This is a genomic window from Nannocystis pusilla (assembly GCF_020073745.1).
GTDB lineage: Bacteria > Myxococcota_A > Polyangia > Nannocystales > Nannocystaceae > Nannocystis > Nannocystis radixulma.
On sequence record NZ_JAIRAU010000044.1, the window covers coordinates 1 to 57,155 of the forward strand.

Annotated in this window: 46 protein-coding genes and 1 pseudogene (1 of these 47 running past the window's edge); 17 read left to right on the forward strand and 30 right to left on the reverse strand. The window is 70.0% G+C overall.

The genetic code is table 11. The features are described from left to right. The 4 genes and pseudogenes from K7C98_RS31390 to K7C98_RS31405 all read right to left on the reverse strand — a co-directional run. Positions 1–729 (reverse strand): annotated as a pseudogene (locus K7C98_RS31390) (collagen-like protein); the annotation flags it as partial. After that, on the reverse strand, positions 726–1,202 hold the full coding sequence (locus K7C98_RS31395) for a hypothetical protein (protein WP_224195499.1): 477 nt from the start codon (positions 1,200–1,202) through the stop codon (positions 726–728). The gene K7C98_RS31395 and the pseudogene K7C98_RS31390, both read right to left, overlap by 4 nt. A gap of 159 nt (positions 1,203–1,361) precedes the next feature. After that, entirely contained in the window at positions 1,362–1,916 is a 555-nt protein-coding gene (locus K7C98_RS31400; protein ID WP_224195500.1) for a hypothetical protein, read from the reverse strand. A 443-nt stretch (positions 1,917–2,359) separates the two neighbouring features. Then, on the reverse strand, positions 2,360–3,214 hold the full coding sequence (locus tag K7C98_RS31405) for a 3'-5' exonuclease (RefSeq protein ID WP_224195501.1): 855 nt from the start codon (positions 3,212–3,214) through the stop codon (positions 2,360–2,362). 110 nt (positions 3,215–3,324) lie between these two features. Here K7C98_RS31405 and K7C98_RS31410 point away from each other — a divergent pair, with 110 nt between their 5' ends. Next, the gene (locus tag K7C98_RS31410; protein WP_224195502.1) at positions 3,325–4,122 is read left to right on the forward strand and encodes a hypothetical protein; all 798 of its coding nucleotides are present in this window, start codon (positions 3,325–3,327) and stop codon (positions 4,120–4,122) included. Between the two features lie 190 nt (positions 4,123–4,312). On the opposite strand, the gene K7C98_RS31415 is transcribed toward K7C98_RS31410, so the two are convergent. The 7 genes from K7C98_RS31415 to K7C98_RS31445 form a co-directional block, all read right to left on the reverse strand. Continuing rightward, positions 4,313–7,279, reverse strand: a complete 2,967-nt coding sequence (locus K7C98_RS31415) for a type I restriction endonuclease subunit R (protein ID WP_224195503.1) — start codon at positions 7,277–7,279, stop codon at positions 4,313–4,315. Then, entirely contained in the window at positions 7,276–8,469 is a 1,194-nt protein-coding gene (locus tag K7C98_RS45130; RefSeq protein ID WP_224195504.1) for a restriction endonuclease subunit S, read from the reverse strand. Before K7C98_RS45130 ends, K7C98_RS31415 begins: the two co-directional genes overlap by 4 nt. A gap of 22 nt (positions 8,470–8,491) precedes the next feature. Further along, entirely contained in the window at positions 8,492–10,012 is a 1,521-nt protein-coding gene (locus K7C98_RS31425) for a type I restriction-modification system subunit M (RefSeq protein ID WP_224195505.1), read from the reverse strand. Beyond that, positions 10,009–11,871 (reverse strand): N-6 DNA methylase, encoded by a 1,863-nt coding sequence (locus tag K7C98_RS31430; protein WP_224195506.1) that lies wholly within the window; start codon positions 11,869–11,871, stop codon positions 10,009–10,011. The genes K7C98_RS31425 and K7C98_RS31430 overlap by 4 nt, the downstream gene beginning before the upstream one ends. Positions 11,872–12,374: 503 nt before the next feature. Continuing rightward, positions 12,375–12,803 (reverse strand): hypothetical protein, encoded by a 429-nt coding sequence (locus K7C98_RS31435; RefSeq protein ID WP_224195507.1) that lies wholly within the window; start codon positions 12,801–12,803, stop codon positions 12,375–12,377. A gap of 179 nt (positions 12,804–12,982) precedes the next feature. Next, entirely contained in the window at positions 12,983–13,858 is an 876-nt protein-coding gene (locus K7C98_RS31440; protein WP_224195508.1) for a M15 family metallopeptidase, read from the reverse strand. 18 nt (positions 13,859–13,876) lie between these two features. Further along, complete coding sequence (locus tag K7C98_RS31445; protein ID WP_224195509.1) at positions 13,877–15,487, reverse strand: phytoene desaturase family protein; 1,611 nt, start codon at positions 15,485–15,487, stop codon at positions 13,877–13,879. A 224-nt stretch (positions 15,488–15,711) separates the two neighbouring features. On the opposite strand from K7C98_RS31445, the gene K7C98_RS31450 reads away from it, so the two are divergent. After that, complete coding sequence (locus K7C98_RS31450; RefSeq protein WP_224195510.1) at positions 15,712–15,885, forward strand: hypothetical protein; 174 nt, start codon at positions 15,712–15,714, stop codon at positions 15,883–15,885. Between the two features lie 293 nt (positions 15,886–16,178). On the opposite strand, the gene K7C98_RS31455 is transcribed toward K7C98_RS31450, so the two are convergent. The 7 genes from K7C98_RS31455 to K7C98_RS31485 all read right to left on the reverse strand — a co-directional run bounded on the left by K7C98_RS31455 (position 16,179) and on the right by K7C98_RS31485 (position 25,598). Continuing rightward, positions 16,179–18,449 carry a KGGVGR-motif variant AAA ATPase gene (locus K7C98_RS31455; RefSeq protein ID WP_431312845.1) on the reverse strand — a complete coding sequence of 757 codons (2,271 nt, stop codon included), beginning with the start codon at positions 18,447–18,449 and terminating at the stop codon, positions 16,179–16,181. A 92-nt stretch (positions 18,450–18,541) separates the two neighbouring features. Further along, on the reverse strand, positions 18,542–19,336 hold the full coding sequence (locus K7C98_RS31460; RefSeq protein ID WP_224195511.1) for a hypothetical protein: 795 nt from the start codon (positions 19,334–19,336) through the stop codon (positions 18,542–18,544). Between the two features lie 4 nt (positions 19,337–19,340). After that, positions 19,341–20,084 carry a hypothetical protein gene (locus K7C98_RS31465; RefSeq protein ID WP_224195512.1) on the reverse strand — a complete coding sequence of 248 codons (744 nt, stop codon included), beginning with the start codon at positions 20,082–20,084 and terminating at the stop codon, positions 19,341–19,343. Between the two features lie 238 nt (positions 20,085–20,322). Beyond that, entirely contained in the window at positions 20,323–21,387 is a 1,065-nt protein-coding gene (locus K7C98_RS31470) for a vWA domain-containing protein (RefSeq protein ID WP_224195513.1), read from the reverse strand. A gap of 492 nt (positions 21,388–21,879) precedes the next feature. After that, positions 21,880–23,466 (reverse strand): FAD-dependent oxidoreductase, encoded by a 1,587-nt coding sequence (locus K7C98_RS31475; RefSeq protein WP_263430004.1) that lies wholly within the window; start codon positions 23,464–23,466, stop codon positions 21,880–21,882. A gap of 370 nt (positions 23,467–23,836) precedes the next feature. Further along, complete coding sequence (locus K7C98_RS31480) at positions 23,837–24,559, reverse strand: class I SAM-dependent methyltransferase (RefSeq protein WP_224195514.1); 723 nt, start codon at positions 24,557–24,559, stop codon at positions 23,837–23,839. Positions 24,560–24,806: 247 nt separating this feature from the next. Further along, a complete protein-coding gene (locus K7C98_RS31485; RefSeq protein ID WP_431312846.1) occupies positions 24,807–25,598 on the reverse strand; it encodes a polyprenyl synthetase family protein in 792 nt (263 codons plus the stop codon). 257 nt (positions 25,599–25,855) lie between these two features. Between K7C98_RS31485 and crtD the strand changes: the two genes are divergently transcribed. The 3 genes from crtD to K7C98_RS31500 all read left to right on the forward strand — a co-directional run bounded on the left by crtD (position 25,856) and on the right by K7C98_RS31500 (position 29,587). Next, a complete protein-coding gene (gene crtD / locus K7C98_RS31490) occupies positions 25,856–27,421 on the forward strand; it encodes a 1-hydroxycarotenoid 3,4-desaturase CrtD (protein WP_224195516.1) in 1,566 nt (521 codons plus the stop codon). Continuing rightward, positions 27,352–28,266, forward strand: a complete 915-nt coding sequence (locus tag K7C98_RS31495; protein ID WP_224195517.1) for a carotenoid 1,2-hydratase — start codon at positions 27,352–27,354, stop codon at positions 28,264–28,266. The genes crtD and K7C98_RS31495 overlap by 70 nt, the downstream gene beginning before the upstream one ends. 676 nt (positions 28,267–28,942) lie before the next feature. Next, positions 28,943–29,587 carry a hypothetical protein gene (locus tag K7C98_RS31500; RefSeq protein ID WP_224195518.1) on the forward strand — a complete coding sequence of 215 codons (645 nt, stop codon included), beginning with the start codon at positions 28,943–28,945 and terminating at the stop codon, positions 29,585–29,587. A gap of 211 nt (positions 29,588–29,798) precedes the next feature. On the opposite strand, the gene K7C98_RS44065 is transcribed toward K7C98_RS31500, so the two are convergent. After that, the gene (locus tag K7C98_RS44065) at positions 29,799–31,397 is read right to left on the reverse strand and encodes an alkaline phosphatase family protein (protein WP_263430005.1); all 1,599 of its coding nucleotides are present in this window, start codon (positions 31,395–31,397) and stop codon (positions 29,799–29,801) included. 63 nt (positions 31,398–31,460) lie between these two features. Here K7C98_RS44065 and K7C98_RS31510 point away from each other — a divergent pair, with 63 nt between their 5' ends. Continuing rightward, positions 31,461–32,648 carry a DUF4056 domain-containing protein gene (locus tag K7C98_RS31510; protein ID WP_224195519.1) on the forward strand — a complete coding sequence of 396 codons (1,188 nt, stop codon included), beginning with the start codon at positions 31,461–31,463 and terminating at the stop codon, positions 32,646–32,648. 190 nt (positions 32,649–32,838) lie between these two features. Here K7C98_RS31510 and K7C98_RS31515 read toward each other — a convergent pair whose 3' ends face one another. From K7C98_RS31515 to K7C98_RS31525, 3 genes are read right to left on the reverse strand one after another with little or no spacing between them, the layout of a single operon-like run. Continuing rightward, on the reverse strand, positions 32,839–33,729 hold the full coding sequence (locus K7C98_RS31515) for an AAA family ATPase (protein WP_224195520.1): 891 nt from the start codon (positions 33,727–33,729) through the stop codon (positions 32,839–32,841). Continuing rightward, positions 33,726–34,220: a hypothetical protein gene (locus tag K7C98_RS31520; protein ID WP_224195521.1), complete on the reverse strand. Its 495-nt coding sequence runs from the start codon at positions 34,218–34,220 to the stop codon at positions 33,726–33,728. Before K7C98_RS31520 ends, K7C98_RS31515 begins: the two co-directional genes overlap by 4 nt. Beyond that, positions 34,220–35,254 (reverse strand): CBASS oligonucleotide cyclase, encoded by a 1,035-nt coding sequence (locus K7C98_RS31525; RefSeq protein WP_224195522.1) that lies wholly within the window; start codon positions 35,252–35,254, stop codon positions 34,220–34,222. The genes K7C98_RS31520 and K7C98_RS31525 overlap by 1 nt, the downstream gene beginning before the upstream one ends. 104 nt (positions 35,255–35,358) lie before the next feature. Between K7C98_RS31525 and K7C98_RS31530 the strand changes: the two genes are divergently transcribed. The 5 genes from K7C98_RS31530 to K7C98_RS31550 all read left to right on the forward strand — a co-directional run bounded on the left by K7C98_RS31530 (position 35,359) and on the right by K7C98_RS31550 (position 41,615). Further along, positions 35,359–36,435, forward strand: coding sequence for an SAVED domain-containing protein (locus K7C98_RS31530; RefSeq protein WP_224195523.1), 1,077 nt, complete (start codon positions 35,359–35,361; stop codon positions 36,433–36,435). A gap of 221 nt (positions 36,436–36,656) precedes the next feature. Further along, positions 36,657–37,739: a HupE/UreJ family protein gene (locus K7C98_RS31535; RefSeq protein WP_224195524.1), complete on the forward strand. Its 1,083-nt coding sequence runs from the start codon at positions 36,657–36,659 to the stop codon at positions 37,737–37,739. Between the two features lie 174 nt (positions 37,740–37,913). Continuing rightward, positions 37,914–38,330, forward strand: coding sequence for a hypothetical protein (locus tag K7C98_RS31540; RefSeq protein ID WP_224195525.1), 417 nt, complete (start codon positions 37,914–37,916; stop codon positions 38,328–38,330). Between the two features lie 327 nt (positions 38,331–38,657). Next, positions 38,658–40,103 (forward strand): IS1380 family transposase, encoded by a 1,446-nt coding sequence (locus tag K7C98_RS31545; RefSeq protein ID WP_431312826.1) that lies wholly within the window; start codon positions 38,658–38,660, stop codon positions 40,101–40,103. Between the two features lie 735 nt (positions 40,104–40,838). Then, on the forward strand, positions 40,839–41,615 hold the full coding sequence (locus K7C98_RS31550) for an alpha/beta fold hydrolase (RefSeq protein ID WP_224195526.1): 777 nt from the start codon (positions 40,839–40,841) through the stop codon (positions 41,613–41,615). 7 nt (positions 41,616–41,622) lie between these two features. On the opposite strand, the gene K7C98_RS31555 is transcribed toward K7C98_RS31550, so the two are convergent. Beyond that, positions 41,623–43,329 carry a hypothetical protein gene (locus K7C98_RS31555; protein WP_224195527.1) on the reverse strand — a complete coding sequence of 569 codons (1,707 nt, stop codon included), beginning with the start codon at positions 43,327–43,329 and terminating at the stop codon, positions 41,623–41,625. A gap of 165 nt (positions 43,330–43,494) precedes the next feature. Here K7C98_RS31555 and K7C98_RS31560 point away from each other — a divergent pair, with 165 nt between their 5' ends. After that, a complete protein-coding gene (locus K7C98_RS31560) occupies positions 43,495–44,577 on the forward strand; it encodes a CehA/McbA family metallohydrolase (protein ID WP_224195528.1) in 1,083 nt (360 codons plus the stop codon). A gap of 132 nt (positions 44,578–44,709) precedes the next feature. On the opposite strand, the gene K7C98_RS31565 is transcribed toward K7C98_RS31560, so the two are convergent. Together K7C98_RS31565 and K7C98_RS31570 are read right to left on the reverse strand one after the other, a co-directional pair. Beyond that, complete coding sequence (locus K7C98_RS31565; protein WP_224195529.1) at positions 44,710–45,783, reverse strand: serine/threonine-protein kinase; 1,074 nt, start codon at positions 45,781–45,783, stop codon at positions 44,710–44,712. Positions 45,784–46,003: 220 nt separating this feature from the next. After that, positions 46,004–47,278, reverse strand: a complete 1,275-nt coding sequence (locus K7C98_RS31570) for a hypothetical protein (protein WP_224195530.1) — start codon at positions 47,276–47,278, stop codon at positions 46,004–46,006. A gap of 153 nt (positions 47,279–47,431) precedes the next feature. On the opposite strand from K7C98_RS31570, the gene K7C98_RS31575 reads away from it, so the two are divergent. The 4 genes from K7C98_RS31575 to K7C98_RS31590 all read left to right on the forward strand — a co-directional run bounded on the left by K7C98_RS31575 (position 47,432) and on the right by K7C98_RS31590 (position 51,058). Further along, positions 47,432–48,082, forward strand: coding sequence for a 3-oxoacid CoA-transferase subunit B (locus K7C98_RS31575; RefSeq protein WP_224195531.1), 651 nt, complete (start codon positions 47,432–47,434; stop codon positions 48,080–48,082). 168 nt (positions 48,083–48,250) lie between these two features. Next, the gene (locus K7C98_RS31580; protein ID WP_224195532.1) at positions 48,251–48,694 is read left to right on the forward strand and encodes an IgGFc-binding protein; all 444 of its coding nucleotides are present in this window, start codon (positions 48,251–48,253) and stop codon (positions 48,692–48,694) included. 133 nt (positions 48,695–48,827) lie between these two features. Further along, positions 48,828–49,409 (forward strand): HdeD family acid-resistance protein, encoded by a 582-nt coding sequence (locus K7C98_RS31585; protein WP_224195533.1) that lies wholly within the window; start codon positions 48,828–48,830, stop codon positions 49,407–49,409. Positions 49,410–49,528: 119 nt separating this feature from the next. After that, positions 49,529–51,058, forward strand: coding sequence for a Fic family protein (locus tag K7C98_RS31590; protein WP_224195534.1), 1,530 nt, complete (start codon positions 49,529–49,531; stop codon positions 51,056–51,058). A gap of 284 nt (positions 51,059–51,342) precedes the next feature. Here the strand turns inward: K7C98_RS31590 and K7C98_RS31595 are convergent, their stop codons facing one another. Beyond that, positions 51,343–52,956, reverse strand: coding sequence for a porin (locus K7C98_RS31595; protein ID WP_224195535.1), 1,614 nt, complete (start codon positions 52,954–52,956; stop codon positions 51,343–51,345). A 151-nt stretch (positions 52,957–53,107) separates the two neighbouring features. Then, positions 53,108–53,275: a hypothetical protein gene (locus tag K7C98_RS31600; RefSeq protein ID WP_224195536.1), complete on the reverse strand. Its 168-nt coding sequence runs from the start codon at positions 53,273–53,275 to the stop codon at positions 53,108–53,110. Between the two features lie 224 nt (positions 53,276–53,499). Here K7C98_RS31600 and K7C98_RS31605 point away from each other — a divergent pair, with 224 nt between their 5' ends. Beyond that, positions 53,500–54,342, forward strand: coding sequence for a 5'-nucleotidase, lipoprotein e(P4) family (locus K7C98_RS31605; RefSeq protein WP_224195537.1), 843 nt, complete (start codon positions 53,500–53,502; stop codon positions 54,340–54,342). A gap of 42 nt (positions 54,343–54,384) precedes the next feature. On the opposite strand, the gene K7C98_RS31610 is transcribed toward K7C98_RS31605, so the two are convergent. The 3 genes from K7C98_RS31610 to K7C98_RS31620 form a co-directional block, all read right to left on the reverse strand. After that, on the reverse strand, positions 54,385–54,621 hold the full coding sequence (locus tag K7C98_RS31610) for a hypothetical protein (RefSeq protein WP_224195538.1): 237 nt from the start codon (positions 54,619–54,621) through the stop codon (positions 54,385–54,387). Positions 54,622–55,006: 385 nt separating this feature from the next. Continuing rightward, the gene (locus K7C98_RS31615) at positions 55,007–55,498 is read right to left on the reverse strand and encodes a hypothetical protein (RefSeq protein ID WP_224195539.1); all 492 of its coding nucleotides are present in this window, start codon (positions 55,496–55,498) and stop codon (positions 55,007–55,009) included. Between the two features lie 144 nt (positions 55,499–55,642). Continuing rightward, a protein-coding gene (locus K7C98_RS31620) for an FG-GAP-like repeat-containing protein (protein WP_224195540.1) crosses the window boundary here: on the reverse strand, positions 55,643–57,155 show its 3' portion. It continues 347 nt past the right edge of the window; the window shows 1,513 of its 1,860 coding nt (coding positions 348–1,860); its start codon lies beyond the right edge, outside the window; it ends in the stop codon at positions 55,643–55,645.

Genomic DNA, 57,155 nt, shown 5'->3' on the forward strand with positions numbered 1-57,155 from the left:
ACCGACGGCCCCGGCCGGGCCCTGAGGGCCTTGCGGGCCTTGTGGGCCTTGCGGGCCGATCGCGCCGGCGGGGCCTTGCGGGCCTTGTGGGCCGACGGCACCGGCGGGGCCGGCAGGGCCGGGCGCACCATCGGCGCCCGCGGGACCGGCGGGGCCCGCGGGGCCCTCGGGGCCTGCGGGGCCGGCGGGGCCGGCAGGTCCGGGGGGACCGGCAGCACCGGCGGGGCCGGCGGGGCCGATGAGGCCCGACGGGTCGCCGACCCACTGGCCCTGCTCGTTGATGACCTGGCCGAAGCCCTGGATGTCGACGGAGACGGGGGTGATGTTGCCGATGGCGTTGTTGGCGACGAATGCGTAGGGGACCGAGAGTGTCTCGACGCGGGGCGTCATCTCGGGGTCGTCGCCGACGGTGATGCCGACCCAGCGGACGGAGCCGTCGAAGATGGTCGCGTCGAACGGGGTCTCGCTGCCGAGGGCGGCCGAGAAGTAGCCCTCGTCGATGTCGATGTTGTGCGACTCGATCCAGATCGGGTCGGGGGCGTCGGGGGCGTCGTAGAGGGCGAACTGGATGTCGAAGTTGCCGCTGATCGGGGCGCCGCCGGCGTCGAACAGGCGACCCTGGTGGGTGATGGTGCCGGGGACGAGCGCCGAGGCGGTGGAGGAGGCGGTGAAGGCGGCGGCGCCGAGGCCGACCGCGAGCGCGAGACGGACGATGGACGAGCGGATCATGGCGGGCTCCCGTTGGCTCCGACGAGGCCACCGCGGAGCTTGAAGTTGGGTGAAGACGTGGTCCCCTGGTTCTGGGTCGGCTGGCCCATGGTGAACACGAGCCGGAAGTTCGGGCTCTGGACGAGGTGCCCGGCGTTGACGGTCTGCGAGACGGTGCGGCCGACGACCTCGGCGCCCGTGGTGCCGTCGGTGTCGCCGGTGCTGGTGCTGTCGCCGGTGGTCGAGGTGTCGGTCGTGGCGGTGGTCCCGACGGTGAGATCGTCGGTCGTGGACGCGGTGGTGGAGGTGCCCTCGGTGCCGAGCGTCATCCCCCCCTCGGTGGTGGTCGGTGGCTGCGTGGTGGTCGGGACGTCGCCGGAGCTCGTGTCCGTACTCGCAGTCGTGCCGGTGCTGGTGCCCCCGAGGGTGTCGGTGACGGTGACGCTGTCGTCACTGCATCCGAACCCCGCGAGCCCGAGCCACCCCAATAACATCCATCGCCCCGACCGCCAGCGGCGGGTCGGTCCTGACTGCATGCTGCAATACCTCCTTTGTCGTATCGACGATCGTGGTGAAATGCGAGGCCGGGACCGGTCCCCGGCCGGTGACCATGCGCAGGCGAGGACCGCCCGACGTCGTCGCGGCGCGGCCGCTCAGACGGGCGGCGGGACGGTGACGGAGACGTCGGACTCGCTGCCGTCGGCGGTGCGGCCCTTGATGAGCATGCTCTGGCCGGCGAGCCGCGGGTCGCTGTTGGTGACGACGAGCGCGCCGTCGGCCAGCTGTTCGACCTTCACGGCGCTGCTGGGGGTGCGAAGCGAGGTGAATCGCGGGGTGCCGTCCGAAAGGACGGATGATGTGGCATCGGCCGCGTCGGCGACGTCCTCGTCCGCGGCCTCACCGGGCTGTCCGGGGGCGCGTGCTCGCGGGGCCGCCGCCCGCATGCCGGCCTCGAGGCGCGCGAGGCGGCGTTCGGCGTCGGCGATCGCCGGGGCGTGGCTCGGCGCGCCGAGCTGGCTGCGCGTGAGCTCGACGCTGTGCCGCAGCTCGGCGAGCTCCTGCCGGAGCTCGGCCAGCCCGGCGGTGTCGGCCGCGAGCGGGCGGCTGGCCGGGCGCAGGGCCCCGTAGATTCCGACGCCCAGCGCGGCGACCGACAGCACGGTGGGGATCAGGACGAGGCGGACGAGCGCGGGAGAATTGGATGTCATTGGCAGATCTCCGGGTGGGGCGCATCCATCCCCACGACGCGCCATACAATACGAATGTCCGCGGCGTGGCAATCGTAATATTCGCGCCCGGACTGCCGGCCGGTCGCAGCATTCACGTTTGTGGCCCCACGGCGTCGTTCGCCGACGTGCGCAGCGGAGTGCACGGAGCGGAGTGCGAGCATGTGCTCCGATTCGTCGCAGCGACGGACGTGCAGGCCCAGGGCGGCTGCGCAATGGAGGACGCCGACGAGCGCACGCCGCCGGAATTGCGGGTCGGTCGTGAGCGGTCGGCGAATGCGTCGAGCCCCCGGCGATGGCACGGTCGCTTCGGCAGCCACGGCGCCGGACGACGGCATCCGCCGACGGGGGCGACGCGGGCGTGGCCGGTCACGTACGAAGGGACATGCCGGAGAGAATATGTCCTATTAAACATGCCGCAAGGGTCATGTCGCAGGACGGTCGCGGGCGCTGACGAGGCGGATCCGGGCGTCGGGGGCGAGCTCGGCGAGTGGGTCGTCGTCGGTGATCTCGGGGCCGTCGGCGAGGAATGCGCGGACCATGCGGGTGTGGAACAGGCCGCTGGCGAGGCCGAGCAGGCTGGCGAGGTGGCGCTTCTTGAGGAAGGCGCGCTCGACCCGGTCGCCCCACTGCAGCTCGAGCGGGAGCTCGGGGTAGTGGGAGGCGGCGAGCTTGCCGGTGATCGCGAACTTGGCCCCGCGCTCGGCCAGGGCGAGGGCGATCCGGGCGATGTTGTGACAGTCGTCGATGCCGCGGTGGTGGGTGCCGACGAGCTCGAGGTCGAGGGCCTGCAGCATCGCCGGCATGCCGGTGGTCTTGGCCTTCTTCATGCTGTCGAGGAAGACCTTCTTGATGTTGATCCACCGGCGATAGACGCGCGGGAGGGCGGTGACCGGCAGGCCGGCGGCGGCGCACTGGACCGGGAGCATGGTCTGGAGGTCCCAGTCGCCGCAGGTGACGAACGCGAACCGCTCCGGGCCGCCGGCGTCGAGCAGACCATGGCCCGCGAGCCAGGCCTGATGCGCGGCCAGGACGTCGAGGAAGGGCGGGGCGGCGTCGACGTCCTGCTGGCGAATGGTGGTGAGCTCGGTGCAGAAGGCGCTCAGTGTGGGGTGGTGCAGCGGGCGGACGAAGGTGCTGAAGGTGTCCTCGACCGCGCGGTCACGCAGCGAGACGATCACCGAGGGGAACTCGATGATCTCCTGCGGGCTCGGCGGCGTGCCCGGCTGACAGGTCGCCTCGAAGTCGAGGACGACGATGCGGTCGAACGAGGAGGGCATGGCGTGGCGCTTGATGGTGGCACAGGTCGCGCGGGCTGGCGAGGCGGCGCGGGCGCGAGCCTGGTGGTCGGCGTGTACCGGCGGCGAGGCGAGTCTGCTAAAGGTCGAGCATGTGCGTGATCGTCAGCCGGGAGCGGGTCGAGGTGCGGTCGACCCGGATCTTCGCCCGGGCGCTCGAGGAGCGGCAGCTCCTCGTGTACCAGATGTACCTCGACACCCGCGAGCCGGCGGCGATGATCTTGCCGATCCCGATCGCGCCGGGGACGGGGGAGGATGCGCTCGAGTTCCGCGACCTGTCGCGGCTGCCCCACCTGTTCGACGCGATGAAGCGGGGCTTCGAGCCTCTCTCGCGAGCGCCGGGGCCTGCAGCGGTGTTCTCCGCGCCGCGCCTCGCGGTCCACCAGGTCGGGTCGTTCGTGGCGTCGTTCGTGCCGACCCGCGCCGAGTTCGGCCGCCTCGATCCGCAATTCCGCCTGTCCGACGAGGTGTGGTCGCAGCTGCCGCCGTACGATGATTGGGGCTTCGTGGTGTTTCAGCTCGGGGCGGGCAAGCAGACGGTGCACCCGATGGCGTTCGTGTTCCCGTCGCGCTTCCCGGACTGGCTGTATTTCCCGACGGTGCACGTCCACGACGGACAGGTCCACGCCGCGGCGAGCTTCGACCACGAGCTGTACTTCCAGGGGCTCACGCGGGTCCGCTACCGCGAGCGGTGGTTCGGCGCGGGGTTGCCGGGGCTCCGCGCGCCGCGTTACCGCGGCGAGGTGTCGGACCAGCGGGCCGGCGAATTCATGCCGTTCGAGGCCGTTCATGGCGGGGTGGTGGAGAGGGAGAGCCCGCTGCTGCGGCTGGTGCTGCAGGGCGAGCTGCCCAACGAGGACACGTGGCTGCGCGATTCGCCGCTCGAGTGACGGTGGGTTGGGCGCTCACCGGCGTCGCCGGCACCGCGATGAGCGGTATGCTCATACCCGGGTGCGCTCCCCGCTCGCGCGCCGCTCGAGGCCGTCTGCTCTGAGCGCCGACCGTGATGTGGTGATCTTGGCTTTACTTCGAGTCGCTGCTCGAACTCGCGCGCAATATGAAGCGAGAAGACAAGTCGGTTCAATAGTACTGCCGGATGTAGCCGTAGGCGCGGTCGAACAGCTCCGGGTCCTGGTGGAGCTGAAAGCCGAGCAGGGTCTTGCGCAGGGCCTTCTTCACCTCGCGCTCTCCTGCGCTGGTGTGCTGCCAGCCCGGAAAGCGGACCAGGCGCACGATCTCGTCGATGGCCTTGACCACGTTGGCGACGATGACCGGCGTCCTGTCGTTCTTCACCTGCTGGAACAGCTCGGTGAGCGCCGCCTTGCCGCGGTCCTCGTCCTCTTCGGGCGGCGCCTCCTTCTCGGTGGCGACGAGCTCCTCGGCGAGCTTGAGCAACTCCTTGAGGAAGGCGATGCTCTGGATCTGGCCGCGCTCATGGCGCTCCTTGAGGTCTTCCAGCCGCTCGGAGAGCTTCTTGTAGCGCGGGTTCCTCATGTGCTTGCGGAGTCTGGCGACGATCTTCATCTCCAGCTCCTTGCTCTTCCTCTTCGGATCGCCGGACAGCACCGCCTCGACCAACCCCGCGTCGAGGACGAGCGTCTCGAGGTCATCGTGGATGTTCTCGACGTGGACGTTCTCGTGGATGAGCTCGATGGTCTTGGCGCCGAGGGCGTGCCAGAGCAGCCGGCCCGTGCCGCTGGTCGGCTGGACCGAGACGTAGATCTGGGTGAGCCAGCGGTACTCGGCGGCGAACGCGAGCAGCATCGGGTCGGGCGAGATGGCCTCCCAGAGCCGCGCGAGCACCGAGTAGGTGGCGGCGAAGGCGTCGCGTACGTCGTTGTTCGGCAGGCACTCCTGGGCGGCCATGAGGCCCTCGTAGCCCGTCTGCGTGCGGTCGCAGCCGGCGAAGAAGACGAGGCACTTCTGGACCGCCTCGGCGATCTGGTCCTTGAGGCCGGCGATGTTGCTGACCACGCTGCGGAAGCCGTTCTCGTCGAACTCGAGCGCTTTGGCGACGTCGTCGAACACGCCGAGGTAGTCGACGATGATGCCGTGGGTCTTCTTGTCGCCGTACGTGCGGTTCGTGCGGCAGATCGCCTGCACGAGGGTGTGGTTGCGCAGCGGCTTGTCGAGGTACATCGCCTGGAGGATCGGCGCGTCGAAGCCCGTGAGCAGCTTGGCGGTGACGACGAGCAGCTTGAGCGGGTCGCCCGCGTCGCGGAAGCGGTCGAGGAGCTTCTCTTCCTCGTCCCGCGAGCGGTCGTAGCGCTTGAAGCGGGGGTCGCTGCCGGTGGCGGAGATGACAACCTCGGTGGCCTCGGGCGGCAGGAGCTTGTCGAGCTCGGCCTTGTAGAGCAGGCAGCACTCCTGGTCGAAGGTGACGACCATGCCCTTGAAGCCGTTGGGGGCGACGACATCCTGGTAGTGGCGGGCGATGTCGGCACAGATCTTCTGCACGCGCTCGGGCACCTTGACGAGCACGGCCATCCTGGCGGCGGCCTTGGCGAGGTTGTCGCGGTCGAGATCGGAGAGGCTGCCCGTGAGCTCGGCGTAGGCCTGGTCGATGGCCGCCTTGTCGATGTGGAGGTCGACGAGGCGCGGCTCGAAGTGGAGCTTGAGCGTGGCTCCGTCGCGGATCGATTCCTCGAAGCCGTAGCGGCTCATGTAGCCGCGGGGGTCCTCGGCCGCGCCGAAGGTGTAGAAGGTGTTGCGGTCGCGGCGGTTGATCGGCGTGCCGGTGAGCCCGAACAGGAAGGCGTTCGGCAGCGCGGCGCGCATCTTGATGCCGAGGTCGCCCTCCTGGGTGCGGTGGGCCTCGTCGACGAGGACGATGATGTTGCCGCGGTCGTTGAGCACGCCCTCGGCCTCGCCGAACCTGAAGATGGTGGTGATGATGATCTTGCGGGTGTCCTGCTTGAGCAGGCGCATCAGCTCGGCGCGGGTCTCGGCCTTGACGAGGTTGGGCACGTCGGAGGCGTGGAAGGTCGAGCTGATCTGCGCGTCGAGGTCGATGCGGTCGACGACGATGAGCACGGTCGGGTTGTGCAGCGCGGGCTCGAGCCGGAGTTTTTGTGCGGCGAACACCATCAGCAACGACTTGCCCGAGCCCTGGAAGTGCCAGATCAAGCCCTTGCGCGGCTTGCCGGCCAGCACCCGCTGGACGATGAGGTTGACGGCGTCGTACTGCTGGTAGCGGCTGACGACCTTGATCCGGCGCTTCTTGTTGTCGGTGGCGAACAGCGTGAAGTGGGCGAGGATGTCGAGGACGACCGCCGGACGCAGGAGGCCCTCGACGGCCGCCTTGACGCCCACGAGGTCGCCAGGTGCGGCCTCGTCGTCGCCGCGCCACGGGCCCCAGACCTTGATCGGGGCGCGGATTGAGCCGTACATCAGCTCCTTGCCCTCGGTGGCGACGCTGAAGACGTTGGCGACGAACAGCTCGGGGACGTTGACCTCGTAGTCGTCGTGGATCTGAACCGCACCGTCGAACCAGCTCACCGCCTTTCGGACCGGTGTCTTGGCCTCGATGACGACCAGCGGCAGGCCGTTGACGAGCAGCACGAGGTCGGCCCGCTTTTCGGCGCGACCGGCTCGGAAGGTGAACTGGTTGGTGACGACGTAATGGTTGTTCTCCAGGTCGTCGAAGTCGAGCAGCCGGACCGTGGTGTGCTCGTGATTCGGCCCGAACGGCATCGACCGTTCGCCGCGGAGCCAGGCCGTCGACTCCTCGTTGGCTCTGATAAGGCCGTCGGAGCGGACGGCGAGGACTATCGCGCGGAGTTTATAAAGGACCTCGTCGGCCCGGTCGGGGACGGCGGCGATCTCAGGGTTGAGGCGGATAAGCGCGTCGCGGACCCACGCCTCGACGAAGACCTCGTGCGGCTGGCGCGGGACGTTGGCAGCCGAGAGGTAGTGCCAGCCGAGGCCGGCGAGCTTGCCATTGCGCCGCGCGAGGCCAGGGCCGGCGGCGGTGTGGTGGGTGACACCGCCGGCCAAGAGGTCGCGGACGAGGGACTCGACGGTGTTGGCCTCGTTGAAATCACTCATTGAGGTGCCTCCAGTGGAACGGCCAGGGATTGTAACATCGCACGCTTTACGGCCACTGCGCGTTGTGCCCGTTCCATGGCCTGATCCTGAGCCAGCTTCATGTGCGCGAGATCGGCGACGATGCGGTCCTGGATGTGCCTGGGGGGCAGTGGCATGAGAACCCTGGCCAGATTGGAAGCGCTGACATTCGCCTGGCTCACGGCCTTTGTTGCGAACGAGAGGACCTGTTGCCGGCCCAGCGGGGCGTTTAGATACGCGGTCAGGTACTCTGGGCTCAAAATGTCGCGCTTCACCTTGAGTCGTACGAGGTACGACGCGAAGACATGCTCGCCTTCGAGGGTGTAGACGCCCGTTCTTCCGACGAGATCGATGCTGTTCGTTCGATTGAACAACACGTCGCCGCTCTCGAGCCGGTAGGTCGAGAAGACCTCCTCCGGAAGGTCGACGTAGCGGAGGTCGTTCTCCACCACGAAGCCGTCCACGACGTTCATCATGCGCAGAATAGGGTATTGGCCATCTTCTTGGGGGGCAGTAGACAGGCCGTACTGGTCAGAATCCGTCAGACTGCCGATCGTCATTACAGGCCAGTCGGCTGAAACGAGACCGAGTCGAGGATGCGGGATCATTTCTCGCATTCCTTCACCTCGGAAGGCTGCAGCCGCAAAAGCATCCGCCGTGCAGGACGCTGCGGTGGCCAAGTCACGAGCCGACTGGTATGCCAGTTCCGCGGCAGATAGGGCCGCGCAATAGCGAAGTTGCTCTTGTAGCGACGGCAGCGAGAACTGGTACCAGGCGAGGTCGGAGAAATTTACGTACGGGTTGACCGATCCCTTGGACTCTCGCCTGGAGTGCTCGTGGAACGCCTCGGTTTGCATGATGAAGGGCAAGATTTCAGGTCGCAGTACGGCTGGGTCCGCAGAGTCCAAGACAAAAGTCGTGTTCGCGCAGATGCCTTCGAAGTCGGCCACGGCGACCTTTCGCAGGTAGGTGCGGCGGGATCCGTAGAGCACCTGCCCTGGACGAAAGCGCATGTGGAACGCCGGGCCCAGGTAGCCGTCGCCGATGTCGCCCCAGCGGCGGATCCGGAGGTCATCGCTGTCCATGTGCTCGCCTGCGACAAACCTCTCCAGGCCAGAAATGTTTGGGTCCACCTTGTCCTTGATCTGACGCACGACCTCACCGAACTTCACCCGGCGCCAGTCTGGTCTTGGCTCAATCATTGTTCGCCTCCGTCGACGCGGGTCCGGCCAGTTCGTCGAGCATGTCCATGACGGCGTCCATCTCGATCGAGAAGGCGCGGCCCGAGAGCTCCCAGGCGGCCCAGGCTTCGGCGACGGTCTGGGCGCTGGGGGTCGTGGCCGCGTTCGTCGTGGTCCTCTTGACATAGAGCGAGATCGACAGGCTCCATCCCTGCGCGCCGATCTCCGCGAGCGACGCCACCTTGGCGAAGCCGGGCTTGTCGGTGAATGCAGCGTAGGCGCCCTCGATCCGCGCCTGGTGTTCGGGCTTCAGGAAGCTCTGGGCGCGCTCGCGGGCGACCTCGTGGACCGCGTCGATGAGCAGCACCTTCCCGCGTCGCGCGGGCGGCTTGTGCGAGCGGCAGATGACGACGCAGGCTTCCATCGGCGAGTTGTAGAAGAGATTGGGTCCGAGGCCGAGCACGCACTCGACGAGATCGGCCTCGATGAGCTTGCGGCGGAGCTCGGCCTCCTCCTTGCGGAAGAGGACCCCGTGCGGGAAGAGGATCGCGCAGCGGCCCGTCTTCGGGTCCAGACTCTTTAAAATGTGCTGGAAGAAGGCGTAGTCGGCGCGGCCCTGCGGGGGCGTGCCGAGGAAGTTGCGGTCCCACGGGTCGGTGGTCCAGGCCTCGCGGTTCCACTGCTTGATCGAGTAGGGCGGGTTGGCGAGGACCACGTCGAACGTCCTCAGCCGGTCGTCCTCGGTGAAGGCGGGCGCCTTGAGCGTGTCGCCCCGTGCGATCTCCGAGTCCTCCACCCCGTGCAGCACCAGGTTCATGCGGGCGATGGAGGCGGTCATGTGGTTCCGCTCCTGGCCGAACAGCTTCAGCGTGCGGTGCTCGCCGCCCTTGCGCTTCACCTCGGCCAGCGCGGAGATCAGCATGCCGCCGGTGCCGCACGTCGGGTCGTAGATCCGCTCGCCGGGCCTGGGGTCGAGCATCTGCGCCATCAGGTGGACGACAGTGCGATTGGTATAGAACTCCTGCGCCGTGTGTCCGCTGTCGTCGGCGAACTTCTTGATGAGAAACTCGTAGCCGTTGCCGAGCTCGTCCTCGGGCACGTTCGCCAGCGAGAGCGTGTGCTGGGAGAAGTGCTCGAGCAGGTTCTTGAGCGTGGCGTCGGGCAGCCGCTCCTTGTTGGTCCAGGGCGCGTCGCCGAAGATGCCGTCGAGGCGGCCCGGATTGGCGGCCTCGATGCTGCGGAGGGCGGCCTGCAGCTTGCGGCCGACATCCTTGGACGCCTCGCGCACCTCGTTCCAGTGGGCGCCCTTGGGGATGACGAAGCGGTCGTTCGCGGTGGCGAGCGCGTAGGCCGGGTCGCTCGATTCGTCGAGCGCCGCCGCGTAGTCCTCGTCCCACACGTCGGACAGCCGCTTGTAGAAGAGCAGCGGGAACACGAATTGCTTGTAGTCGCCGGCGTCGACCAGGCCGCGCAGGATGACCGCCGCGCCCCAGAGATAGGACTCGAGCGCCTGCTGGGTGAGGGTCGCGCTCATTGCAGCCAGCCCCCCTCGTGCATCACGCGGCGCAGGTTGTCCTCGGCCTCGCGGCACTTCGCCAGCGCCGCCTTGAAGGCGGCGACCGCCTCCGGCAGCGGCGGGATGTCGGCCCCGATCGGCGGCAGGACGTAGCGGGAGATGTTGAGGGTCCAGCCCTCCTTCTCGATCTCGGCGAGGCTGACGGCGCGGGCGCGGTCCTCGACGTCCTCGAAGCGCTGGAACCACTCGAGGATCTGCCGGCCGTGCTCCGGCTCGAGGAAATTCTGCGCGCGCCCCTTGCGGAACAGGGTCGAGGCGTCGACGATGAGCACCTTGCCCTTGCGCCTGGCCGGCTTGGCCTGGTGCAGGACGAGGATGCAGGCGGCGAGCCCTGTCCCATAGAACAGGTTGGGGGCGAGGCCGATGACCGCCTCGATGCGGTCGTCTTGGAGGAGGTGTTGCCGGATCTGCGCCTCCACACCGCCGCGGAACAGGGCGCCCTGGGGCAGCACGACGGCCATGCGCCCGGTGCGGGCAGCCATCGACTTGACCATGTGCTGCACCCACGCCATGTCGCCGTTGCTGTCGGACGGCACGCCCGCGAAGTTGCGACCCCACCGGTCCATCTCCCACTGCTCGCGGCCCCACTGCTCGAGCGAGAACGGCGGGTTGGCGAGCACGACGTCGAAGGTGGCGAGGCCGCCGGTGCCGGGGTCGGTGAACACGGGGCTCCGCAGGGTGTCACCGCGCTCGACGGCGAAGTCCTCGATGCCGTGCAGGAACAGGTTCATGCGGGCGACGGCCGCGGTGGTGAGGTTCTTCTCCTGGCCGTGGAGCTTGCCGAAGAAGGTGCGCGGATCGCCGCCGGCCTCCTGGACGTGGGCGACGGCGGCGAGCAGCATGCCGCCGGTGCCGCAGGCGGGGTCGTAGACAGTCTCGCCCTCGCGCGGGTCGAGGATGTCGACCATCAGGCGGACGACGCTGCGCGGGGTGTAGAACTCGCCGGCCTTTTTGTTGGTGGAGTCGGCGAACTTCTTGATCAGGTACTCGTAGGCGTCGCCGAGCACGTCGGAGGCGACGTTGTTGTTGCCGAGCGGGAGCGCCGAGAAGTGCTCGATGAGGGTCTTGAGCAGCTCGTCGGGCAGACGATCTTTGTTCGTCCACTGCGCATCGCCGAAAACACCGTAGAGGTGCTTCTGGTTGGCGGCCTCGACGCCGCGCATGGCGTTCGCCAGCGCAGCGCCGATGTTCTTCGGCGCCTTTCGCACGTCGCGCCAGTGACAGCCCCCGGGCACCTGAAAGCGGTGCTCGTCGGCGAAGTCCTCGCCGTACTCGGCGAGCATGGCGGCGTGCTCCTCGTCCCAGACGTCGCAGATCCGCTTGAAGAACAGGAGCGGCAGGATGTACGATTTCCAGTCGGTGCGATCGACAGGGCTGCCGCGCAGGATGTTGGCGGCCTCCCAGAGGTGAGACTCCAATGCGCCGAGCTCGAGGAGAGGTTGCGCCGGAGGCGCGGCCGGCGGGGGGTTGGCGCCCGTGGAGTTGCGCGGTGACGCTGACGGAGACGGGAGGTCGCGCGGCGGCTCGCCGAGTAGTGGCACCTGGACGGGGGCGCGTCCGAGGATCCGATCAACGAGCGGCTGCCTGGCCGTGCCGCCGTGGTCGAGGCCGCCCGCGCGACAGACGGCCTTGAGCTCGTCACGGCTGAGCTTTTCGAGGATGACCTCCGGCGAGGCAGTGCGGGAGCGATGGAGGAGGTCGACGAGGTCGTCCTTGCGCACGACGCCTGCGCGGTCGAGCTCGAGGACGTCGCACAGTCCACCCAGGCGCTTGACGGTGAGCGCTTGCAGGATGGCTCGCTTCGAGGGGGGGCTCATCGGGGCCGGGATTATGCCAGAACGGCGCTCCGGTGGGGGCTGGCGAGGACGTGCGCCTGCGGCGCAAGCTGTGGTGCAACAACGGGCGACGCCATCGCGCGTCACTTCGCTACCAGCGCCCCTTGTTTAGCCCCTCGAGGATTGCACGTTCCCGGAAGTTTGGATTCGGGTTCGAGGTACTCAGCAGGATCTTCGGCGCCGGCAGCGTCGAGAGCAAGTCCTCTTCACTCGACCTGCGGCCGGCACCCGTTCGGTGTTGTCGGAGCAGGTGTGGAGTGGGCTCTCCTCGGTCGCCGGAGCGCTCCAGGCGCACCCACCGGGCCCGCGGGTTCGGTCCCATCGACTCCGGCAGGCTTGGCCACGGCCACTATCCCCTCTGCAAGATGCCGGGACTCCCTGTCGACGCCGGTGTCGCGGACCTCGAACACCGGCATCGCGGCTTCGCGGGGGTCGAGCAGGGCGTGCTCGTGGCGAGCCTGGGCCTCGCCGGCGCGCGGGGTGACTCAAGCGCGGGAGAAGCGGCGCCACAGGCCGAAGCCGACGCCGAGGCCGAGCAAGATCAGGATGCCGAGCGGGATCCGGTAGAGGAGCGGCTTGCCGAGGTCGTCGACCTTCACGCCGAGCAGGCCGGCGGCGTCCTCGGGGGTCAGCTCCCACACGTTGTCGCCGTGGTACAGACAATACTTGCCGTCCCAGGTCCACAGGTCGAGCCAGAACACGCCGAAATGACTGTAGAGATAGCCGACCTTGACCTCGTAGCCGGTGGTCTCGGCGGCGAAATTCTTCATCTCGCCGGTGAGGTCGTCATAATGCAGGACGCTCTCGCCGTGGGTGATAAGGAGGAGACCCTTGCCGGCGTGGGCCTCGGTCGAGGTGAGGGCGAGGCCGGCGAGGGCGAGGGCTGGGACGGAGAGAGACAGCAGTGGGCGCATTCGAACCTCCGCCCGGGATGCTGGCAGCGCGCCCCGGGGGCTGTCAAACCACCGATCGCAGGAGAACGAGGTTCGCCGGGCGGCGCGGGACGAATGTGGGCGCTGCGACGGGCGGGGCGGGGCGACCCGGCGGAGATCGGCCGGGGCCTCGCTGCGCGAGAACTGCTGGAGTGAACGGCTCACGGGGCGTACGGGACGTCGAGGGGGACGGCGCCCTGGTCGTGGAAGCTGAAGTGCCACCATTCCTTGTCGTACGGGGTGAACCCGACCGATTGCAGGGCGCGGCGGAGGCGGCGGCGATTGTTCATTGCGGGGCCGCTGGCATGTTTATTAGAGAAGTTGCTCTCGGGGCCGAGGTGGTCCCAGGGGCTGCCCATGTCGAGCGGCTCGCAGCTGCCGGCGCGCGCGAGGGTGAGGTCGACGGTGTCGCCGCGGTTGTGGCCGGAGCGGCGGGCGATGTAGCCGTCGTCGACGAGCCGGCGCCGACCGCTGCGCTCGGCCCACTCGACCATGGCGAGGCTGGCGCTCGCGGGGCGGTAGGCGTCGTAGACGAGGAACGTGAGGCCCTCGGGGGCGAGGGTCGCCTGCGCGCGGGCCAGGGCGGCGGCCGGGCGCTCGCGCAACCACGCTCCCGGGAGGTCGTAGCCGGGCAGGGGGGCGCCGGTGAAGTTGTCGGCGGTGGCGTAGCGGACGGCGAAGCAGGCGCCGGGCAGGGCGGCGCGCAGGTCGACGAACCCGGGCGGCGGGGGGCGGAGCTTCGGGGTGTCCGCGGGGACAGGTGAGGCGGGGAGCGCGGTGGAGGCCGTGCCCGCGGGGGCGGGGAGTGGATCCGACGGGGCAGGGGGCGAAGGGGTCGCGGCAGATTCGGAAGAGATGACCTCGGGGACATGTGACGTGTCTCGAAGGTCAGGTAATGCATGGAGCGCGGCGGCGGCGAGGTCGTCCGGCGGGTCAGGTCGGCGGATGGGCTCGGGCGGCGGCGCGCCGCAGGCGACGGCCAGCAGCGCCGGGAGGCAGCGGCGAGGGAGGCGCAATGGACATGTCCGTTCAGACATGTACCGACATTCTCGCGCTCACAGGCCGCGCAGCAGGCGGGTGGCGCCGACCGGGTCGACGGCGGCGGCGGCGAGGGCTCCGCCCATCATGGCGCCGATGACCCCGACGGTGGCGACCTCGCTGCCGGCGAAGAACAGGCCGGCGATCTTGCTGCGGGGGCGCAGGTAAGGGTTGCTGAACCGCTCGGGGGTGGGGAGGATGCCGTAGATCGAGCCCCGGGTCGGGCGCACGAAGGTCTCGGTCGAGAGCGGGGTCGAGAGCTCGACGTGGTCGACGAGCGGGCGCAGGCCCGGCATCTTGCTGAGAAATTGCGCGAGCAAGCTGTCCTGCAGGCTCCTCTTGAAGGAGTCGTAGTCGTCGCCGCGGCGCTTCCAGCGGCTGCCGAGCCAGCCGGAGAAGCGGTCCCACGGGACGAAGGTGACGACCTCGCCGGTGTGCCGCTGCTCGGGGCCGGGGTCGTAGGCGGGGTCCTTGAGCGAGGGGAAGCTGCAGTACAGCACCGGGGCCTCGGACAGCCGGGCCGGGTCGGAGATGTCCCAAAAGTCAGCCTCGGTGTCCCACGTGTTGTAGTACCACTGATTGAACGGGCCGGCGCCGGCGGAGCGGATGTCGCCCTTGAAGCCGAGGTACAGGCACACGTGCGCCGGGGCCGGCGGCAGCGCGCGGACGCTGGCGGCCCAGCGGGTGTCGGCGACCTCGCGCGGGAGGAGGCGCTGCAACGTCGACGCGACCCCGGCGGCGCTGATCACCCGGCGAGCGCGGATCTCCTCGCCGTCGCGCATGCGCACCCCGACGGCCGCGCCGTCCTCGAGCACGATCTGGGCGACGTCGGCGGAGATCCGGGTGTAGCCGCCGGCGTCGGCGACGGTCTGCAGCAGCTCGCGGGCGATCGCGGCCGAGCCGCCGACGGGGTAGTAGCCGCCCCACATGAAGTGCTTGGTGACGAGCGCCTGGATCGCCAGCGAAGCCTTGCTCGGCGGGGCGCCGTGGTAGGCCCACTGGGCGGCCAGCACGGTCTTGAGACGACTGTCGCCGGTGAGCCGGTCGAGGGCGTGCTGGGTGGTCTCGCCGAAGGCGCGGCGGGCTGTCCGTGTGAACATGTCGGCAAAGACATGTGCAGAGGGCGGGGCGAGCCGGGCCAGGTAGTACGAGCGCATGGCCGCCGAGACCTCGCGGACGCGGGCGAAGTAGGCGTCGACGGCGGCGCGCTCGTCCGGAAAATTGTCGTGCAAGAGGGCGCGGAAGGCCTGCGGGTTGTCGGGGAAGCCGAGCTCGAGGCCGTCGGGGAAGGCGAAGGCGTCGTACACCGGGCCGAGCGAGGCCCACTGCAGGCGGCCCCGGGTGAGGCCGGCGAGCAGCCGCCCGGGCATGCTGCGCTCGGTGACCTCGCCGACGGCGTGGACGCCGACGTCCCAGTGGTACTTGCCGCGCTTGAAGCTGTGAGTGAAGCCGCCGGGGACGTAGTGCTGCTCGAGCACGAGGACGCGCTGGCCGAGCGCGGCGAGCAGCGCGGCGCAGGTCATGCCGCCCATGCCGGAGCCGATGACGACGCTGTCCCACAGGACAGGCGCGGCGAAGCCGGACGGGAGGTTCCTCGACCAGGGGTGACGCACAGGGCGGTCGGACATGCGTGCGCAGCATACAGCGCGCCCGGGCCGCGATGGGAGAGCGGCGAAGACGACGGCCGAGGCCGCTGTGGAGGCAAAAGCGCGAAGCGGCGCGCGGCGGCCAGGGCGACGCCGGCGAGCCCGACAGCCGAGGGGCGAGCGACGCGAGAGATCTCGGGGATCTTCGCCGATCCGGCGGCGCGCGGCCGCAAACCGGGCCACGATCGAGGCCGGAGGACAATGCGATGTCACCGCTCGTCTTCTTGCTCCTGTTGTTCGTGGCCTTCGGGCTGTTCGGGCTGATCAGCGACCGCATCGATCGCAAGACGCAGATCCGGCGCGTGGGGGTCGAGCGGCGCGTGACGCTCGAGCACCTGGTGCCGGCACACCCGCGCGGGAGGCGATGGCCGGGGCGCTGAGCGGGACGGGCGATCCGGCGAGCTCGTCACGAGAGGCTCGCTCATGCGTTCGCGCTGTAAATCGGACCGGGTCCGGAGAGGTTGCGGCAAGGCTTTGTTCGCCTGGGCGTGTGTTGCTGTCCTTGGTGACCTGTCCCAAGGGTCTTGTCACGCGAGCATCGAGTCGGACCATGCAAGGCACATGCGCTGGCGAGCGGAGCGTGAAGCTCTTTGAGACAAGCTCCAAAGAGCATGGTCATGGCTGGCGAGGTACGGCGAGGAGCGGTCGCTCGCGCTGGCGCAGATTTGCCTGTTCATTGCGGGGGCGAGGCCGCGCGCCAGGGTTCCCATGCGTCGAGAGAGCCGGGCGCGGCGCGGCCAGCCAGGACCTCCGCGAGCGCGGGGAGCTGCGCGGCTTCAGGGTGGCCCATGCGCTGCGCCTGCTGGATGACCCCGGAGAAGTCCCAATTGCCGGTGGTGATCCGCCGCTCGCTGACGAGGTGCCGCAGTCGCGCCAGCGCGCTGCTCCGCTGCTCGGGCGCTCCGCAGCAGTAGGTGTACATCCAGCATTCGACGTCCGCCTCCGATGGGCGCTCAGGGGGGAGGAGGGCGAGGACTCGCCCGATCAGGTTGATTCCCTCGTCCACTCGGCCGCGAGTGAGGCAGAGCCGGGCGTAATTGGCGAGGTTGTTGGCGTGGTTGGGGTCGGCGTCGAGGGCGCGGCGGTAGAAGGATTCGGCGGCGTCGAGGTCTCGGCGCTCGTCGCAGAGGAAAAGGGCGAAGCCGCCGAGGTTGTTGGCGTGGTTGGGGGCGGCGTCGAGGGCGCGGCGGTAGAAGGATTCGGCGGCGTTGAGGTCTCGGCGCTCGAGGCGGAGGAAGAGAGCGAAGCTGCCGAGGTTGTTGGCTTGGTTGGGGTCGACGTCGAGGGCGCGGCGGTAGAAGGATTCGGCGGCATCGGGGTCTCGGCGCTCATCACCGAGGAAAGTGGCGAAGTTGCCGAGAATGCCGGCGTGGTTGGGGGCGGCGTCGAGGGCGCGGCGGTAGAAGGACTCGGCTGCGTCGAGGTCTCGGCGCTCGTGCCGGAGGAAGCTGGCGAAATTGCTGAGGATGTTGGCGTGGTTGGGGTGAGCGTCGAGGGCACGGCGGTAGAAGGATTCGGCGGCGTCGGGGTCTCGGCGCTCGTGCCACAGGAACCAGGCGAAGTTGTCGAGGTGATGGGCGTGGTTGGGGTCGGCGTCGAGGGCGCGGCGGTAGAAGGATTCGGCGGCGTCGAAGTCTCGGCGCTCGTCGCAGAGGAAGAGGGCGAAATTGCCGAGGTTGGTGGCGTGGTCGGGGTCGGCGTCGAGGGCGCGGCGGTAGAAGGATTCGGCGGCGTCGAGGTCCTTGCGCTGGGTGTGGAGGAAACTGGCGTAGGCGCCCAGGACATCACTGCTCGTCGGGCTGATCGCCAGCGCTGCCTCGAACAAGGGCCCGGCGTCGTTCGCGGGCATCGCATAGGCCTGCCAGGCAATCCGGCTGGCGACTGCGGCGCGGGTTGGGCTGCTGGCTCGCTCGCGCACGAATGTATAGAGTTCTTCGGCGGCGGCGATCTCGGGCATGGACTTGGTGGCGGCGAATTGTACGAGGAATCGGTCGATCCACTCCGGAGAGTCCGCGAGAAGGGCCGCGTGACGGAGGCGCGTGACCGCGACCGAATAATGTCTGTCCCTGGCGGCGGTGACGGCCGCGTCGCTCAGCGCTTCGGGCGTGGCGCCGAGGTGTTCGCGGACGTGTGCCTCGATCTGGTGATACGCCTCGAAGAGATAACCCTTGCGGCGACGGAAGATGTGGGGCTCCTCGGTGAGCGCGAGCCGGGGGTGGTAGGGGATGTGCAGGCCGGTGGCGATCTCTGCGCCCCAGGCCTCACGAAAGGCGCGTTGGGCGGCGCTCTCGCGCTCTTCGACCAATTCATCCTCGCCGTTGGGGACCGGGCTCAGGATGATCTCGATCGGGCGGTTTGGGTCGACCTGCGCTCTGCGGAGCGCCTTCAGGAAGTGGGCGGTGCCCTCGACGTTCTGTCTGTTGAGGCCCGAGACGACCATGAGCGCGTCGGCGAGGTCGCGCGTGCAGATGCCCGATTCGTCGGAGAAGCCGGTGCGGCTGTCGATGAAGACGTAATCGAACAGCCGCGAGTCCTGGACGACTCGCTTGAACGCGCCGATCAAGGCGAGGCCGTTGCCCGCACGATACAGGCCGGGCAGGTCGAGGCGTTCGAGGCGTTCGGCGTAACTCCGGTCGAGGCGCCCGGCGGGCATGATGTGCAGCGAGGCGGGGTCTCGCTTGAATTCCGGCGGGAGCTCGTAGGGGGCGGTGTAGCGGCGGACGGCCTGGTCGGCGGGCAGGTGGAACAGGTCGCTCGCTTCACCGCGCTCGACGGCGTCCAGGAGGAAATCGACGAATCCGGGCTGGTCGGACGCCACCGGCGAATGGGTCGAGGCCGACTCGTGCGCCAGGTAGGAGAGGCCCGGCGCCTCGAGGTCCATGTCGATGACGAGGACGCGGAAGCCACGGGACGCGAGGATGCCCGCGACGTTGATGACGGCCATGCTCCGGCCGACCCCTCCCTTGAATGAATAGAAGGTGATGAAGGGCGAAGGGCGGTCGAGGATAGACGGCGGAGGCGCGAGAGACATGGTGTTCACGCGGCGAGGCGAGCCTTGCGCGACGGGCCGACGCACGGCGCGAGCTCCGGGTATTTGCGGCAGGCCGCAAGCGCGGCCCGGGTTCCGTGCGGCTGGGTGTGAGGGGGCGAATTTCCGCGGTACTCCTCCACGACCTCGTGGAGGGCGTCGCGCAGGGCGGGCGAGCACGAGGGAAGTACGGCCTCGAGGTCGCGCAGGCAACCGGTGCGGTGCGCAGGGGGGAGGTCTTCGAGCGCCTGACCGATGAGGATGGCGGCGGCGCTGGCGAACGACTCGCGCTCCGGGAGGCGCGGCAGGATGGATAGTCCGGCCTCCCAGCTGTTGGCGAGCATGCCGGCGAGGGCAGCGCCGGCGAAGGCGTCGCCGTCCTGTGCTAGCATCGACAGCCAGAATTCGGCGGGCTGGACGGCCTTCAGATCGACGAGCGTCAAGAGTACGGTCTGCTGGACGGCTCGCTCCAAATGGGGCCAGTTCGGGAGGTGCGAGGGCATCGCGGCGAGGGCGCCGGCGAGTCTGTCGCGGAGTTGCAGGCCGACGGCCAGGTGGAGGACGGCGCGGACATAGGCGCGGCTCCCCTCGCCGCTGCGCGTGAATTCGTGGACGAGGTCGCAGCACGCCGTCTCGAGGTCGCGCCGGGTCAACTTGTCGAGGGTGCCCTCGCAGGCGAGGATGGCGATGTCGGGCCGCTCGTCGGGGGTGAGCCTGGGGACGGGCACCCGCTCGTTCAGGGCGTCCTTGAGCCAGGCGCGGAGCTGGTCGAGAGACATCGAATTGAGGTGGAGGAGGCTCATGAGGTCACGCGATGATGCGATAGGGGAGGACGAGCGCGGCGCCGGTGACGGTGGCGTGGACGACCTCGGGCATGGGACGAACGCCGGGCTTCAGCGGCCTGGTATAGCCGTGGTGCGCGGCGGGGTCGTGATGGGGTCGATAATAGGAGTAACTGCTGGCGTCGGCGATCGTCGGGCGATGCAGGGGCAAATGGGTGCTGTAGATGAAGACGACGAGTTCGCCGCCACGGTGGTATCCGAGGCCGAGCGCGCAGGCGATGCCTTCTGCGCTCTCGGGGAGGCAGGTGAATGGGTCCTGCGCGGTGTCGTCGGGGTGAAACGTCGCCCACATGACGGCGCCCCCGAGCGCGGTGGCACGTATCTGCGCCGACAAACGAGCGGGAGGTCGTCGCGCGTACGAGCGAAGCGCTCGCTCGGCTGCGCCTTCCGGCAGATCTCCCGGGGTCTCCGAGATCGCGGCCGCGAACGCGCCGACACGCCAGGCCCGCCCGAGCACCGCCGGACGCGCTCCGGCCGGCATCGCTGAGCCGCGCAGCTCGTGCGACTTGCAGGTCGTTTTCCACGCTTTCTCGGGTACCGGCGGGGGGTCGGTCTGGAGCGCCGCGGCGAAGTCGTGGAGAAGGGATGTAAAAAGCTCGTGAACGAGCGCGCACTCGGCCCGCAGATTGGCGCCGACCTGTTGCCATTCGGGGTGCGTGCCCCAGGCGACCAGCTGCGCCTCGACCAGGGCGCGCAGCGGCGGAGGCAAGGTTGCGAGGGCGTCGTCGAAGACTGCCATGGCGGGACTTCGCAGCTCGAGGCGGCACACGAGCCTACCCGATCGAACCGCCTGGCGGGGGAGGTCCGGCAAAGCGGGGTGGTGCGACGTGCGCTGGGTGCGCGGCAGAACTCGCGGCGAGATGCGCGGCTGGATGGCGAGGTTCGCAAACGGCCTGAACAGAGTGATGCGGAGATGCCGTATCTGGCCAGGCCGGAGCGCTGCGGCTTCAGCCGACCGGGGTGACGACGCCGCAGGCGCACTTGATCGAGACCTGGACCTCGCCGTTCTGGATGGCGTCGCAGGCGTCGCCGACGAGCTCGACCTCGCTGGGGTTGTTGAGCTGCCAGCCGTTGTCGCCGTCGAGCGGGATGACCTCGCCGTTGACGAAGACGGCGCACTCGTCCTCGCCGCCCTCGGCGACGGCGCCGTCGAGGGTGAGCTTGCAGTCGCGGACGCCGTCGACGATGTCGGCGAAGGCGTCGGCGAGGGCCTGGGCGTCGTCGGCCTTGTAGAAGGGGGCGTCGGGGTCGCCGGGGCCGACGCCGGCGCCGGCGTTGGCGACGTCCTGGAGGTGCTGGTCGCTGACCTCGTTGCCGACGCTGATGACGTAGGTGCGCACGCCCTGCTCGAACGCGGCGGCGGCGGCCTCGACCGACTCCTCCTGGCCGTTCTGCGGGTTGGGCTGGGCGCAGGTGTCGGGCTCGCCGTCGGTCGCGAGGACGATGACCTTGGTGCCCTCGCTCGGGTCCATGACGAGCGTGGGCGTGACGGCGGCGATCGACTCGCCGGTCGGGGTCTCGTCCTCCGGCTGGCTGGCCTCCCAGGTGGCGGCGATCGCCCCGTAGTTGTCGAGCGCGGGCGGGGTCTCGGTGATGACGGGACACTGGCCGCCCTCGTCGCCCTCGAAGCTGGTGTAGAGCGCCATGCCGAAGCGGACCTGGCCCTCGAGCTGGGGCACGAGGCCGTCGTCCGGGTCGAGCAGGGCGTTGTACACGGCGTCCCAGCGGTCGGTGCCGCCGAAGTTGGAGGTCATGCTGCCCGATTGATCGATGAGCAGCAGGACGGTGGGGATCTGCGGCTCGAACTTGACGTCGGCGTCGGCGCAGGTTCCCGTGTCGCTGCCGCCCCCGACGTCGTAGCGCACGACGTCGGTGCTCGAGCCGAGGGTCGGCTCGCTGTCGCTCGAGGTGACGCTGGTGATGCCGGGGATCCCCGGGCCGGTGGTGCCGGTGCCGGTGCCGGTGTCGGTCCCCGCGGTCTCGCCGACGCCGCCGCAACCCGCGATGACCACACACGCTGCCCAAATTGCCCCGACTGAATTCATGCGTCGCTGATGCATCCGTGCAAGAGTAATGAGATCGCGGCCGCGCGCTAGCCTGATTGTACGCGCCGCCTCTGGACCGCAGGCGGGGGCCTGCAAACCCGTGTTCGAGATCGATGCGGACAGTGCCGCGTATGGCACGCGGTTCGGTAGGACACGGTGCCGCGATGAACGGCGCTGCGTGTGAATGCGAGGACGCCGGCGCGAGAGGCATTTGCTGGCACATGCCCGCGCTCGCGCCCGCCGGCGCGCTCGATGCTGCTCGCGCGCGAGGAATCGACGGTTCCTCGTGCGTGTTCGATGGTGCCCGCGGAAGGTCGGAGAATGCCCTGTCTCGTGCGGCCGACGGCCGTGCGGCACCATGGCGACAAACGTCGATCGCAGGCCCCTCGCAGGGTCTCGCGGCGAAAGACACCGGGCGAAGGGATGTCCCGGAGGACATGTCTTCGCCGCAACATCCGCTCAGTCGTCGTCGCCCTCACCGTGTGCGTCGCGGTGAGCCTTGCGGTGAATCAGGCGCGCCAGCGGGCCGCGCGGGGGCACCGAGCACAGCAGTTCCTCGGCGACGCCGTGGTGGTGGAGGACGTGATTGGCGGCGAGGATCCCCGAGCTGGCGGCGCGCTCCATCAGCGCGGTGGGGAACGGGGTGTGGACGAAGTCGCCGGCGAGGTAGAGGGTGGGGTCGGGGGTGTCGACGCGCAGGCGCATGGGGTGGCTGCCGGGGCGGAAGGCGGGGCAGTCCTGGCGCAGGAGGAAGCGCTCGTCGAGGTGCCGGGCGGCGCGCGTCTCGGGGTAGAGGTCGTGGAGGGCGCGCAGCAGGTCGGCCTTGATCGCGGCCTCGTCGGCGAGGTCGTCGGGGAGGGCGTAGGCGTGCAGCTCGACGACGCTGCCGCCGGTCCGCGCGGCCCACTCGCGGCTCTCGTCCTCGAACAATTCGTAGAGCGAGATGTTGTCGACGAGGCCGAGCCCGGTGGTGCCGACGAAGGCGGCGCGGCCGGGCGCGCAGGCGCGGTCGAGCCACAGGCGCCACACGGCGAAGCGGGCGGTGACGGACTGGGCCGCGACCTGCTCGCGCCAGCAGTGGGCGGCGCCGGGATCCTCGGGGGCCTCCGCGCGCGGGTGGCCGAGCGCGGGCGATTCGTCGACGAGGCGCTGCAGGCCGGGGACGCTGGCGGCGAGGATCAAGGCGTCGGCCGAGTAAACCTGTCCTCTCGAGCTGGTGAGGCGGTGGCGGCCGTCGGGGCCGCGATCGACGTGGACGGCGCCCTCGCCGGTGCGCAGGCGGACGCCGTGGCGCTCGAGGACGGCGGCCATGGGGCGCCACAACCTGGTGGAGAAGGGGCCGTCGACGAGGTCGAAGACGATGCCCTCGGGGTTGGCGATGAAGTAGAAGTGAAACATCATCAGGAGCTCGGCGGCGCTGAACTCCTGCTCGGGGTTGAAGAACGAGTGGGCGAAGACATCGAACAGCATCTGCCGCGCGCGCGCGGGGAAGCCGAGGCGGTCGAGGAAGCTGTGGGCGTCGAGGCGGTCGAACTGGGCGTAGGTGGCCCGCGGGTCGTAAGCCATGATCGCGCGGCCGCAGGTGTCGTCGACGCGCAGGGCGTCGCGCAGGGTCATGCTCTTGCTGCGGCGGATCAGGCTGACGAGGTTCCAGATCGGGAGCCTGGGCAGGCCGGCGAACGACTCGCGCTGGCCGTCGGGGCCGAGCAGCGGGTAGTCGGCGACGGGCCGCAAGAAAGCGAGCTCGGGGTCGATGCGCCGCAGCCAGGCGCGCAGGTTGTAGTACTGGCGGAAGAAGGCGTGAAAGCCCCGCTCCATCTCGAAGGGGGTGCCGTCGGCGAGGGTGTCCGTCCAGGCGCCGGCGCGACCGCCGAGGTAGGTCTCGGGCTCGAGCACGGTGACGCGGGCGCCCCGCTCGGCGAGCACGGTGGCGGCCGCGAGCCCGGCGATCCCGCCGCCGACGACGAGGACGTCGAGCGGCCGCGGGAGGCGGTGCGGGGCCCGCTTGTCGGGCTGGTTGGCAGGTCGGCGGGAGATTCCCAGCATGGGCGCGCTCGTGTCGGTGGCAGTTTCGGGGCGATGTGGAGGGGCGGCGCTCAGGCTGTCCGCGGGGTCAGGCGGGCGGTGCGGCGGCGCGAGGGGAGAATGCCGCGCGAGACATGGGAGCCGGACGGCCGCGGAGGATGGGCCTGGCTGTCTCGCGGGACATGTCTCGGGGTCTCATGGTTCGGGGCGGAGGAGTAGTATGTCCTCGAGGACATGTCGGGCGAGCGGCGGCGAGGAGTGGAGTAGCATGTCCTCGAGGACATGTCGGTGAGGGCGGTCCGCGACGGCGCGGACAGGGGTTTTGCGGGCGGGCGCGGCGGCGGGGGTCGGCGAGGCGCGGACAGGATCGGTGTCTCAGGGTCGAGCTCGCTCAGACCGGGCGGCGGGCCAGGAAGGTGTGCACGATCCCCTGTTGCCAGCCGTCCATGGTCTCGCTGCGCGCGTCGCAGAAGCCGGCGGCCTGCAGGCGGCGCTGGAAGGCGGCGGCGCCGTCGAATGCGTTGACGCTGCGGCGCAGGTAGCGGTAGATCTTCGAGCTCGGCGAGGTGACGAGGCCGGCGGGGATGATGATGCCGATGCACACGGCGTTCCACACCAGGTGGGCGCGCAGCGAGTCGCGCACGCTGTACTCGTGGAAGCAGATCACGCCGCCGGGCTTGAGCAGCGGCAGGAGGCGGCGCAGGCACAGGTCGGGGTCCGGCATGTTGCGGATCCCGTAGGCCATCATGATGCCGTCGAAGGGGCCGGCGGCGCCGTGTGCGGCGGGGTCCATGGCGTCGCCGTGGAGGAAGCGGACGCCGGTGAGCTCGCGCTTCTTGCGGGCCAGCTCGAGCATGCCGGCCGAGGCGTCGAGGCCGGTGATGCGCGCGCGCGGGTAGGTGCGCACGAGGGCGAGGGTCGAGAGACCTGTCCCACAGCACAGGTCCAAAAGGTCGGCATCACCGGGCATCCGCATGCGCTCGGCGCTGAGCTCGAGGTGGCGGCTGTAGCCGGGGTTCATGCCGGTGAGGAGGTCGTAGCGGGCGGCGACGCGGTCGAAGGCGTGCGGGACGGCCTGCTTCTGGGCGCGCAGAGACGGCGGCGGTCGGGTCATGGTGGCGTTGGGGAAGAGGAGGCGCGGGGGCTGGGAGAGTCTGCGCGAGGATCGAGGGCGAGCGAGGATCAATCGGCGGCGGATCGAGCAGCGACCCGGACGTCGCGGCGCGGGGCCGCAATGGTGCGAGATGCTGGTGAGAGCCGTGGGGAGGCGTCGCGGCCCGGACGGGGATCGGGGGCGCGTCGGTGGCTGGTGGCGCGGGGGATCGCGCTGCGCCGGCGACCCCGGGTCGGCGAGTCGCGGGTCACGAGCGGATGCTGGCGGCGATCGGGGTGGGCACGGCGAGGAGCTGCTCGGACCAGCGGCGGAGGTGGGCGAGGAGGTCGTTGCGGCCGGCGCAGGCGGGGACGCGGCCGGCGGCCTTTTCGACGAGGTCGCCGAGGTGGACGGTGGCGCCGGACAGGCCGAGCTCGTGGACGGCCGAGGGCCGGTCGTGGACGCGGTCCTGGCCGACAGGCTTGCCGAGCAGCTCGGGCCGGCCGTAGGCGTCGCGGATGTCGTCGGCGATCTGGTAGGCCTCGCCGAGCCGGTAGCCGAGGCCGGTCCACTGCAAGGGGTCGCCGCCGCCGGTCAAGGCGCCGGCGATGATGGCGGCCTCGAACAGGGCGCCGGTCTTGGCCCGGTGGTAACGCCCGAGGTCGTCGAGGTCGGACTCGGACTCCCAGCCCTGACCGGCCACGATGCCCGAGGGCCCGCCGACGCCGCGGGCGATGACGCGGAGCAGGCCGGGCAAGAGGTGCGGGTGCGGGCCGCCGGCGCGCGCGAGGGTCTCGAAGGCGAGGACGATGAGGGCGTTGCCGGCGAGGATCGCCAGCTCCTCGCCGAAGGCGGCGTGGACGGTCGCCTGGCCGCGGCGCACCGCGGCGTCGTCGAAGCACGGCAGGTCGTCGTAGACGAGCGAGGCGCAGTGCAAGAGCTCGATCGCGGCCGCGGCCGCGTCGGTCAAGGCCGGGTGCGCGTCGCCGCAAGCGCCCGCGACGGCGAGACAGAACTCGGGGCGAAACCGGGCGCCGCCGGGGAAGACGGCGTGCCGCATGGCATCCCCCAGCCGCGGCGGGCACGGCAATGCGGTCGCCTGGTCGAGACAGCTCTTGAGGGCTCGGTCGATGCGCCGTCGAGATTCCATGGCCGCTGCTCACGCCCGATCGGGCCGCCGTAGGGTCGCTTGAGGGCCTGCCGGCCAGGAAATTAGGCTCAAAAGCATGCCTGCCTGTTCAAAGACTGTCAATAAATCGGGTTAACATTGGACAAAGACTTGAAACCTGGAGTGGTCGCGATAATTTGGTGACAGTCATGGTGGTGGCGAAGCAGAGCCCCCGGGTGGTCGTGGTCGGCGGCGGGGCCGGAGGGCTGGCGGCGGCGGTCGACTGTGCCCGCCGAGGGGCCGCGGTGGTGGTGCTCGAGCGCGGCGCGGCGGTCGGCGGCAAGGTGCGCCAGGAGTGGGTCGGAGGCCAGCCGATCGATGCGGGGCCCACGGTGCTCACCATGCGCTGGGTGTTCGAGGCGCTGTTCGCCGACGCGGACGATGCGCTCGGCGAGCACGTGCAGCTGCAACCGCTGCCGCTGCTGGCCCGCCACGCCTGGCAAGACGGCGAGCGGCTCGACCTGTACGCCGACCGCGAGGCCTCGGCCGCGGCGATCGCCCGCTTCGCCTCGGGGGCCGACGCCTCCGGGTACCTCGCGTTCTGCCGCCACACAGAGGCGATCTACCAGAAAGTGCAGGATCCGTTCATCCGCGCGGTGCGGCCGACGCTGGCCGGGATGGTCGGCTCCCTGGGCCTGCGCGGGCTGCCGGGCGCCCTCGGGATCGATTTCCACCGCACGATGTGGAAGGCGATCTGCGATTATTTCCAGGATCCCCGGCTGCGCCAGCTGTTCGCCCGCTACGCGACCTACTACGGCTCGAACCCGTTCGAGGCGCCGGCGACCCTCAACCTGATCGCCCACGTCGAACAGGCCGGGGTGTGGGCGCCGGTCGGCGGGATGACGGCGTTGATCCAGGCGGTGGCCGGGCTGGCGCGCCGCCTCGGGGCGGAGATCCGCCAGGAGGCCGCGGTCACGGCGATCGAGGCCGACAGCCGGGTACGGGCGGTCCGGCTGGCCAGCGGCGAGCGCATCGCGGCCGACGCGGTGATCTTCGCCGGCGACCTGGCGGCGCTGTCCGGCGGGCTGCTCGGCGCGGCGGCGGCGCGGGCGGTGAAGGGGCCGCCGAGGTCGCGGCGCTCGCTGTCGGCGGTGACGTGGTGCCTGCGCGGCACGACCGAGGGCTGGCCGCTCGCGTATCACAACGTACTGTTCTCGCGGGACTACGCGGCCGAGTTCACGGCGCTGTTCGCCCGCGGGGCGCTCCCGCACGAGCCGACTGTCTACGTGTGTGCGCCGGATCGCCTGGGCGATCCCCGGCCGGAGGTGGCGGAGCGCCTGTTCGTCCTGGTGAACGCGCCGCCACGCGGCGGCGAAGGGTGGCTCACGGCGAGGGAGATCGAGGCATGCGAACGAGCGACATGGGGAGTGATCGAGCGCTGCGGGCTGTCGATGGCGCCGACGGAGCCGCCGCGGGTGACGACGCCCGACGAGTTCGCGGCGAGGTTCCCAGGCTCGGGCGGGGGGCTGTACGGGACGGCGACGCGGGGCCTGCTGGACGCGATGGTGCGGCCGACAGCGGCGACGAAGCTGCCGGGGCTCTACGTGGCCGGGGGCAGCGTGCATCCGGGAGCGGGGGTGCCGATGGCGACGCTGAGCGGGCGCTACGCGGCGACGACGGCGTGCGCGGGCCTCGCTTCGACCGGGTGGTCCCTCCGGGCGGCTACGGCTGGTGGTACCTCGACGCGCTCAGCGACGACGGCAGCCACGGACTGACGATCATCGCCTTCGTCGGCAGCGTGTTCTCGCCGTACTACGCCAGGGCCCGCGCGAAGGCCCCGGCCGGCGCGGCCGACCCGATGGCCCATTGCGCGATCAACGTGGCGCTCTACGGGCCGGGGATCGACGCGTGGGTGTTCACCGAGTACGGCGCCAGCGAGGTCGAACGCCGGCCGGAGCAGCTGCAGGTCGGCCGCAGCGCGATCGGCTGGGAGGGCGACTGCCTGGTGGTCCGCTTCGACGAGCGCACGGCGGTGTTCGGCCAGCGCGTGGCCGGGACGGTGCGCCTGTACCCGTCGGCGTTCCCGAACCGGCCCGAGCCGCTCGACGCCCACGGCCGCCACACGTGGTTCCCGGCGGCCCCGCACGCGCACGTGGTCGCCGAGCTGACGGCGCCGCAGCTGACGCTGCGCGGGACCGGCTACCACGACGCGAACTTCGGCGACGAGCCGCTCGAGGCGGGCTTCCACGACTGGAGCTGGTCCCGCGCGGCGCTGCCCGACCGCACGGTGGTGCTGTACGACGCCCACCGCTGCGACGGCAGCACGCTGCAGCTCGGCCGGGTGTTCCACGCCGACGGCCACGTCGAGCCGCTGGCGGCCGCGCAGACGATGACGCTCGGCCGCACGCGCTGGTGGATCGCCCGCTCGACCCGCACCGACGGGGCGCCGGCGAAGGTCGTCCGCACGCTCGAGGACACGCCCTTCTACGCGCGCACGCAGGTGGCCACCGCCTTCGGCGAGGTGCCGGTGCGCGCGGTCCACGAGTCGCTGTCGCTGTCGCGCTTCTGCTCGCCGCTGGTGCAGACGATGCTGCCGTTCCGGATCCGCCGGGTGAGCTAGCGTACATGTCCTGAGAGGAATGCTCGCGAGGACATGCCCTTTGGAGCATGCCCGGGCGAGCATGTCCGGGGGCGGGCTCGCCCGGATCGCGCGCCCGGGCATTCCTGAGCGCCTCGACCTCGATCCCCGGTGTCGATGCAGACGACGATCGGATCGGACGGCCCGCGAGCCCGGCCGAAAGCACGCACCGTCCCGAATTCGAGCGTCGAGAGCTATTTCAGCTCCTGCGGCCGTGACGGTGACCGACAGTTGAATTGTGCGTGGTGGCGGAGAAATTGCGGAGGCGCCTTCGATTCGAAGGGTACGAACCCGGCGTCGGCCAGCTACCAAAGATACGATAACCGCCGGCTCTACCGGAGTCGCGATTCGCCCCGGTGCGTCCTGCGTCGATCGCGGCGCGGCGATGCGCCGCATCGGTTCGTTTTGGCGCTGGTGGTCGCGTTCGCGTGAAGAACGCTTCATGATGCGGCTGAGGCCGCCAAGCCTGCCCGGAGCGCCTATTCACTCGCCGGGTCGAGATCGATCGAATATTCCGCACGCCAGCGATCTGGGTCGATGCGCGCCGATGGTTTCGAAGCGGCGATCGGAGGTGCTACAAGGCGGGCCAGCCGCCGGCGCCCACATTCTCGTGGGAGCGCCGCCGGGAAGTTGCATTCAAACCCGAGAGATTCGACTCATGCGTACCATTTCCAAGCTTTCCCTCGCTGCCCTCTTCACCGTCTCGTTCACCGCCTGCCCCGCGGACGAGGGCGAGACGACCGACACCACCGCGGCCACCCCGGGCACGGACGCGACCGCCACGATGACCCCGGCGACCGCCACCGAGTCCCCCACGGGCACGGACGGCACGGAGGGCTCGGACACCGAGGCCCCGACGACCACCGAGACGACGGGTAACGGCGGGGCCGGGTTCTGCGCCCAGACCTGCGCGGCCGTGGCCGAGTGCGTGCCGATGGGCGGCAACGAGGCCGACTACGCCTGCACCGACGGCTTCTGCGAGTACAAGGGCCAGCTCCCGGCCTGCGACGACACCACCTGCCCGGCGGCCGCCGGCGGCGCTTGTGCCGACGTCAACGGCGTCAACCAGTGCACCTTCCCGTGCACCGAGGGCGGCACCGAGTGCGACCTCCTCCAGCTCGAGTGCACCGGCATGAACGACGCCGGTGAGCCGATCTGCGCGGCCAAGCCCTGCGGCGGCGTGGCCGAGGGTGCCGCCTGCGAGATCGCCGGCTTCGGTCAGCTCGGCGTCTGCACCGACGGCGTGTGCTCGTGCTCCGCGGACACCGAGTGCACCGCCGAGGGCTACGCCTGCAACCAGTAAGTCGGCCGGGCGGTCCCTGAGGGGCGCTCTCGCGCGCCCCGGTCAGGTGACCGCGTATGTCCCGAGGGACATGCCGACATGAGAGCTCCGGGTCGCACGTCGACGACGCGCGACCCGGATTCTTTTAAAATGGGCCGCTCCTGCGCGGGCGGGCGTCTTCAGGACATGTTCAAAGAGGAATGTCGCAAAGGACATGCTCGTTGGTGCATGTTCAGGCGAGCATGTCCGAGCGGCGGCGGTAGGGGCGGAGACCGAGCAGGGCGGCGACGGCCACGGCGACGGCGTTGAGCATGCCGAGCATGAGGGTGGCGAAGTAGGGGAAGAAGTAGATCGCGGGGGGCGGGACCGGGAAGCCGAGGCGCCAGCCGAGGGCGACGGGGTGGGCCAGGCTGAGGACGGTGCCGAGCGCGGACAGGGCGGCGAGGTCGAGCATGAGGGCGCAGCGATCGCGGCGCAGCAGCCAGTGGCCGAGCGTGGCGAGGGTGGTCCAGGCGAGGCCGAGGACCACGGTGAAGCCGATGAACTCGCCGCGGCCGGCCACCGAGCTGAGGTCGAAACTGCCGCGCAGGCCGACCTGCAGGGCGTAGGTGACGACGGCGAACAGGGCGACGAAGCCGAGGCCGAACAGGGCGCCGGGGCGGGCGTGGTCGCGGCGGGCGCGACGGCGGTGGACGAGGGCCTGGGCGACGAGCACGAATCCGAGGAGGGCGGCGAAGGGGACGGCGGCGAGCAGCTGGCTGCGGCGGTGGGCGGCGTAGAAGCGGTCCCAGCTGCCGTCGCTGGCGGGCAGCCACCCGCGCAGAGCGGCCTCGTTGACGCGGCGGAACCGCTCGACGGCGGCGCGGCGGTCGGCGAGGTAGTCGGCGGGCAGGACGGCCGGGTCGGCGATGTCCCAGAGCACGTCGAGCTCGTCGTCGCCGGCGCGCATGTGGGCGGGGAACGGCAGGCCGAGCAGGAGCGCCAGGGACGGCCCTACTGTGGTGATTCGCAAATGCCCGTGGTCGGGCAGGTGGCGCACGCCGAGGCCGGCGTGGCAGGTCATGACGTTGGCGATCGGCTCCTGGGCCCCGCCGTGGCCGCCGCGCGGCGAGTGGCCGTGATCGGCGGTGACGATGACGAGGTCCTGCGCGAGGTCGAGGCGCTGCAGCAGGGCGGTGAGCTCGCGATCGACGCGGGCGACGGCGGCCTCGTACTCGCGCGAGGCGGCGCCGTGCTCGTGGCCGGCCTCGTCGACGTAGAGCGGATGGACGAGCACGAGGTCGGCCGCGGGGGCGCGGGCGAAGTAGTCGACGTCGAGGCCGGCGAGCTCGAAGGAGGTGAAGCCGCGCGGGAACAGCTCCTGCCACCACGGGACCTCGCTGATGCCGGCGACCGAGAGGCCGGCGGCGCGGGCCAGGTCCCACACCGACTCGGCGAACAGCGGCGACTCGTCGTCGTTGCCGCGGGCGCCGGTGCGGTCCTGTTCGAGGCCGGTGGAGATCGTGGCGTAGACGGGCCGCGACATCGAGGGCGCGCCGACGGCGGTCTTGCGACACTGGCCGCGCTCGCGCAAAAGAGCGATCGCGCCCATCGTCCGCGCGGCCTCGTGTCCGAGGCCGTCGATCACCACGAGCACGCTGTGGCGCGGTCTCCGCGGGCCCGCGTTCGCCGCCACGACGTCGGCGACGGGCACCGCGTAGAAACCGCTGGCGTGGGAGGACAGCCGCGCGGAGTAGGTGAGCCCCAGCAGCCACGGCACGGCGAGGCCGAGCGCGCAGCAGACGAGGAGGAGCCACATGCATCGCCGCTCGGTCATGTCGCGGGAGAGCATGGCCGATGCTGCGCGCCCGGGCGAATGCTGCTAGGAGAGGGGCGCCCCGGGAGAGGGGCCACGATGCACCGCGTCTGCAGATCGCTGGCACTCGTCGCGGCCGCGCTGGCGGCCTGCGCCCCGACCTGGAAGGCGCCGCTGGTGGTCGACCACCGCGAGGTCGCGCGCGCCCTGCACGACCCGGCCGACGTCGGCGCGCGCTTCGATCCAAAGGCGGTGCCGGTGATCGCGGCGCCGCACAAGCTCCGGCCGTGCTGCGCGTTCGGCCAGGACCTGCGCGCCGAGGTCGGGCCGGTGCCGGTGCCGCTGTACAAGAACGAGAACATCCGCTCGCCCGACGAGCTCGGGCCGCACGGCTACGACCGCGGCGGCGCGTCGCCCGAGCGCAACGGGCTGGTCTACACCTGCCGCGGCGGCTTCCTCGACATCGCCCACGTGCGCGACACGGCCGACAAGACGCTCTTCTTGACGCTGCAGCTGGTGCGCGCGCTGCCGGGCGAGGTCACCGTCGAGTGGCCGGACGAGGGCACGCAGCGGCGCGTGAAGCTGAAGGCCTTGCCGAAGGGGCTGCTCGAGCGCCACGGGCGGTGGAAGACGGCGACGTTGCTGGCCGGCTGGGCGGTCCAGCAGCTGGCGACGTGGCACGAGGTGGTGACGTGGTACGGCTTCGAGAGCGTGCCCGGGGTGTCGGAGCGGCTGTCGGCGTTCTCGCCGGAGGACGTGTATTCGAACGTGCTCGGCATCAACCTGGCGGCGGGGCTGATCCTCGACGGGGAGATCCGCTCGCGCGAGGCGTACGACACGGCGATGCAGGCGTGGCTGCGCGAGGCGCTGCGCCGCCTCGGGGCGGTGTCGAAGCAGGAGGCCCGCGCGGCGATGCAGGCGGTCGACGGCCGCTGGTGGGACTCGCGCAAGCGGATCCCCGAGTTCACGCTGGTGACGCGACGCTATGTGCATAACGATTCGCCGGTGCCGGCGTGGCTGGTCGACGCTCCCGACATTCGCAAGACCTGCTCGGGACAGCCGCCGCCGCTGCCGCTGGTGCTCGAGCAGAAGATCGGCGAGCACGAGATCGCGGCGCTGGTGACCGTCGAATTCGAGTTCGACTCGTGGCTGCCGGAGCGGTTCCCGCTGCCGATCGCCAGGGGCTCGACGGTGACGCCGCGCGACTTCTCGGCCATCTTCGCGGGCATCCGCGCGGAGGCCGTCGAGGCGTTCGGGCCCGACTTCGACAAGCCCGACGACGGATGAATCCGGCGCGAAAACGCGCGACAAAAATCAGCCGTCAAGGCGTGACGGATCGCGTGGCGGCTGCCACTACCCCTGCGGGGCCCGTGGTGCCGGAGTCGCGCCGGTAGCACGCGATATCCATAACGCGACGTATCCGCCCGGTTCCGCTCCGGTTCGCACAGCTTCAGGTCTCACCGGCCTCGAAGCGCTTTTAATCCGAGCCATCCCCCACCAGGGGCGAGGGCTCGAGCCCCTCGAGAGTCTCGCGCACGACGGAGGCGCTAAACGGGCGATCGGCGCTCCACGCTCGCCGCAGCGCCAGCCGTCCGAGCCGTTCGGTGAGGTCGGAGTAGCTGAAGGGGACGTCCGCGCGCGTGCTGGCGTCGACCAGGTCGGCGATGTCTCGTTCGCTCGCGTGGGCCTTGTGCAGCATCGCCTTGAACAACTCTGCGCGGGCATCGGCGTCGGGTCGAGCGAACTTGAGGTGAGAGGCCGCTCGACGAAGGACCGCTGGGTCGAGCGCCGACGCGCGGTTGGTGATGAGCAGGGTCACCAGCGGTACCTTTTCGCGCGCCAGCAGGTCGAGTTGCTTGAGCAGGACATTGAGGCCTGCCCGATCTTCATGATGCGCCTGCATCTGCGCGCGACTGGTGGCCAGGTCGTCGGCTTCGTCGATGATGAGCAGGGCTGCGTCGAACTCGCGGGCGCGAGCCTTGGCCTGAGTGAATGCGTCCGTGAGGCGGGCTGAAATCTCTCCCACGCGACCCCAACCCCGGATGTCGGAGGGGGTCTCGAGGACGAGCACCCGCCGCTCGAGCCGATCCGCCAGAGGCGTCGCCACCGACGATGCGAGCGCGGTCTTGCCGCATCCGACCTCGCCGGAGAGCAGCAACAGGCGACTGCTCGCGGCCCCTGCGTCGGCGAAGGGCAGTCCGCGCGGATGGTGCCGCTCGCGCCACTTCTCGAACTCCTCCGGTGCGAGCATCAATACCAGGTCTTCGAGGAGGCGCTGCTTCTGCGCGTCGATGCCGAGGAGGCCGTCGAAGCGACGCCTCGCGGACTTGTCGGGGTGTTTGGTCTCCAGGAGGGTCAGCTCGCTCATGTCCATTCTCCGACCTTCTTACGGGTGAGGCCGTACCCGCTCTGAGAGTACTGGCGATCGACGTACGTGTTGCCGGTCAGGATCTTGCCGTCCATGCCCCAGCGGCGCCTCTGCAGGTACTGGAGGACTTTCTCGCGCCCGCGGCCGTTCGGACGCAGTCGCAAGGTGATGCCGACCGTAGTGCCCGTGGCAAAGTCCAGGTAGTTGATGCCGCCGGGGCGCTGACTGGCGCTGATCGAGCCGTCGTCCTTGACCTCGTAGTCCAGGGCCCGTTGTTGTCCAGTCGGGCTCGTGAACTTGAGCTGGAACATCTCGACGGCTTCTTCGCAGAGGGCGAAGAGCAAGGCGTCGTGCCACTCCTCGGCCTGCGCCGCGGTGATGAGTCCGGCGTTCTTTAGGGCCGTGAAGTCGCCCAGGACGCTGATCATGACGGCCCGGGCGCGAGCCTCGGTGAAGGTCGAGGCTTCTGTCGTGGTGTAGGTCGAGGCCATCACAGTTCTCCGTGATGCCGGAAGGGGTTGCCGAACAGCTCGATCAAGACCTTTCGCGACTTCTCGTGCTCACCGGTACGCTCGAAGCTCTCGACTTCCGACCATTGGTCGCGGGCGGTGGCCACCCAGTCCGCGAGTTCTGTGATCTGCAGGTTGTTCCACGCCATCGGCAGGACGTTATTGTCCGGATTCACGGGGTCGAGGAGGGCCCACTGCCGGTCGTCGTCGGTGCGCGCGGAGGCCGGGCCGAAGTCGTCGAAGGCGACCCTCCGCTTGCGATGCGCTAGATCTGCCATGCGCGTGAACCACTGGCCGAGGGTCTCGGTGTAGGTCTCGGCTACCCCGCACTGGTCGAATGCCTTGGCGCAGAGCAGGTCGATCAGGATGCTGGGCACCTCTTCGATCGAGTGGGCGTCGCCCTCACGGTAATGACGCCACCACTTGACCAGCCGGACACACTCGTTGAATTTCACGCGCCCGGGCAAGTCGTTGCTGCGCCGGTTGCGGCGGCGCACGAACTCGATGTGGTCCTGAATCGAGGTCCGGCGTCGCTCGCCGTTGCTGCGGAACAGGAGCTGCTCGCGGTCGGTGCCGGACACCGCGAGCATCGGAACGAGATCGAAGTTGATCTTGCTACCGACGAAGGTGACACGCACCGAACTGCGGGTAGCGGAAGCCTCAGTGTCGGGGTAGCTGGCGCGGAAGTAGCCCAGGAAGCGTTCGATCAGGTGCCCTCGATCCTCGTCCTCCGGTATGCTGTCGGGGTCGACGACGATGGCGATGTCGACGTCCTGACCCTCGATCTCGGCGTCACCGTGCATGTGTCGACGCAGGCCTGTTCCCTTTTCATAGGAGCCCGAGAACGGCATGGACCGAATGACGAGCTTGTCGCTCTCGGCCTTCCCGCGCAGACGGCGCCGGACTTCGTCGGCTTGGGCCTTGATCCGCTCCTCACGCTCGCCAGGCGTGCGGATCCAGTCGACGAAGGTGCTCAGTCGTCGGTGCGACGGGCTCTTGGAGCTCAATTGCTTCACTGCTTCCTCCTGAGACTGAGCCGTAGTGCCGCCCGCCGGCCGGAACGATCACATCGTCACGCACGTGATCGTTCGGCCCTCGGCTCGGCACTCTCACGACCGTGATGGACGCCTCGTCCCAGCAGACCCACGTGATTCGCCTCTCCGCCAACATCGGCCGCCAGAAGGGGCTGTGGAACGGTGACCAGATCCAGGCCGCGCTGCGACCATGGCATGCGCTGCCGAACGGTCTGGACATCGATCTCGTGCCCCTGTCCGTATCGGACGCCGAGCCGGCCCTATGGGACCCGCTGGCGTCGGTGATCCGGCAGCGGGTGAGCGCCTATCTGCAACAGGTAGCGAGCTCGCCCGTACGACGGATCTGTGTGTTTGGTCTCGCTCCAATCCCGTTGCTCATGGTTCTCGGTGAGGCTCTCGGAGAGAAACAAGAGATCCATGTGTTCAATCGCTTCCACGAACCTGGTGGCTGGCTCTGGGCCGAGACGCAGCCGGAACGCTCACGTTTCCAGGTGCTCACGCACGTCTCGCGGGGGACGCAGGTCGCGCTGCTGCTGTCGATCAGCGGCAAGGTGTTCGCTGAGGAGGCCGAGGCCATGCTTCCTCCGAGCCCTTGCGCGATGTACGAGATCGCGGTCGAAGAGCCGCGTCGTGACTCGATACGCGCGGTGTCCCAGTTGCATGAATTCGCCAGAATTTGCCAGGACTTGCTCGCCAAAATCCGGGCGACCCACGGGCCCCGCTGCCGAATTCACGTTTTCCCGGCAGTCCCGGTCGCCGTAGCGATCCAGTGCGGGTTGAGCCTTCTCCCCAAGGCCGATCCCGCGATGCGAATCTATGATCACCAGCGAGACAGGGGCGGGTTCGTGGCCACGCTAGAGCTGCTGTCACCGGGACCCCCGTTGCCCCAACGTCGAGCAGAGCCTGCACGGGCGTTGGTTCAGTTCCTCAGCGATTCATTTGACAGCAAGGACCTTCGGCTTCTGTTCAGTCTCGACGATCACCTGGGACCGCTGGTCGAGAAGATAGATTGGTCTGCGGCGTTCGCCCTGGTGACCGTGGAGGTCGTGGAGGTATTGCGGAAGCACGGCAAGATCGGGCCAGAGCTATTCGCGGCGCTGCGCAAAGCGCGCCCGGCAAGAGGGGCGGAGATCGACGAGGTTGCAGCGGAATGGGGGTGCTGAGGTGCGCCACCCCTCGACGCCGCTCTTGACGCCAGAAGCAGCAGAAGGACACCGGGCGGAACCGAACATCAAGCGGTTCACATCGCCGTTCGACATCGCGTCCGGGGTCGATAGTCAGGTATTCTCGGCTCGGAGCGTTTCACCTGCCCGTCTCTCACCCCACCTGCAGCCTTCCTACTCTATCATTTAGGCTATGCTCCTCTAGACATGTTTTTTGGAGCATGATCATTGGGGCATGTCTCTTTGGGCTGGTGGTCCCGCGGCCGACGCAGGCGCACCAGGTCGGGCTGTCGCGCGGGGTGTACACGGTCGACGGGCGCGAGATCGCGGCCGAGGTGACGTTCGCGCGCGGGGAGCTGCGCGGGCTGGCGCCGGGGCTCGACGCCGACGGCGACGGGCTGCTCGGTGACGACGAGCTGGCCGGCGGGGGCGCGGCGCTGGCGGCGGTGGTGGCGGGCATCGAGGTGACGGGCGACGCCCAGGCGTGCCCGGGGTCGCTGGTGCGCGCGGGGCTGACGGAGGAGGACGGGGCGGTGATGGCGGTGCGCCACGTGTGCGCCGCGCCGCCGCGCGAGCTGGTGCTGCGGTGGTCGCTGTTCGAGGGCGGGAAACTGGCGGCAGGGCATCGCCACATCGCGGAGTTCGTGGCGCCGGGAGCTGGTCCCGAGGACATCCTCGCCGAGGGGGTGCTGCACGCGCGCGCGCCGGCGGCCACGGTGCCGCTCGACGGGGCCGCGGGCGAGCGGCAGGGGTGGCCGGTGACGGCGTACTTCGAGCTCGGGGTCGAGCACATCCTGATCGGCACCGACCACCTGGTGTTCTTGCTCGGGCTCGTGGTGGTCGGGGGCCGGCTGCGCTCGCTCGTGGCGGTGATCACGGCGTTCACGCTGGGCCACTCGCTGAGCCTCGCGCTGGCGACCCTGGAGATCTGGACGCCCGACGGTTCGTGGGTCGAGCCGGCGATCGCGCTGTCGATCGCGTACGTCGGTCTCGAGAATTTCTTCGTCGCCGACGCGGCCGGGCGCTGGCGGATCACCCTGCCGTTCGGGTTCATCCACGGCTTCGGCTTCGCGGGCGTGCTGGCCGAGCTCGGGCTGCCGGCCGGCGAGGTCGGGCCGGCGCTGCTGCTGTTCAACCTCGGGGTCGAGGCGGGCCAGCTCGCCGTGCTGGCGCTGGTGCTGCCGGTGCTGCTGTGGCTGGGGCGACTGCCGGCGTACAGGAAGGGTCGCGGGGCGCGGTGGATCTCGGGGGCGATCGTGATCGCAGGGCTGGCGTGGTTCGTCGAGCGAGTGTTCGGCGGGTGATGCGGCGAGTTCAGCACCTCGTCGCCGTCGGCTTGCCCTGGCCGCGCCATCGGGCTCAGCGATGGCAGAACAAGCTCGGCCACAGACGCATCCAAGCGGTCGCGCTAGACGTGCCTGGTGCATGGCCGTCCGGTTTGCTGCTTGCGTCGGCAGTGTCTTGAGCCACGGATGGGTGTGCATCTTGCAGTCCTCGCCGCTCTCGTGCTGCCCTTCGGGCAACCTTCCCCTGAATCGAAGGTGCAGGCGGATGGCGGCACCCGAGCCTCGGTGTTCGAGCTGCAGGAGATGTCGCAAGCGCATCCTCGCGTGATGACGACTGAACTCCTGCAAGCAGAGCCCGGTCGTCTCGCCCTCACGGTCCGATTTCGGGTCCGACCATCCGATGCACCGGGTGAGCTGCAGCTCGATCTTTGGAACGACCGCGAGGGTCCCATCGTCGAGGCGAACTACGTGATCGGGGGCGCGCGACACATCCATATTCGTCACGCGGACGGGGCCGAAGAACGCGATCAAGTGTTGTTATCGCCGAGCATCCGCGATGAGCTCGCGCGTGGCGCACCGGAGCTCATGCTCGTCTTCTGGCCGTTCTGACCGATCCGCGGGTTCACGCGCGAATTGCTGGGCAACTGAGCACGCTCCCACCCGATCCACTGGCGAAGAATCCGGCATGTGGGGTGACCAAGTGGGGCTTGAAGGCGGTGGTGTGGATCGCCCAGGCGGCATGTTGTGGTGGGGGTTTTGGCGCTTGCGCCGTCTGCTACGTGGGAGGCGGTACGGCGCTGGATGCCATCAATGGCATCGATTGCAATAAGGAGTGCAGACCCGACTGCCCGATCGGATAGCCGACCATGACGACGCTAGCCCGGATTTCTCACCACGGATAGGAATTCCGGCCGTACTTCCCGAGTTAGAGCGGGTGTGAAACGAGATGCTCTCACCAAGTGGTACGGCCGGAACGCGACAAGGTGTATCCGCGCCGAGTTCGATTTTCAACCTGCCGGTCGACGCCGTGTCGAGGCGGCGTTCGACGCGGGACGGGTCAGCTCGGACGGCGGTCTGCTGCTGCTGCGCGAGCTGACCAAGAGTTCAGGTGTGTTTCGAAGGTTTGCGTCCTGCTTCCGGGACCACCGCGATCCGAGCCGCATCGAGCACACCGTCGAGGAGCTGCTTGCGCAGCGCGTGCTGGGTCTGCTGTGCGGCTACGAGGATCTGAACGACCACGACACACTCCGCGACGACGCCTTGCTCGCGCTGGCGGTCGGCAAGGCCGATCCGACTGGCGAGCAGCGCAAGCGGGAGCGCGACCGGGGTCACGCGCTGGCGGGCAAGAGCACACTGAACCGCCTGGAGCTGGCGACGCCGAGCGTCGCGGGAGACGAGCGTTACAAGAAGATCAGTTACGACGACCACGCCATCCAGCGCCTCTTCGTCGATACCTTCCTCGCCGCGCACGCTGAACCGCCGGCGGAGATCGTCCTCGATCTCGACGCGACCGACGACCCGGTGCACGGTCAGCAGGAGGGCCGCTTCTTTCACGGCTTCTATGACGGCTACTGCTACCTGCCGCTGTACGTCTTCTGCGGCGACTTCCTCCTCGGTGCCGCGCTGAACACCGCCAACGAGCAGCCGGCCAGCCACGCGGTCGAGGAACTCGAACGGATCGTCGCGCAGATCCTCGCGCGCTGGCCAGGCGCGCGGATCATCGTGCGCGGCGACTCGGGCTTCTGTCGGGACGACATCATGCGCTGGTGCGAGGATAACGGGCTCTTCTTCGTCCTGGGCTTGCAGAAGAACTCTCGCTTAATCGCGGAGATCGACGACGACATGAACGAGGCCCGCGCCATCGCCGAGCGCACCGGCAAGAACGCACGTGTCTTCAAGGATTTCCGATACGAGACGAACCGGTCCTGGTCCTGCGAACGTCGCGTGATCGGCAAGGCCGAATACACGACCGACAAGGAGAACCCGCGCTTCGTCGCCACCAACCTGTCCTGCGACGAGTACGACGCCCGCGGCCTCTACGAGGACCTGTACTGCGCCCGCGGCGACATGGAGAACCGGATCAAGGAGCAGCAACTCGGCCTCTTCGCCGACCGCACCAGCGCGCACACGCTGCGGGCCAATCAACTGCGCCTCTGGCTCTCCTCGGTCGCGTACATGATCCTGAACGAGCTCCGCCGAATCGCCCTCGCCAGCACCGAACTCGCGCACGCCCAGGTCTCCACGATCCGCACGCGGCTGCTCAAGATCGGTGCGATCGTCACGACCTCGGTCCGCCGCATCTGCGTTTCCCTCAGCTCGGTCTTTCCCTTCCAGCATGTCTGGTGGCGAGCCCTCGACAACCTCCGCCGAGCTCACTCATGAAACGCTGACGGCCTCGACAACATCCCGCGTGATGGATGCGCCTCTCTGCGCAGGAGGTCGTCTGTCCTCATGGACATGTCGCTCGGAAGGCGCCCGCCGGACTTGTAAGCCGGCATACAGCTCGATCTCGCGCGCTCGCCGTCCGTCGCTTGCGGCTCATGTCACCGCCGTCCGAGCGCCCCGCGCCAGGTCGACGGCGGCCGCTCAGCAGGCTCCGCTGTGCGTGGTGAGAAATCCGGGCTAGCACCCTGCCCGCGCGTGAGGGAGCCGGCCCGCCTCGATCGCCCGCAGAGGTTCGGCTGTTTGCCCACGATCGCCTTTTGGAAGCGACCGGAGGTGTGGAAGATCGTAGGACCCTGGGTGGCTGTCTTCGCCGTCTTGTGGTCAATGATGCTCGACTGGCTGGTCATGGAGTGGACGCCCATATGGGCGAGCGGCTTGCTCGGTGGTGCGGGCCTCTTTCTGTTCCTCGCGCTGCTTGAGCGCTATCTGAGAGCCCGCCTGTGGCGAGCTCGAACCACGAACAACCGGAGTGGCGAACTTCCACCGGCGGCGAAGTAGGGGCGTCTTGAGGCGCCGTGGCGCGGCGGCACTTCGCCGGTCCCGGCGGAAGCGCCGAGACGGGCCGGCGGGCGGCGCGGCCGCTCGGGTGCCGAAGGCTGCGAGGATGTGCGCGTGGAGGGCTCTGCGGGCGCGGGCTATCGCGGAGGCGGGGTCACGCGATAGGGTGGAGGCATGGCCGTGCTGACCCTGCCCGACGGCGAGCTTTATTATGAGGTGCACGGCAGCGGGCCGCCGCTGGTGTTCGCGCACGGGCTCGGCGGCGGGTTCCTGTCGTGGTGGCAGCAGGTGCCGCACTTCCGCAAGCGGTTCAGCTGCGTGGTGTTCTCGCACCGCGGGTTCGCGCCGTCGCGCGACGCGAGCGGGCTCGGGCCGCGCAAGTTCGTCGACGACCTCGACGCGCTGCTGCAGCACCTGCACGTCGACGACGTGCGGCTGGTCGGGCAGTCGATGGGCGGGTGGACGTGCCTCGGCTACGCGCTGCGGCGGCCGGAGAAAGTGCGCGGGCTGGTGATGGCCTGTACGACGGGACAGGTGACGACGCCGGAGATCGACGCGGCGATCAACCGCCTGCGCGGGCGGGCGACGGCGGCGTTCATGAAGGGGGTGCACCCGGCGGCGGGCGAGCGGATGGTCCGCGATCAGCCGGCGATGCACGAGCTGTACCGCGGGATGGACGTCCTCGGCGCGGCGGACAAGCGGGCGATCCGCGACGTGCTGCTGGGGATGCGGACGGTGACGGCGCGCGACCTCGAGGGCTTCACGGTGCCGACGCTGTGCCTGACGTCCGAGGAGGACTTCGTGTGCGCGCCGGACTCGGTGGCCCACCTGGCGCGTATGCTGGTCGGCGGGCGCTTCGTCAAGGTGCCCGAGACCGGACACTCGATCTACTGGGAGCGCCCGGCGGTGTTCAATCAGCTCATCGACGAGTTCCTCGACTCGATCGAGTAGCAAGCGGTCACTGCAGGCGGCGGATGACCCGGTTGGCGCTGTCGAGCACGAACAGCGAGTCGCTCGCGGGGTGGAAGGCGAGGGCGAACGGGCCGTTGAAGCGGGCCGCGAGGCCGACGCCCTCCATGTAGGCCCCCGGGCACATCATGTTGCCGTCGCAGTGCTGGCCGGCGTTGGTCGAGACCTCCTGGGTGGCGAGGATGCCCTGGCGGATGGTGTTCTGGTTGAACTCGGCGAAGTAGAGGCTGGTGCCGTCGGAGGCGAGACCGCGCGGGCGGTGGACCGAGGCGGCGGTGCCGATGCCGTCGATGTAGCCGGCCATGCCGTCGCCGGCGAAGGTGCCGACGTAATTGGTGACGGTGCTGAAGCTGCGGATGTGAAAGCCGTTGGTGTCGGCGATGTAGAGCACGCCGCTGTTGTCGGAGGCCATGTAGCGCGGGCTGACGAAGCGAGCCGCGGCGCCGACGCCGTCGACGGTGTCGTTCATGTAGGGGCTGCCGGCGAGGGTGACGACCTCCTGGGTCGCGGGGTCGAAGCGGCGCAGCACGCCGGCGCTGGCGTCGACCATGTAGACGGAGCCGGCGTAGTAGGTGAGGCCGCGGTTGTCGTCGAAGCTGGCGGCGTCGCCGATGCCGTCGTCGACGCCGCTGGCGCCGCTGCCGGCGACGGTGGTGACGGCGAACGGCGGGGTCAAACTGACGGCGCGCAGGCGGCGGTTCATGCCGTCGCTGACCCACAGGGTCTTGCCGTCGGTGGCGATGGCGTCGAGGCCGGCGAAGCGGGCGTTGAGGCCGTCGGGGTCGTCGACGTAGCCCCCCATGCCGACGGCGGAGCCGGCGATCGTCTCGACGGTGGCGGTGGCGATCTCGATCCGGCGGATGCAGTTGTTCTGCGCGTCGGCGAGGTAGAGGTAGTCGAGGTCGACGGCGAGGCCGCCGGTGCCGGAGATCCGCGCGGTCATGCCGACGCCGTCGGCGAGGCCGAGGATCCCCGGGCTGCCGACGAACAGCGAGGTGGCGTTGCCGAGGTTGCAGGTCGGGTTGCACTCGTCGCCGTTGTCGAGGTTGCTGTCGTCGCACAGCTCGCCCGCGTCGACGGCCCCGTCGCCGCAGGTGGCACCGAGCAGCTCGAGCTGGCAGGCCGCGCTGCAGCCGTCGCCGGGGTCGAGGTTGCCGTCGTCGCAGGCCTCGCCCTGGTCGAGGTCGAGGTTGCCGTCGCCGCAGTTCGCCGGGGCCTCGAGGGCACAGGCTGCGCTGCAGCCGTCGCCGTCGCCCTCGTTGCCGTCGTCGCACTGCTCGCCGGCGAGGTAGTCGACGACGCTGTCGCCGCAGCCCGCGGCGGCGCAGTCGGTGCGACAGGCGCCCTGCACGACGTCGCTGTTGGCGGGCCCGTCGTCGCACTCCTCGTCGCACTCGACCGTGCCGTCGCCGCACACGGCGGCGCATCCGGTGGTGGTGGTGGTCTCGGCGGTGGTGCTGGTGATCGGCTCGGTGGCGGTGCCCTCGGTGGTGGTGCTCGTGGACGAGGTGGGCGGCTCGACGGTGGTGGTCGGCGCGGTGGTGCCGGTCGGGACGTCGGTGGTGGCTTCCGTGGTCGTGGTCGAGGTGTCGCTGTCGGTCGCGGTCTCGGACGCGGGCGGGAGGGCGCAGGCGAGCGTGATGCCGGCGCCGAGCAGGCCGAGCGAGGCTGGTCTCAAGCTGTGGGGGCGATGCATCTCGTCAGAGTAGGGCGCCGGGCCGGCCGCTGACAATGCGGCCGGTGACCGGCTCCGCAGTTCGCGGGCGGCTGGCCGGCAGCGAGATCGAGGGGAGCGCGAGCGGCTCGCAGGTTTGGCGGCTTTTGCCCCCGCTGCGGGCGGCGACGTGGCAGGATCGCCGGGATGCCGGGAGCAGGCCGCACGCGCGCGCTGGCCGGCGCCCTCGCGGCGTGGGCCCTGGCCTGCAGCCGCGCGGAGGCGCCGGCCCGACCGGTCGCGGCCGCCCGCGGAGATGACCCCGGGGACATGGCTGAAAAGCCATGGTTGAAGGGGCAGCTCCACATGCACACCGCGAACTCCGGCGACAGCGAGACGCCGCCGGTCGAGGCGTTGCGCTGGTACGAGGAGCACGGGTTCGACTTCGTGGTGGTGACCGACCACAACTTCGTGACGGCGCCGCCGCCCGGCGGACGCATGCTGGCGCTGCCGGGGGTCGAGCTGACGCAGAACGTCGAGGGGTGCGAGCCGCCGCCGGAGCCGGGGCTGCAGTGCCTGCTGCACGTGAACGCGTTGATCGTGGCGGAGGAGCGCGCGGGGCGGATCGAGCAATTCCCGACGGCGCGATCGTCGGCGCGGGAGGAGCTGTTCACGCGGGCGCTGCGGGTGAACGAGGCGCTCGGCGGGGTGGCGATGCTGAACCACCCGAACTTCCACTACGCGGCGGACGCGGGGCTGCTGACGGCGCTGGCGCATTCGGGGCTGCGGCTGTTCGAGCTGGCGAACGAGGCGATCGACTCGAACAACGCCGGCGACGCGAGGCACCCGTCGACGGAGGCGCTGTGGGACGCGGCGCTAGGCGCCGGGGCGCGGCTGTTCGCGGCCGCGACCGACGACGCGCACCACTACTACGATGCGCCGCTGCTGGCGCGCCGGTCCGAGACGGCGTACACGGGCGACCGCGGGTTCGTGGTGGTGCACGCGCGCCGCGAGCCGGCGGCGATCCGCGCGGCGCTGCTGGCCGGCGAGTTCTACGCGTCGAACGGGCCGATGCTGACGGCGGTGCGCCGCGACGGCGCGGCGCTCGAGATCGAGGCGGCGCAGCCGGTCACGGTCGAGTTCGTCGGGGCGGGCGGCGAGCTGCTGCGCGCGGTCGAGGGCACGCGCGCGAGGATGACGCTGGCGGAGACGACGGGGCCGTACCTGCGGGCGCGGGTGCGCGACGGGGCCGGCAAGACGGCGTGGACGCAGCCGGTCTGGCGCGAGTGACGGGCGCGACCGGGGGAGCTGCGTCGACATCGAATGCCCCGAAGGACATGTCGGTAGTGACGTGCCACGAGTGACGCTCGGCTGTCTCTTAGGGCAGATTGTGGCGCACCTGCGAGGGCCGGACGGCGGCGATCAGCGGGCGCCGATGTGGGCGGCGAGCTCGGGGTGCGAGCAGCTGCTGCCGGTGTAGTGGGCCGCGGCGGCGCCGAGGGTGAGCGCCGCGGCGGCGCCGAGGGAGGCGGCGAGGACCAGCGAGGAGCGCCGCTGGCCGCGGACGAGGATGGCCTCGAGGTGGGCGAGGAGGGTGTCCATGTCGGGCCAGCGATCGTCGGCGTCGAGGGCGAGGCCGCGGGCGATGCACTGGTAGAGGGCGCGGGGGATCTGCTGCGAGAACGGGGGCGGCTGGGTCGGCGGGCCGGCGAGGACGTTGTCGATCAGGGTGCGCAGGGTCGGGCCGGCGAACGGGCGCTCGCCGAACAGGCACTCGTAGGCGGTGACGCAGAAGGCGAACTGGTCGGAGCGCGGGCAGGCCGGCGAGGCTCGCAGCTGCTCGGGGGCCATGTACGCGGGCGTGCCGACGAGGACGTTGGTCTCGGTGTCGGTGAGGTGAAACTTGCCGAGGAGGGTCTCGCCGCTGCTGCCCTGCGGCCGCGCGACGCTGAAGTCGACGACGCGGACGCGGCCGTCGTCGCCGACGAGGATGTTGTCGGGCTTGATGTCGCGGTGGATGACGCCGCCGCGGTGCGCGGCCGCGAGGCCCCGCCCGGCCTGGATCAGCAGCGGGAGCACCTCTCGCCAGCCGCGCGGGGCGGCGTCGCAGTACTGACGCAAGGTCGGACCCTCGACGAACTCCATGGTCAGGAAGACGCGATCGCCGGCGACGCCGACGTCGTGCACGGCGACGATGTTGGGGTGCGAGAGGCGAGCGATCGCCTGGGCCTCGCGCAGCAGGCGAGCGTCGCCGGTCGAGACCTGATGCGCGGTCGGCTTGCCGGTCGGGTAGAGGACCTTGACGGCGACCGGACGCTGCAGCCGCGGATCGTAGGCCCGGTAGACCACGCCCATGCTGCCGCTGCCCAGCCTGCCGAGCAGCGAGTAGCGGCCGAGCGAGTCGGACAGGGTGCCGAACAGCTCGCGCTCCGCGGTGCTCAAGGTGCGCCGGGTGGTGCACAGGTCCTCGAGGTCTTCCGGAAGGGAGGCGTCCATGCCGACATCGATAGCGCAGGTGCCCATGGAGCAGATGTCCCTCGGGGCAGGCGCGACGCGGACCGTCGAGCAGCGACGCTCGCCGTCGCGGTACGGGCGCCGCGCAGCAGGCCCGGCGGCGCTCCGCGATCTGGCGCACCAAAAAAAGATCAAGTCGGACCGCCTCTCCGAACGCGTGTCCGGGTCCCCCTCGCGCTGGCGGCGCCGTCGACAGCGGCGCTCATTCGCACGCCGAGACCAACAGCGGGGCGGCTGCGACGGGCGCCGCTGCGCCGGCGATGCGCGCCTCGTCACATGCCCTTCGGGACAGGTACCAGCGTTCCCCGCCGCCGAGATCGATGGCCGTCGGGCCGACGGCGAGCACGTCGCGCGTGACGAGACAGCTGCTCGCCCGCACGACGTCGGTCGGCCGCCCGTCGACGCGGACGCGGCGATACTCGGCGGGGCCCTGCAAGGTGAGATAGCCGGGGCCGACGTCGTAGGCGTAGCTGCGGACGAAGCGGCCGCGCTCGTCGCGACCGCGGTGCTCGAGGCGACCGTGACCGGCGGCGGGCTCGGGCCGGTTGCGCCACGCGTCACACACGAGGACGCCGTCGCTGCCGCGGCGGAGGTGATGCAGGGCGCGGGCGCGATGCAGCCGGGGCGCGGCGTTCGGAGCGTCCTTCGCCGGCGGCCGCTCGAGGCGGGCGCGGGTGGCCGGATCGGCGAGGGCGCCGGCGCAGCCGACAGCCCGCAGCTCGTCAGGACCTGGCGGATCGTCGGCGAAGCCGGCCTCCTCGCAGGCGGCCTCGGCGAAGAAGAAGCGCTCGCGCGCGGCGAGGATCAGGCGCCCGGGCGTGCCGGCCGGACCGGTCAGCGAGACGCCGGTGAAGACGCAGGTGAGCGCGTGGCCGAGGGCCTTCTGCTCGCCGGGCGGGGCGTCCACCGGCCGCTCGAGCTCGGGGGCGGTGAGGGTCAGGTGACCCTCGGCGAGGCGATACGCGAGCTGCAAGGTCGGCGAGCCGAGAGCGGGGACGAGGTCGGGGCTGTCTGAAGGGGCAGGTGGATCGGGGGCGGGGAACAGCGGCCAGGCCGCGAAGTTTTTAATGACGGGGAGGGGCGGCGATGAGGCGAGGAGAGCGGTCGAGGGGCTGGATGAGCTGGCCGAAGGGGCAGGTTCGGGGCGGTCCTCGGTGGTGTCCTCGGGGACATGTCCTTCGGGACCTGAAGAGAGATCGGCGGGGGTCGGGTCGGCGACGAACAGCAGGCGGCCGCGCTCGCGGTCCGCGGGGTCGGGGACCAGCCGCCAGGCCTCGCAGCGCGGACCCTCGGCCCCGGGGAGGCGCCACCAGAGCAGGCCGCCGGCGCGGGCGTGGTCGAGGAGGCGCGCCTGCTGCTCGTCGGTCATCGGCTCGCCGGCGACGCGGACCTCGCGCTCGTCGTCGTCGTCGCCGCGAGCGCCGCCTACACGCGCACAGGCGAGGAGAGCCGCGAGCGCGAGAATTGCGGCGCGCATGCCCGCGAAGGGTGCCCGCAATTCGGCGACGGGAGCAACGCGGTCGGGCCGCGGCGCCGAGCGTCGCTCCAGGCCCGCGTGTGCGGAAGCGCGCTGCGCAGGCGCCCGCGCGCATTGCTTCGCCCGCGCTCGCCGGCCAAAATCCGAGCCGCCATGCCGTGGAGCCGCGAAGACATGGCCGCGCGTGCAGCCCGGGAGCTGAGCCCGGGCAGCGTGGTCAACCTGGGGATCGGGATCCCGACGCTGATCCCCAACTACTTGCCGCCCGACTCGGGGATCTTGCTGCACTCGGAGAACGGGCTGCTCGGGATGGGCCCGTTCCCGTACGACGACGAGGTCGACGCGCAGGTGATCAACGCCGGCAAGCAGACGGTGACGATCGTGCCCGGCGGCTCGACGTTCGACTCGGCGCTCAGCTTCGCGATGATCCGCGGCGGCCACGTCGACGTCGCGGTGCTCGGGGCGATGCAGGTGGCCGAGAACGGCGACCTCGCCAACTGGATGGTTCCGGGCCAGAAGGTCGCCGGGATCGGCGGGGCGATGGACCTCGCCACGGGGGCGCGCAAGGTGATCGCGGTGATGACCCACACCGACCGCGACGGCGGGGCGAAGCTGGTCCGCCGCTGCTCGCTGCCGCTGACGGCGATGCGCTGCGTCGACCTCGTGATCACCGACCTCGGGGTGATCGCGGTCGAGGACGGCGGCTTCCGCCTGGTCGAGTGCGCCCCGGGCGTGTCCGTCGCGGCGATCGTCGCCGCCACCGCGGCGCCGCTTCAGGTCGAGGGCGAGCGCGCGTCCGCCTGACCTTTGAGGCTACATCGAGCTCGGCGAGCTCGGCGCGAGATCGACGCCGGGGTCGTCACGCGGTTGGTCGACCTGACCGATGGGACAGGAGGTGTGACGAGCGAGTTCGCGGGCGCGCCGGCGCCGAAGGCATCGGCAGCACGGTCGAGACCGGGGCAGTGGTCCTGCGTGGGGTGTGAGCGGGCGCACCTGGTCGAATGGCCAGATCGTGACGGGGATGTCCCCGAGTACTGGGGCGTCACCTACGTCGGGGCCCACGCGCCGCTGCGCGCCGGCGAGAAGCACTACTGGCGGGTGTACGCGGCCGAGGACGATACGACGGTGACGACCACGCCGGCGCTGCCCGGCACGCCGTTCGCGCTCGACCGCGGGCAATGGAAGGAGCTGGTGGTGGCGAACGGGACCAGCGTGATCTTCACCGGGAACAGGCCGTTCTTGCCGGTGCAGTACCTCGAGAGCCAGCACTACGAGGTCGCCGACTGGCAGATCGCCGAGGGGCCGCACCTGGCCGAGAGCGCCCAGCCGTTCGGGCTCGTCAACGTCGGCTACGACGAGGCGACGTCGTACGCGTACCCCGGCGGGACGCGGCTCAAGGTGATCAATCCCCAATGAGCGGACCGCGAGAGGACGACGGCCGGGTCCGCTGATTGGCCCGGCGCGGCGGTCGCCGGCGCCAATCGTCGCTGGGCCCGCTGGACGAGGGTCGGGTTTGCGTCACGTTGTCGGCCGAAGGACAAGAATCGTCATGCTCTGTGAATCGCTCTCGATGGCCTGGTGGTCGCTGCTTCTGCGCGGGATCGTCGCGCTCGTGTTCGGCTGTCTGGCGCTGGCCGCCCCGGGCGTCACCTTGACCGCGCTGGTGCTGTGGTTCGGGGTGTTCGTGCTCATCGACGGGGCGTTCCTCATCGCCGGCGCGTTCGCCGGCCGCAAGGAGCACGAGCACTGGTGGCTGATGCTGATCGAGGGCCTGTGCGGGATCGTCTTCGGCCTGCTCGCACTGCGTGTGCCGGGCATCACGACGCTGGTCCTGCTGATGTACATCGCCGCGTTCGCCGTCATCACCGGGGTGCTGCGCGTGGTGATGGCCGTCCGCCTGCGCCGGGAGATCGAGGGCGAATGGTGGCTGGGCCTCAGCGGCCTCGCCGGGGTGCTGTTCGGCGTGCTGATGTTGATGGCGCCGGGCGCCGGGGCGCTGGCGATGATGATCTACATCGGCGTGTGGGCGCTGTTCGTCGGCTTCTCGCTGATCTTCCTGTCGTTCAGGGTCCGGCGAATCGGCCGCACCGGCGGGACCTGGCGCGGCGGCGAAGTGGCGCCGGCGCACTGAAGCCGCGGAGGCGCGATCACGCCCGCTCGCGTCAGATGCGCCGTCCTTAAGTCCCAAAAATTGGCAAAAATTGGGTCTTAACTCCCATTTTTTTGCTAGAAGGGGCTCGAGAGGCGATCTTGAACCCCAAAAATCCGCTCGAGGCCTTGCCCGAAGTCTTCGTGTCCTCGACCGAGCTCTCGGAAGCGGTATCGCGGGGCATGCGGCGAGGGCTCCTGCGGCAGCTGGGTCCCAAGGTTTACACGAAGAACCTGATGGACCCGCCGGCGAAGATCGTCGGCCGGCATCGCTGGCAGTTGATCTCGCGTTTGCTGCCCGGGGCGCTCGTCGCCGATCGAACGGCGCTGGAAGCGGCGCCTGCCCCGGATGGATCGGTGTTCGTCGTCGCCGATCGCAAGCGAGACATCCATCTGCCCGGATTGATCGTCCACCCCCGGAAAGGTCCGCCAGCGCTGGAGTCTGACCGGCCGTTCATCGACGGGCTGTTCCTCAGCTCCGAAGCGCGCGCCTTCCTCGACAATATGGCCCCGTCGCGGCGGCGTAAGAGCGAGGTCAGCCGGACGCTCAGCCGAGAAGAGCTGGAGACACGGCTCGAAGAGAAGGTGCGGCATTACGGCGAGGAGGGCTTGAACAAGCTCCGGGATGAGGCGCGGCGGATCGCGCCGCTCATCGGGCGGGAAGCCGAATTCCGCGCTCTCGACGGGATCGTGGGGTCCTTGCTGGGGACCCGAGACGAGCCGTTGACGACGGCGCAAGGTCGGGCTCGGCAGGCGGGCTTGCCGTTCGATCCGACTCGCATGCAGACATTCGAGCTGTTGTTTCGAGAGCTCCGCGGCGCGACGCATGGGCAGCCCGCGGCCGTGCTGGACGCCGAGAGTCGGGCCACGCTGGCATTCTTCGAGGCTTACTTCTCCAACTACATCGAGGGGACCAAGTTCGAGGTCGACGAGGCCGCCGACATCGTGTTTCGCGGCGTCATCCCTCCGCGTCGGCCCGAGGATGCGCACGACGTCCTGGGCACCTGGCGACTCGTGTCCGATCCTGTCGAGATGGCCCGGACACCTGCCTCACCGGCGGAGCTGATCGCGTCGCTCAAGCGGCGTCATGCGATCGTCATGCAGTCGCGGTCGGACAAGGGACCCGGTCAGTTCAAAGCCCGCTCCAATCAGGCCGGTATGACCGTGTTCGTCCAGCCTGAGCTGGTGGAAGGGACCTTGACTCAGGGGTACGACCTGTACCGAGGGCTCGACACGGCGTTCGCCAGAGCGGTGTACATGATGTACTTGATCGCCGAGGTCCATCCGTTTGCCGACGGGAACGGTCGGGTCGCAAGGATCATGATGAATGCGGAGCTCGTGGCGGCGAATGAGAGCAGGATCCTCATACCCACGGTGTTTCGCGACGACTACATCAGCGCCTTGAAGGCGCTGTCCAACGTCAATCATCCGCACCCCGTCCCCCTCGTGCGGGCGCTTGGCCACGCGCAACGATGGGTCGCCGCGGTGCCGTGGGGGGACTTCGAGGCGACGCGGCAGGTGCTCGCTCGCTGTCACGCGTTCCTCGAGCGCGACGAGGCCGACGCGCTCGGGGTGCGTCTTCAGACTCCAGGGGGCGCGGATAGCGCGGAAGGGTTGCGTGAAGGGCGCTAAGTCCCAAAAATTGGCAATCGGCGGGGCTTAACTCCCAGATTTTGGCATTCCGGGCGCTTGGCACCGGCCTAACTCTCAAATTTCTGCGGGCCTACCAGGCCGGCCGGTGAGGCCGGCCGAGGCGGAGGCACCGGACTCGTAGCCGAACAGTTCCATCGTGTCGGTGTGGGGGCGGTCTTCCTTGTTGCAGGTGCCCGGCTTGAAGCCAAACCCGGGCAGGCGGGTAAGCGCGAGGGGCGTGGCGAGGACGCGCCGGCGTCGCGGCGCACTGAAGACGCCGGCGTTCAGAAGTGGAACGCGCCGCCGAGGTAGACGTACCAGTCGTCGCGGACGAGTTGGTTGGCTCTGTTCCTGAAGACAGCGTCCTTGTTGCTCCCGTAGCGCCCCTCCACGCGGAAGGTGAGCTGCGGCAGGGGCAGATACTCGAGGGTCAACGCCCCGCTGTGGCTCTGCCAGCCGTTCTTGGTGCCCGTCTTCAGCTCGGGGACGATGTCGGCCTTGTTGTACAGGTACTCGTACCGCGCGGCGATGCCGACCTTCTCCGTGATCGCCAGGCGCGCGGAGAAGGCCGGCGCGACGACGATGTCGTACCTGTCCCGCTCGTTGTTCTTCTGCATGACGAAGTCGAACATCGGGAAGATCAGCCAGCGCTTCCCGAGCCAGATCCGGTAATACAGGTTCTGGTAGTGCCTGAAGACCGGCGGCTCGCCCTGCCGGGCCTCGTTGCCCCAGTACATCGTCCAGTCGCCGACGATCTTGAACGGCCTGAAGATGCTCCAGACGAAGCCGTACCCCTTCTTGCCGTTCGCGTCGCGGATCTCCTGCCAGCCGTTCAGGACCATGAACCTCAGGGTCATGTCCTTGCGAAAGTGATAATGGAGCCGGGCCCCAGCCTCGTAGTCCGGGGTGAAGTCGGCGATGTACGCGCGCGTGGCGTGGAGGTTCTCCTTGTTCAGGACGATCTCGGCGCCGTAGTAGGACGGGAAGATGCCGGCCTCGACCGCCAGCTTCGGGTGGAAGAAGTAGTAGATCGCCGCCTCGCGGATCAGCTGCAACGACTTCGGCTCTTCGTTGTACAGCGACTCGACGATGTGACCGGCATGCATGGCGAAGCGGAACCGGATCTTGTTGGGGATCTCGTACTGGGCTTGCACGAACCCGTACGCCAGCGCGAACTGATTGGCGTACAGCGGGTAGCTCGTGTAATCCCTGCGGCCGTAGTCCTCGACCTCTTGCTTGCTGATGTAATCGTAGTACCGATGCTTTCCTTGCGGCCCGAAGGCGTAGCCGAAGTCGCCGTACAGGTTCAGGGAGAGGACGCCTCGGCCGACCCTGGTGCTGATCGCAGGTACGATCAGAGCCTTGCGCTTCTCCTTGCACCGACGCGACAGGCACGTGAAGGGCCCCCGCGCCGAAAGGGGCGCAGCCCAGGAGGAGGGGGCGCCCTCGACGACAGCGCTCGGGGGTGCGGGGGGGACCGCCGCCGGGGCCTGGGACACGGGCCCCGGCGCGACCGGGTCCGGGGGCACGGTCTCACCGGGCCCCGGCGCTTTCTTGGGGCGAATGGCGCGCTTGATCTCGGCGAGCTCGTTGCGCAGGGCCTCGAGCTCGTGCTGCAGTTCTTCGGTCGTGGGTGGCGCCCTCGGGGCGTCGTTCGCTGGCGACGGCGTGGCGGCGCCCGCAGCAGGGACCGGGTACGGCGCGGGGATCGCCGTGGTCGGGAAGGTCTGCGTGGACGGCGAGGACGCGGGCGCGTCGGGCGTGGCGGCGGGCGAGGGCGACGAGACCGAGGCCTCGGACGCGGGCGGCGACGGCACAGGCTGCCAGGCGCCGATGTCGGGGAGGCCGGATCCCCCGAGCACGAGGAACGCTGTAAGAGCCGCGAGCGAGAGGTTCAAGGGCAAATCCTCGAGGCCGGCAGAATAGCTCCCCTCACCGGCTATCTTGTTCACCTTTCGCGTGAGAAAGGTTCGGGTCGCCGGAGCCTGAAGGAGTCTTTAGAGGGCCGTGGCGATTGCCTCTGCCCCTCGATGCAGGGGGGCAAGGACATCACCTGTCGGCGTCGACAGGTGCGCCTCCGGTGTCGCAGGCAGGCAGGGCAGCGGCGCCGATCCCGTCGTCGGGCTCGATCCGCGACGGGAACGGATCTCTCCTCGACGTCGGCCAGGACAGCTGTCCGGCGAGCTCGCGGCACGCGACCGTCGCAGAGCACTTCATCGATGCGACGATCGCCTCGCGCGCAGCAGGTTTGCTACTTGTCCGGCCTATGTGGGCTCGGTGAGAATCGACATGCGCCGTCGACTGGCACATGCCGGTCGCGCGTGGACGGCCCGGCGAGTTCGACGTGCATCTGCGTGGTCAGGGCGAGGAGCTCCGCGGTGGTTCGAGGGGCGGGCGGCGGCGAGACGTCGGGCGCGATCTGCCGTTACCCTTCCCGCCGCATGTCGCTCCCCGGCCGCTTCACCCTCGCGCTCGTCGTCTCCGTCGCTCCGCTGGCGTGCAAGCACGCGTCCGCCGAGGCCGGCGGGGCGGGCCGCGACACGCTGTCCGCGGTCGCGTGGGTGCAGACGAGCGCCGAGTACGAGGCGGCGGCGATGCAGGCGTACGCGGCGGCGGGCCGGGTGCTCGAGGCCGCGCTCGCCGATCCGTCATGGACGGCGGCCGTGGAGCAGACCGGCGAATTCTCGGCGCTGCCGCCGGCGATCATCGTCGACATCGACGAGACGGTGCTCGACAACAGCGCCTATCAGGCGCGCCTGCTCGAGTCGGGGGGCCGGTTCTCGCCCGACACCTGGAACGCGTGGATCGAGGAGCGCAAGGGCGCGGCGATCCCCGGGGCGGTGGCGCTGCTCGGCGCGGCGGCGGCGAAGGGCGTGCGCGTGTTCTACGTGTCGAACCGCGACGTGAGCCAGGCCGAGGCGACCCGCGACAACCTGGCGCGGCTGCAATTCCCGGACACCGACGACCTCGACACGTTCTACTTCCGCGACGCGGCGCGCGGCTGGAAGGACAAGAGCCCGCGCCGCGCCGAGGTGGCGAAGACGCACCGGGTGATCTTCATGTTCGGCGACAACCTGTTCGACTTCGTCGAGAAGGAGCGGCCGACGCTGGCCGAGCGCGCGGCGATGGTCGAGGAGCACGCGTCGTGGTGGGGCACGCGGTGGTTCGTGATCCCGAACCCGATGTACGGCTCGTGGGACGAGGCGCTGTTCGGCTACGACCACAAGAAGACGCCGGCCGAGCAGGAAGAGGCGCGCCTGCAGGCGCTCGACCCGGCGCAGTGAGCGAGCGGCCGCTGCGATACGATCACCCGTCGACGTGCGGGCTCACCTGGGAGCGGGCGCAGGGGCAGGCTTGCCGTCGACGGTGAGGCGACCGTACTGGTCGGCGAGGGTCTCGCGCCTGGCGCCGAAGATACCCTCGAGGGAGAACGACATCATCCACACGAACAGACAGGCGAACAGGCCGACGACGGCGATCTGGAGGATTCCGCCGGCGGTGGCGATCGGGGGCCTGGATGCTTCGAGCTCCCACTTGTTGTCGGCGATTTCGCTGGTGGACATGGTCGTGACTCCGGGCGCCCGCACGCGAGCACCCGGAAACGTGGGTGAGCTTCACCCGCCGACAAGCGCCCTGTCGGCTCGCCGAGGTTTGCCCCCGCGAACGCTGTTGCCTCCCGTGCCCCTTCCGGCTTGCGGCGGCGCCGCCTGAGGCCTCCGATCCGCGGGGCGTCCGCGCCGACGCTCCGGGGAGCGCGCTCCCGGCCGCTCGATCGCCCGCGGCAGGGCCCCGGTGAGCGCGCCGGCAGACGCCGGAGGCCTGCCAGCCGAGTGGGCGGCAGGACCGACGGCGCTCGCGCTGCGCTTTTGAGATGTCCTTGGGGTCAGGTTCGATCGCTCGCCGCGCTCGACATCGAGGCCGCGGCGAATGGTGGCAGTCGCCGTGCGATCAATCGCGGCCGTCGCGGGCGATCCACCGATTCGCGCGGGCGGCCGCGTCGCCGACCTCGATGATGCGCGCGACCAGATCCTTGGGCAGGCCGCGCGGGCCCGGCGGCTTCGGCGGACGAATGATGATCACGGCGCCGGAGATCTCGTCGGACACGTCGACCGGGAGGCGGCCGCTCGCCGGGGGTCCGACGAGCGCGAGGTGCTTCGCCGTCTCGCCCTCGCGCACGGCGGCGATCTTCCGCTGGTCCACGTCGACGAGGAAGGCCATGAACCGGGCGGGATCGTCGGCGTGCGGGGTGACGACGACGGCGCCGTCGGCCACCTCGGGCCACCGCGGGCCCGCCTTCCAGTCGCTGAAGCGCTCCATCGCCACGACTTCGGGGACCTCGAGCGAGCCGGGGCTCCCGGTCCGCCAGCACGACTTCGAGTTGGCCGGTCCGGGCGAGATCGGGGCGAGCCACAGCGCGGCGAGAATCACGGCGATTTGCATGAGGAGCGTCTTTCTGCGCGCCGGAGCGCGCGTCGGTCCGAGGTCGATCGAGGAGAGGGTAGCGGCGTCGCGTTCGAGCGTCGCTTTCGCCGGCGACAGCCGAACGCGGCGCGGCACGAGGCCGCGCGCGCGAGCGGCCGCGCGCTACGGCGAGAAGTAGCCGTGCGCGAGGTAGGCCGGGTCGAACACGGTGCCCGTCGACCGGGCGACGTACACGTCGGCGGCCTGGTCCTGGGTGAAGCGGAGGAGGTCGTCCTTGCCGTCGCCGTCGACGTCGCCGACCAGCAGGGCGTCGCTGCGGTCGCCGAAGTCGAGGTCACGCAGCGTCTGGGCCAGGCCGGAGCCGGTCGACTGGCCGACGTAGACCCAGCCGTTGCCGACGAAGCGGAGCACGTCGTCCTTGCCGTCGCCGTTGAAGTCGCCGACCGCGGGCACCTCGCCGACAGCGGCGAAGTTGGTGTTCCAGGTCGTGCGCACGCCGAAGCCGGTGCCGGTCGAGAGGGCCACGCGCACCTGCCTGCCGTTCATGTCCTGCGTGAAGTTGACGAGGTCGGCCCGGCCGTCGCCGTTGAGGTCGGCGAGCATCGGCGACTCGCCGGTGTAGGCGAACTCCTCGTGCCATTTGGTCTTGGGGCCGAAGCCGGAGACGGTGGCGAGCATGACGTGGACGTCGGCGCTGCCGTCGTTGGCGAACACGACGGCGTCGGCGCGGCCGTCGCCGTTGACGTCACCCACGGCGCCGATGCTGACCGCGGTGGTGGTGCCGACCGGCGTGGTGTGGACGCCGCCGTTGAAGTCGTAGCCGCGCGAGCGGCTGACCCACACCTGCTTGTCGGTGAAGGCCCAGATGTCGGCCCGACCGTCGCCGTCGAAGTCGCCGAGCATCGGCGTGTGACCGCGATGGGCCCACCAGTCCTGCCACTTCTGCGCGGTGCCGAAGGTGGTGCCGTTGGACAGCGCGACGTAGACGTCGAGCGGCCCGCTGGACGAGTCGCCGTGGGTGAAGGTGACGATGTCGTCCCGGCCGTCGCCGTTGACGTCACCGACCGCCGGCGTCTCGTGCAAGACGGTCTTGAGCCAGCGGTGCAGCGTCGGCGCGCCGATGCGGCTGAACAGCGAGGGGCTGATCGGGTCGTAGTACTGGTAGCCCCAGTCGCAGCCGCTCGTGTAGAGGTGCACCCCGATCTGCTTCCACCCGTTGGCCGTCTGCACGAGCAGCGGGCCGCCCTCGTCGCCGTCGCAGGCGCCGGCCGGGGCCTCGCCGGCCATGAGCTGGAGCGCCGGGTCGAAGTCGCCGTCGAGCCACTGCTGGTCGGGATCGCTGTCGGCCAGCACGGGGAGCTGGATCTTCTGCAGGCTGCCCGAGAGGGAGCCGCCCGGGACGAGGTCGCCCCAGCCGAGCGCCGTGGCGAGCGCGCCCGGCAGCCACTTCGCGCGGTCGCTCGGGCCGAAGGGGCTGGCGATCTCGACCGGCTCGAAGCTCGAGGGCGACGACAGCACCACGACCGCGAGGGCGTGGGGGTTGTGGTGGACCGGCAGCGCAGGGTTGTAATCGGGGTGCACGATGATCTGGGCGGCGCCGCGGGTCTCCTGGCCCGCGCCCTGGCCCAGGCTGGTGTCGCCGATGCCGATGCTCACCGCGCCGGGCTGCACGATC

What these genes read in the sequence shown, in the direction of transcription:
- K7C98_RS31430 (WP_224195506.1), bottom strand. Translation starts at nt 11,871, where the DNA reads ATGAGCCCCCCCTCGAAGCGAGCCATCCTGCAAGCGCTCACCGTCAAG.
- K7C98_RS31610 (WP_224195538.1), bottom strand. Translation starts at nt 54,621, where the DNA reads ATGTCCACCAGCGAAATCGCCGACAACAAGTGGGAGCTCGAAGCATCC.
- K7C98_RS31440 (WP_224195508.1), bottom strand. Translation starts at nt 13,858, where the DNA reads ATGTCTGAACGGACATGTCCATTGCGCCTCCCTCGCCGCTGCCTCCCG.
- K7C98_RS31450 (WP_224195510.1), top strand. Translation starts at nt 15,712, where the DNA reads ATGTCACCGCTCGTCTTCTTGCTCCTGTTGTTCGTGGCCTTCGGGCTG.
- K7C98_RS31555 (WP_224195527.1), bottom strand. Translation starts at nt 43,329, where the DNA reads ATGCATCGCCCCCACAGCTTGAGACCAGCCTCGCTCGGCCTGCTCGGC.
- K7C98_RS31600 (WP_224195536.1), bottom strand. Translation starts at nt 53,275, where the DNA reads ATGAAGTGCTCTGCGACGGTCGCGTGCCGCGAGCTCGCCGGACAGCTG.
- K7C98_RS31615 (WP_224195539.1), bottom strand. Translation starts at nt 55,498, where the DNA reads ATGCAAATCGCCGTGATTCTCGCCGCGCTGTGGCTCGCCCCGATCTCG.
- K7C98_RS31405 (WP_224195501.1), bottom strand. Translation starts at nt 3,214, where the DNA reads ATGCCCTCCTCGTTCGACCGCATCGTCGTCCTCGACTTCGAGGCGACC.
- K7C98_RS31435 (WP_224195507.1), bottom strand. Translation starts at nt 12,803, where the DNA reads ATGCGCCCACTGCTGTCTCTCTCCGTCCCAGCCCTCGCCCTCGCCGGC.
- K7C98_RS31460 (WP_224195511.1), bottom strand. Translation starts at nt 19,336, where the DNA reads ATGAGCCTCCTCCACCTCAATTCGATGTCTCTCGACCAGCTCCGCGCC.
- K7C98_RS31485 (WP_431312846.1), bottom strand. Translation starts at nt 25,598, where the DNA reads ATGCGGCACGCCGTCTTCCCCGGCGGCGCCCGGTTTCGCCCCGAGTTC.
- K7C98_RS31535 (WP_224195524.1), top strand. Translation starts at nt 36,657, where the DNA reads ATGATCATTGGGGCATGTCTCTTTGGGCTGGTGGTCCCGCGGCCGACG.
- K7C98_RS31395 (WP_224195499.1), bottom strand. Translation starts at nt 1,202, where the DNA reads ATGTTATTGGGGTGGCTCGGGCTCGCGGGGTTCGGATGCAGTGACGAC.
- K7C98_RS31585 (WP_224195533.1), top strand. Translation starts at nt 48,828, where the DNA reads ATGCTCTGTGAATCGCTCTCGATGGCCTGGTGGTCGCTGCTTCTGCGC.
- K7C98_RS31475 (WP_263430004.1), bottom strand. Translation starts at nt 23,466, where the DNA reads ATGCTGGGAATCTCCCGCCGACCTGCCAACCAGCCCGACAAGCGGGCC.
- K7C98_RS31410 (WP_224195502.1), top strand. Translation starts at nt 3,325, where the DNA reads ATGTGCGTGATCGTCAGCCGGGAGCGGGTCGAGGTGCGGTCGACCCGG.
- K7C98_RS31570 (WP_224195530.1), bottom strand. Translation starts at nt 47,278, where the DNA reads ATGCGCGCCGCAATTCTCGCGCTCGCGGCTCTCCTCGCCTGTGCGCGT.
- K7C98_RS31455 (WP_431312845.1), bottom strand. Translation starts at nt 18,449, where the DNA reads ATGGCCGTCATCAACGTCGCGGGCATCCTCGCGTCCCGTGGCTTCCGC.
- K7C98_RS31445 (WP_224195509.1), bottom strand. Translation starts at nt 15,487, where the DNA reads ATGTCCGACCGCCCTGTGCGTCACCCCTGGTCGAGGAACCTCCCGTCC.
- K7C98_RS31415 (WP_224195503.1), bottom strand. Translation starts at nt 7,279, where the DNA reads ATGAGTGATTTCAACGAGGCCAACACCGTCGAGTCCCTCGTCCGCGAC.
- K7C98_RS44065 (WP_263430005.1), bottom strand. Translation starts at nt 31,397, where the DNA reads ATGCTCTCCCGCGACATGACCGAGCGGCGATGCATGTGGCTCCTCCTC.
- K7C98_RS31500 (WP_224195518.1), top strand. Translation starts at nt 28,943, where the DNA reads ATGCGTACCATTTCCAAGCTTTCCCTCGCTGCCCTCTTCACCGTCTCG.
- K7C98_RS31605 (WP_224195537.1), top strand. Translation starts at nt 53,500, where the DNA reads ATGTCGCTCCCCGGCCGCTTCACCCTCGCGCTCGTCGTCTCCGTCGCT.
- K7C98_RS31400 (WP_224195500.1), bottom strand. Translation starts at nt 1,916, where the DNA reads ATGACATCCAATTCTCCCGCGCTCGTCCGCCTCGTCCTGATCCCCACC.
- K7C98_RS31575 (WP_224195531.1), top strand. Translation starts at nt 47,432, where the DNA reads ATGCCGTGGAGCCGCGAAGACATGGCCGCGCGTGCAGCCCGGGAGCTG.
- K7C98_RS31520 (WP_224195521.1), bottom strand. Translation starts at nt 34,220, where the DNA reads ATGGCCTCGACCTACACCACGACAGAAGCCTCGACCTTCACCGAGGCT.
- K7C98_RS31425 (WP_224195505.1), bottom strand. Translation starts at nt 10,012, where the DNA reads ATGAGCGCGACCCTCACCCAGCAGGCGCTCGAGTCCTATCTCTGGGGC.
- K7C98_RS31480 (WP_224195514.1), bottom strand. Translation starts at nt 24,559, where the DNA reads ATGACCCGACCGCCGCCGTCTCTGCGCGCCCAGAAGCAGGCCGTCCCG.
- crtD (WP_224195516.1), top strand. Translation starts at nt 25,856, where the DNA reads ATGGTGGTGGCGAAGCAGAGCCCCCGGGTGGTCGTGGTCGGCGGCGGG.
- K7C98_RS31565 (WP_224195529.1), bottom strand. Translation starts at nt 45,783, where the DNA reads ATGGACGCCTCCCTTCCGGAAGACCTCGAGGACCTGTGCACCACCCGG.
- K7C98_RS31515 (WP_224195520.1), bottom strand. Translation starts at nt 33,729, where the DNA reads ATGAGCGAGCTGACCCTCCTGGAGACCAAACACCCCGACAAGTCCGCG.
- K7C98_RS31550 (WP_224195526.1), top strand. Translation starts at nt 40,839, where the DNA reads ATGGCCGTGCTGACCCTGCCCGACGGCGAGCTTTATTATGAGGTGCAC.
- K7C98_RS31560 (WP_224195528.1), top strand. Translation starts at nt 43,495, where the DNA reads ATGCCGGGAGCAGGCCGCACGCGCGCGCTGGCCGGCGCCCTCGCGGCG.
- K7C98_RS31510 (WP_224195519.1), top strand. Translation starts at nt 31,461, where the DNA reads ATGCACCGCGTCTGCAGATCGCTGGCACTCGTCGCGGCCGCGCTGGCG.
- K7C98_RS31530 (WP_224195523.1), top strand. Translation starts at nt 35,359, where the DNA reads ATGGACGCCTCGTCCCAGCAGACCCACGTGATTCGCCTCTCCGCCAAC.